The organism is Verrucomicrobiota bacterium, assembly GCA_016200005.1.
GTDB lineage: Bacteria > Verrucomicrobiota > Verrucomicrobiia > Limisphaerales > PALSA-1396 > PALSA-1396.
Genome location: JACQFP010000007.1, coordinates 1 through 57671, shown reverse-complemented (window position 1 = coordinate 57671; position 57671 = coordinate 1). Strand labels below are relative to the sequence as shown.

Annotated in this window: 39 protein-coding genes (1 of these 39 running past the window's edge); 15 read left to right on the top strand and 24 right to left on the bottom strand. The window is 56.2% G+C overall.

Annotated elements, in window-relative coordinates; all coding sequences use genetic code 11:
- From HY298_02820 to HY298_02800, 5 genes are all read right to left on the bottom strand, one after another.
- On the bottom strand, nucleotides 1-1456 hold the beginning of the coding sequence (locus HY298_02820) for a PSD1 domain-containing protein (protein ID MBI3849213.1). 1694 nt of this gene lie to the left of the window's left edge; the window shows 1456 of its 3150 coding nt (coding positions 1-1456); its start codon is at nucleotides 1454-1456; the stop codon falls past the left edge of the window.
- A 210-nt stretch (nucleotides 1457-1666) separates the two neighbouring features.
- On the bottom strand, nucleotides 1667-4792 hold the full coding sequence (locus HY298_02815) for a hypothetical protein (GenBank protein MBI3849212.1): 3126 nt from the start codon (nucleotides 4790-4792) through the stop codon (nucleotides 1667-1669).
- A 294-nt stretch (nucleotides 4793-5086) separates the two neighbouring features.
- Nucleotides 5087-7786 carry a hypothetical protein gene (locus HY298_02810; GenBank protein ID MBI3849211.1) on the bottom strand — a complete coding sequence of 900 codons (2700 nt, stop codon included), beginning with the start codon at nucleotides 7784-7786 and terminating at the stop codon, nucleotides 5087-5089.
- 417 nt (nucleotides 7787-8203) lie between these two features.
- Nucleotides 8204-11380, bottom strand: coding sequence for a hypothetical protein (locus tag HY298_02805; protein MBI3849210.1), 3177 nt, complete (start codon nucleotides 11378-11380; stop codon nucleotides 8204-8206).
- A gap of 27 nt (nucleotides 11381-11407) precedes the next feature.
- Nucleotides 11408-11737, bottom strand: coding sequence for a type II toxin-antitoxin system HicA family toxin (locus HY298_02800; GenBank protein MBI3849209.1), 330 nt, complete (start codon nucleotides 11735-11737; stop codon nucleotides 11408-11410).
- Nucleotides 11738-11942: 205 nt separating this feature from the next.
- Between HY298_02800 and HY298_02795 the strand changes: the two genes are divergently transcribed.
- From HY298_02795 to HY298_02780, 4 genes are all read left to right on the top strand, one after another.
- On the top strand, nucleotides 11943-12188 hold the full coding sequence (locus tag HY298_02795) for a hypothetical protein (protein ID MBI3849208.1): 246 nt from the start codon (nucleotides 11943-11945) through the stop codon (nucleotides 12186-12188).
- 611 nt (nucleotides 12189-12799) lie between these two features.
- Complete coding sequence (locus HY298_02790) at nucleotides 12800-12976, top strand: hypothetical protein (GenBank protein MBI3849207.1); 177 nt, start codon at nucleotides 12800-12802, stop codon at nucleotides 12974-12976.
- 13 nt (nucleotides 12977-12989) lie between these two features.
- On the top strand, nucleotides 12990-13790 hold the full coding sequence (locus tag HY298_02785; protein MBI3849206.1) for a 3'-5' exonuclease: 801 nt from the start codon (nucleotides 12990-12992) through the stop codon (nucleotides 13788-13790).
- 5 nt (nucleotides 13791-13795) lie between these two features.
- Nucleotides 13796-14647 carry a hypothetical protein gene (locus HY298_02780; GenBank protein ID MBI3849205.1) on the top strand — a complete coding sequence of 284 codons (852 nt, stop codon included), beginning with the start codon at nucleotides 13796-13798 and terminating at the stop codon, nucleotides 14645-14647.
- Between the two features lie 432 nt (nucleotides 14648-15079).
- Here HY298_02780 and HY298_02775 read toward each other — a convergent pair whose 3' ends face one another.
- From HY298_02775 to HY298_02765, 3 genes are all read right to left on the bottom strand, one after another.
- The gene (locus tag HY298_02775; protein ID MBI3849204.1) at nucleotides 15080-16219 is read right to left on the bottom strand and encodes a VWA domain-containing protein; all 1140 of its coding nucleotides are present in this window, start codon (nucleotides 16217-16219) and stop codon (nucleotides 15080-15082) included.
- Nucleotides 16220-16367: 148 nt separating this feature from the next.
- Complete coding sequence (locus HY298_02770; GenBank protein ID MBI3849203.1) at nucleotides 16368-18734, bottom strand: VWA domain-containing protein; 2367 nt, start codon at nucleotides 18732-18734, stop codon at nucleotides 16368-16370.
- Nucleotides 18735-18826: 92 nt separating this feature from the next.
- Nucleotides 18827-19837: a hypothetical protein gene (locus tag HY298_02765; GenBank protein MBI3849202.1), complete on the bottom strand. Its 1011-nt coding sequence runs from the start codon at nucleotides 19835-19837 to the stop codon at nucleotides 18827-18829.
- Between the two features lie 301 nt (nucleotides 19838-20138).
- Here HY298_02765 and HY298_02760 point away from each other — a divergent pair, with 301 nt between their 5' ends.
- A complete protein-coding gene (locus HY298_02760; GenBank protein ID MBI3849201.1) occupies nucleotides 20139-22343 on the top strand; it encodes a beta-galactosidase in 2205 nt (734 codons plus the stop codon).
- 20 nt (nucleotides 22344-22363) lie between these two features.
- On the opposite strand, the gene HY298_02755 is transcribed toward HY298_02760, so the two are convergent.
- A complete protein-coding gene (locus HY298_02755; GenBank protein ID MBI3849200.1) occupies nucleotides 22364-23260 on the bottom strand; it encodes a type II secretion system protein in 897 nt (298 codons plus the stop codon).
- A gap of 41 nt (nucleotides 23261-23301) precedes the next feature.
- Nucleotides 23302-24321, bottom strand: coding sequence for a hypothetical protein (locus HY298_02750; protein ID MBI3849199.1), 1020 nt, complete (start codon nucleotides 24319-24321; stop codon nucleotides 23302-23304).
- A gap of 138 nt (nucleotides 24322-24459) precedes the next feature.
- Between HY298_02750 and lnt the strand changes: the two genes are divergently transcribed.
- The 3 genes from lnt to HY298_02735 all read left to right on the top strand — a co-directional run bounded on the left by lnt (nucleotide 24460) and on the right by HY298_02735 (nucleotide 28263).
- Nucleotides 24460-26136 carry an apolipoprotein N-acyltransferase gene (lnt, locus tag HY298_02745; GenBank protein ID MBI3849198.1) on the top strand — a complete coding sequence of 559 codons (1677 nt, stop codon included), beginning with the start codon at nucleotides 24460-24462 and terminating at the stop codon, nucleotides 26134-26136.
- Between the two features lie 75 nt (nucleotides 26137-26211).
- Nucleotides 26212-26838 (top strand): sigma-70 family RNA polymerase sigma factor, encoded by a 627-nt coding sequence (locus HY298_02740; GenBank protein ID MBI3849197.1) that lies wholly within the window; start codon nucleotides 26212-26214, stop codon nucleotides 26836-26838.
- Between the two features lie 6 nt (nucleotides 26839-26844).
- Entirely contained in the window at nucleotides 26845-28263 is a 1419-nt protein-coding gene (locus HY298_02735) for a hypothetical protein (protein MBI3849196.1), read from the top strand.
- A gap of 12 nt (nucleotides 28264-28275) precedes the next feature.
- Here HY298_02735 and HY298_02730 read toward each other — a convergent pair whose 3' ends face one another.
- On the bottom strand, nucleotides 28276-29229 hold the full coding sequence (locus HY298_02730) for an RluA family pseudouridine synthase (GenBank protein ID MBI3849195.1): 954 nt from the start codon (nucleotides 29227-29229) through the stop codon (nucleotides 28276-28278).
- A gap of 86 nt (nucleotides 29230-29315) precedes the next feature.
- Nucleotides 29316-29831 (bottom strand): signal peptidase II, encoded by a 516-nt coding sequence (gene lspA / locus HY298_02725; protein MBI3849194.1) that lies wholly within the window; start codon nucleotides 29829-29831, stop codon nucleotides 29316-29318.
- Nucleotides 29832-29973: 142 nt separating this feature from the next.
- Between lspA and HY298_02720 the strand changes: the two genes are divergently transcribed.
- Nucleotides 29974-30270 carry a hypothetical protein gene (locus tag HY298_02720; protein MBI3849193.1) on the top strand — a complete coding sequence of 99 codons (297 nt, stop codon included), beginning with the start codon at nucleotides 29974-29976 and terminating at the stop codon, nucleotides 30268-30270.
- A 6-nt stretch (nucleotides 30271-30276) separates the two neighbouring features.
- Here HY298_02720 and HY298_02715 read toward each other — a convergent pair whose 3' ends face one another.
- The 5 genes from HY298_02715 to HY298_02695 all read right to left on the bottom strand — a co-directional run bounded on the left by HY298_02715 (nucleotide 30277) and on the right by HY298_02695 (nucleotide 36266).
- Nucleotides 30277-30996 (bottom strand): cyclic nucleotide-binding domain-containing protein, encoded by a 720-nt coding sequence (locus tag HY298_02715; protein MBI3849192.1) that lies wholly within the window; start codon nucleotides 30994-30996, stop codon nucleotides 30277-30279.
- Nucleotides 30997-31081: 85 nt separating this feature from the next.
- Nucleotides 31082-31705 carry a fibronectin type III domain-containing protein gene (locus HY298_02710; GenBank protein ID MBI3849191.1) on the bottom strand — a complete coding sequence of 208 codons (624 nt, stop codon included), beginning with the start codon at nucleotides 31703-31705 and terminating at the stop codon, nucleotides 31082-31084.
- A 674-nt stretch (nucleotides 31706-32379) separates the two neighbouring features.
- Nucleotides 32380-33360, bottom strand: a complete 981-nt coding sequence (locus tag HY298_02705) for a hypothetical protein (GenBank protein ID MBI3849190.1) — start codon at nucleotides 33358-33360, stop codon at nucleotides 32380-32382.
- The gene (locus tag HY298_02700; GenBank protein ID MBI3849189.1) at nucleotides 33357-35459 is read right to left on the bottom strand and encodes a hypothetical protein; all 2103 of its coding nucleotides are present in this window, start codon (nucleotides 35457-35459) and stop codon (nucleotides 33357-33359) included. Before HY298_02700 ends, HY298_02705 begins: the two co-directional genes overlap by 4 nt.
- 663 nt (nucleotides 35460-36122) lie before the next feature.
- On the bottom strand, nucleotides 36123-36266 hold the full coding sequence (locus HY298_02695; protein MBI3849188.1) for a hypothetical protein: 144 nt from the start codon (nucleotides 36264-36266) through the stop codon (nucleotides 36123-36125).
- Between the two features lie 117 nt (nucleotides 36267-36383).
- On the opposite strand from HY298_02695, the gene HY298_02690 reads away from it, so the two are divergent.
- Both HY298_02690 and HY298_02685 read left to right on the top strand, forming a co-directional pair.
- Nucleotides 36384-37364, top strand: a complete 981-nt coding sequence (locus tag HY298_02690) for a helix-turn-helix transcriptional regulator (protein ID MBI3849187.1) — start codon at nucleotides 36384-36386, stop codon at nucleotides 37362-37364.
- 260 nt (nucleotides 37365-37624) lie between these two features.
- A complete protein-coding gene (locus HY298_02685) occupies nucleotides 37625-38455 on the top strand; it encodes a hypothetical protein (protein ID MBI3849186.1) in 831 nt (276 codons plus the stop codon).
- Between the two features lie 710 nt (nucleotides 38456-39165).
- Here the strand turns inward: HY298_02685 and HY298_02680 are convergent.
- The 6 genes from HY298_02680 to HY298_02655 form a co-directional block, all read right to left on the bottom strand.
- Nucleotides 39166-39720, bottom strand: coding sequence for a transporter (locus HY298_02680; protein MBI3849185.1), 555 nt, complete (start codon nucleotides 39718-39720; stop codon nucleotides 39166-39168).
- A 21-nt stretch (nucleotides 39721-39741) separates the two neighbouring features.
- Entirely contained in the window at nucleotides 39742-42942 is a 3201-nt protein-coding gene (locus tag HY298_02675; GenBank protein ID MBI3849184.1) for an efflux RND transporter permease subunit, read from the bottom strand.
- Nucleotides 42943-42964: 22 nt separating this feature from the next.
- Nucleotides 42965-43915 (bottom strand): efflux RND transporter periplasmic adaptor subunit, encoded by a 951-nt coding sequence (locus HY298_02670; GenBank protein ID MBI3849183.1) that lies wholly within the window; start codon nucleotides 43913-43915, stop codon nucleotides 42965-42967.
- A 12-nt stretch (nucleotides 43916-43927) separates the two neighbouring features.
- Entirely contained in the window at nucleotides 43928-45202 is a 1275-nt protein-coding gene (locus HY298_02665; protein ID MBI3849182.1) for a TolC family protein, read from the bottom strand.
- Nucleotides 45203-45948: 746 nt separating this feature from the next.
- Nucleotides 45949-47178, bottom strand: a complete 1230-nt coding sequence (locus tag HY298_02660; GenBank protein ID MBI3849181.1) for an outer membrane beta-barrel protein — start codon at nucleotides 47176-47178, stop codon at nucleotides 45949-45951.
- A gap of 463 nt (nucleotides 47179-47641) precedes the next feature.
- Nucleotides 47642-48871, bottom strand: coding sequence for an outer membrane beta-barrel protein (locus HY298_02655; GenBank protein MBI3849180.1), 1230 nt, complete (start codon nucleotides 48869-48871; stop codon nucleotides 47642-47644).
- A 471-nt stretch (nucleotides 48872-49342) separates the two neighbouring features.
- Between HY298_02655 and HY298_02650 the strand changes: the two genes are divergently transcribed.
- Both HY298_02650 and HY298_02645 read left to right on the top strand, forming a co-directional pair.
- Entirely contained in the window at nucleotides 49343-50557 is a 1215-nt protein-coding gene (locus HY298_02650; protein MBI3849179.1) for a type II secretion system F family protein, read from the top strand.
- Nucleotides 50558-50654: 97 nt separating this feature from the next.
- Nucleotides 50655-52139, top strand: a complete 1485-nt coding sequence (locus tag HY298_02645; protein MBI3849178.1) for a sigma-54-dependent Fis family transcriptional regulator — start codon at nucleotides 50655-50657, stop codon at nucleotides 52137-52139.
- Nucleotides 52140-52515: 376 nt separating this feature from the next.
- Here HY298_02645 and HY298_02640 read toward each other — a convergent pair whose 3' ends face one another.
- Complete coding sequence (locus HY298_02640) at nucleotides 52516-53976, bottom strand: rhamnulokinase (GenBank protein ID MBI3849177.1); 1461 nt, start codon at nucleotides 53974-53976, stop codon at nucleotides 52516-52518.
- A 302-nt stretch (nucleotides 53977-54278) separates the two neighbouring features.
- Here HY298_02640 and HY298_02635 point away from each other — a divergent pair, with 302 nt between their 5' ends.
- Nucleotides 54279-56009 (top strand): thiamine pyrophosphate-binding protein, encoded by a 1731-nt coding sequence (locus tag HY298_02635; protein ID MBI3849176.1) that lies wholly within the window; start codon nucleotides 54279-54281, stop codon nucleotides 56007-56009.
- Nucleotides 56010-56015: 6 nt separating this feature from the next.
- Nucleotides 56016-57431, top strand: coding sequence for a PQQ-binding-like beta-propeller repeat protein (locus HY298_02630; GenBank protein MBI3849175.1), 1416 nt, complete (start codon nucleotides 56016-56018; stop codon nucleotides 57429-57431).
- The last annotated feature ends 240 nt before the right edge of the window (nucleotides 57432-57671 follow it).

Genomic DNA, 57671 nt, shown 5'->3' with positions numbered 1-57671 from the left:
GCAGGCTCGGATCGGGCAGCACTTCCAGCAGGACCGCTGTTATGTTTTGCAAATCGGTTTCGGCGGAAATCTGGTAAGTGTCGTAAGTTGGGTTCAATCCGCCGACGAGAATCGATTGGTCGGGCAGGTTGGTGATGGTCGCGCCGCCAGTGGAGATTGCGCTGGTCAGGTTGAGTGTAATCCAGACGTTCGTTTGGCCGGCGATGCGGCGCTCCCAAGCTTCCTGTGCGGCAGGCAGGATTCTTTCCGTTTCGGCCAAATCCTGTTTCAGCCGTGCGAGTTGCGAGTGGAGGTAATCGACTCTTTGCTGCACCGGCGGGGCGGGGACGGCAATACTCGGATCGGTGCTGTTGCCGCGATCGGTCGTGTTGTTGAAGAACGAGTAGAAACGATAGTACTCTTCCTGCGAGATTGGGTCATACTTGTGCGAATGGCATTCCGCGCACATCATCGTCAGGCCCAGCCAGGTCGCCGCGGTCGTTGCCACGCGGTCCTTCACCGCCTTGGTTCGATACTCCTCATCATCGCCGCCGCCTTCGTCGTTGGACTTGGTGTTGCGGTTGAAACCGGTGGCGATTCTCTGCTCCAGCGTGGCGTTGGGCAACAGGTCGCCGGCGAGCTGCTCGATGGTGAACTGGTCGAACGGCTGGTTGCGATTGAAAGCATTGATCACCCATTCACGGTACGGCCACATGGAACGGGCGATGTCCACCTGGTAACCATTGGAATCCGCATAGCGCGCCAGGTCAAGCCACCCGCGCGCAAGATGTTCGCCGTAATGGTTTGAGGCGAGCAAACGATCGACGACTTTTTCGTACGCCTGGTTGCTGCGGTCGTTCAGAAAGGCATCCACTTCTTCGATGGTCGGCGGCAGGCCAGTGAGGTCGAGAGTCAAACGACGGATCAAGGTGGCGCGATCCGCTTCCGGCGAGGCTGATAATTTTTCCTGCTCCAGCCGGGCGAGGATGAAGTTATCGATTTCATTCCGCGGCCAGCGCTTATTTCTAACGGCCGGAACTTCCGGTCGAACCGGCTTGATGAAGGCCCAATGCCTTTTCTCGTCCGGCCAGACGGCGCCCTGATCAATCCATGCTCGCAGCAAACCAATTTGCTCCGCCGTCAACCGCTCGCCTTTGGACGGCATCACTTCGTCGGGGTCCTGCGAGGTCACGCGTTCAAGGATCTGACTCTCGGCGCTCTTGCCCGGCAGGAAGACCGGTTTGCCGGATTTACCGCCGTGCAATGCGTCCTGTTTGCGGTCGAGGCGCAGGTCATTTTTTTGTTTGTCTGGCCCGTGACATTCGTAGCAACGCTTGACGAAGATGGGCTGGATGTCGCGGGCGAAATCGACCTTGGCCGGTTCGGCGGCGAAAGCCCGGCTGCCCGTCAGCGCGATGGCGAGACAAATGGGAAGATAAATTCGGCGACCGACCATATTCAAAATTGTTTTAGCCATTCGACAACTTAACCATTGAAGTTTGTGTTGTCGGACAAAATAAGGCCGTCGCCGTCTGGCGGCAAATGAAAAACCGAACCGGAAGTGGCGGCGCGCTCCGTGGTTGGCGCATAGCGCGGCCTTTGACTTGCGGCCCAGCGGACCGGGAGGAAATCCTGCCCGGAGCAGCGCTCCAGTTATCGCCAGATCGTTACTCGCCAACCGCCGGCTTTACTGGCCGGCAATCCGATAAAAGGCCGCACCGGAACCCAGCGGCTCGGTAAAGATGGTCTGAGTCCCGGGGCTGCCGACATTCACCCAACTCGCAGCGGCGAGGCTGGTTTTCTTCTGGACCTGATAGGGCGGCTTGCCGCCAATCCATTCGATGACGACCGTGTTTGCGGCACGGCGGACGGTCATTTGAATCGGGTTGCTGAAGCCTGGCGGAATGCTGTAAAGGCCGAAATGATCGACGCCAAAATACCAGCTTCCGGTGCCGGCCTGGGCAAAACGGAAACGCACGTTCGGTTGATTGGCGGCGGCGGGCAGCGGGAATAACTCAACCCGTTTGGATTCCAACGGATCGTCATCGATTCGTGGGCTGATGAACGGTGCGAGCGCCTGGGAGATTGGGGCGCGAATGAAAGTGCCGTAACTGGCGCCGAAGGCGGCATCCGTGTGGGGGGTGTTCAAGGCGGACACCGCATCGACCACTCCCATGGAACCGATGAAAGCATCGTCCTGGTCCAGCATATAAACCACTGGCAGCCACGAGTTGCCCTGATCGAGGGAGTACTCCACGGCGCCGAAGCTGTCCTGGTTCTGTTCGTAAACACTGTGATAAGAGACGAAGATATTGCTCCGGCCCGTCAGGTTGAAATCCGGTGAAAGTAAATACTGTTCCTGATTGCCGCTGCGATGATCCGACTCCGCATAAACGAGTTTCCCGTCGGCCAGATTGGTGACCTGGTGGTCGTTGACGACAATAAACGGCAACTCAATCCGGACGTTGCCAAACGTGCTGAGTTGATTCTGGTCGATGACCGTCCAGCCCAGATAGGAATCGGATCTCGGATCGTTAAGGTCTTCACCCACGTGATCGGGGTCAGTATTATTGGTCTGGCTCCATCCAGCAGGCAATGTTCCTTCCGCCGTGGCGTCAAAGGTTTCAAGATAAATCGGAACGGGCAGAGCGAGATTGGTATAATTCTGCACCGTGTAGGTCCATTCATTGGTCTGCAAGAATGACGTGTTATCCCCAAAGACGAGGTTGACGGTATGAACGGAGTTAGCCGGCAGAAAACCGGCGTGGACATATTTGACGGTCACACCAGCGCCTTCGGTGGTTGTGTTGGTGACGGTGATTATGCTGGTTACATCGACACCGTCAACCCGCAGTTGAATACTCCCTGGATTGACCTGTGTGTCGGCGTTGAGAATGATGATTTGAACGTCGGACGTCGGGTCGGCTTTCAACGCGCCGGGAAACGGTGTGGCGTTGGCGATCCAAGGTCGATTCACGGGCGGCACACTGGTCGCCGGCGTGAAAAAGAGATAATTCAGTTCCAACTCATCGGCGCCACCCAGGTACGTGTTTCGCAAGGTGCGGACGCCGGCCAGGTTCAGGACCCGTGGCTGGCCAACCGCATCGGTCAACGGCACGTAACGATAACGGGTCGAACTGCCGGTATTGGGTATCACAAAATATCCGCGGATGGACTTTGACTGATTGGTGGCGGCGCGGTCCCCGGTGATCTCGTCGAAACGCACTGCTGACCTCCGCTGGCTGGCCGCCCGCAGATAGACATTCCAATTGTTGCTGGGGAACGTGCGCGTGTAATTCTGCCACTCGCCGTTTTGCATCGCGTAGATTCCGTAATCGGGCACGTTGGCGTTCAGGTACTGGTGTCTCGCGGTGTCACCGGCACCGCGCAGGTTTTGCATCGTGCCGACTCCATCTTGATTGCGATACTGCTGCTCCGTGGCGTTGGGGCTGGTGTCCGTGTCGAAGTAATCGATGTTCAGTGTTCCAACTGCAGCGTAATAACCCAACCCGTTTCCGCCTGGTCCCTGACCGTTGACTTGCGTGGTGCCATCGGGCATCAAACCGGACACCTGCGGGTTGTCCTGAAACTGTCCGGCGACCAGGGTGTTTTGATCCGTGTAATTGTAATCTTCCGACTCGATGGTCAAGGTGCCATTGGTCACGAAGGTGTCAAACACCCAGGTGTTCGTGGTGCCTTTGCCGGCCATGTCCAACACGATGATCTTCCCGTTGTAAATTGTATTGCTGGCCAACGTTCCCGTGTAACGGACGCCAAAATTCGCGTTGGTCGGGTCATTGAACGGAAAGCCGCGGGCGCGATTGCTGAACACCAACTGGGTGGAAACCTCCAGGTCGTTGAGAAACAACTTCACGGCATTGGTATTGATCTGGTTGGTGTTGAAAGTCTGCACCGCAAACGTGATTGGGTCAACGGCCGGAATGGAGTAGAACAAGGTTTGTGGTGCCGGAATCAATTCCGTAACTTGCGCGGTGCCTGGGAAACCGACTGGCGTTGTGGGCGCCGCCGTTGAATAGTAATTATCCCAGGTCCAATCGGTCGAACCGGAATCACTCGCGTTGAACGCGCCCACACCGGAAATGCCGGATGGAATAGTGCTGTCCAGGGCGGCGATTCTCGCCAAGGGCTCCAGCAGGTCGGTGCGATCGTACAAGGCCGCTCTCAAATCCGAACCCGAGCCGGTGAAAACCATACGGTATTTTTTGGCCGGTTGGAGCGCCGGCAACAAAGCGATGCCCCCGGTGAAGGGATCCAACAGTGTCAGCATGATTTCCGACTCCCCGAGAGTAATGGCCAACGCCGTTTGGGCGTCGCCTCCAGCCACACCCGTCCCGACCAGATAGCCGCTCGTGGTCCCCAAGCCGGGCGCGTTAATCCGCCCACCCATGAAACAAATCGAGGCGAGCAGTTTGTCGTCAAAGGTCAAAATGTCCATCGAACTGAAAAAATCCGTGTAAGTGGAGTCGTTCCGAAAGGCGCCCAGCCTGGTTGGCCCGGCGGTGACGTCGGCGGGCGGCCCGCCAAACATTTCGTATGCTTTTCCACCGACTCCATCCGCCGGAAATGAAAAAGTGGCCACGGCATTAAACGGCGGTGCGGCTGCCGGCGTGTAACGGGTCCAACCCAGATCGTCACCATCATTAAAGTCATCGGTAATCGCCAATTGACCCAGCAACGGTGATGGCAGGCCGAGGCAAAGAAGCAACAGACCGGCCCAGGCCTTTTTCTGTGAGCGAAAAGACACGAGGCGGCGAATCATTTGTCTGACAGTGATGGAAGATGAACGTTTCATTTTGAAATTTTAGCTTTCGATCAAGGTAACTGTTCACCGAAGCAATAGCGGCTGCCGTGCCACGACTTTGCGTTTCTACTCTAATGCCTATGAATCAATGGTCTTGGCATTGAAAGATGTTGATGACGGAAGAATCGCGACCAGAAAACCGTGCAAATTGCATGGTGGGGGATTGCATTTTGCAAGGCGGCGTCCCTCCTCCGGCAAGCTGCGACGCGCAGGAACCGCGATGCGTTAATCATGATTCCCAAATGAAATGGTAACTTTATCGCCAGCAGATCTGATCAGTGGTGATCAGGGACGACGTTCTTCGCGGACAGGCCTGATCAGTTCGCGCTGCCCGGTGGTTCGGTTGACCCAATACCATTCCACATGGGCGCCGCCGCTGCCTTCATATTGCAGCAGCCGAAATGCGTAAACTCCGTTGGTCGCCACAATAAAATCAAACTGGCCGTCGTTTCTCCTGCCTGGCACCTGGCTCTGGTCCGAGTTACCCAGGACGAGATTCGTAGCCGAGGAGGCGGACGCTCCGGTGGACACTTTGAATCCGTCGTCGCTGTTGACGCCCATGCGATACACGCCCGCAGCCAGCGGTAATTTAATCGTCGCCGCCATGGCGAAGTGATCCGGATCGGTTGTCGTAATGCCGGGATATCGCTTGTCGCCCGGGAAAAATCCTGTGGCGAGGCCGTTTTGTTCGTAATTGATGGCGTTGGTTTCGGTGTAAAGGCCGACGTTGCCCGGCCGGTTGGCAACTTCGTTGACGTAAGGTTTGCCGGTCTTGGCCTCGATGATCTGGTTCGCCAGTTGTCGCTCGCCGCGCAGGGAAGAGTTGGGAAAATCATTGGGTGGTGCCAGGTTCGCAGCTTTGTGGACCTGGATCGTGAAGGCCGTATCGGGTTGAGTCTTCAGCGCAAAACCGGGAGGAATGACGAGAATGTCGGCGACGGTGAAGCTCCATTGGTTGGATTGGACGTGCGCAGGCCGGGCGTCGTCGTCGAAACTCAAACTGATCGTATGTTTTGATTTCGGCTGAAGGAATTCAGGCGGCTCATAGCGGATGGTGAGATCAGGGCTTTCGGTCGTCGTTCGCGTGATGACGGCGGCTCTGGTCACGTCGCTGTTGTCGAATCGCAATTTGACGCTGGCGGGAATTATATTTGAACCACGATCAAGAATGGCGATCTGCACAGTCGGCTGCGGGTCCACTTTGACGGCGTCGGGCGCCGGCAAGGCCACGGCGATCAAAGGCCGGGAAAGGACGGCCGCCTTGCTTCGCGGAACAAACAACAGGTAGTTAAGCTGCAGATCGTTGTTGGCGGCCAACTCGGTCAAGCGCAACGTTAGCACGCCGGCAAGATCAACCGGTCGCGGATTGCCGACGGCGTCGGTGAGCGGCACGTAGCGATAGCGCGTTGAGCTGCCGGTATTGGGTACCAGGAAAGTGCCGAGCGGAGCTTTCATCTGGTTGGTGGTTTTACTGCCGCTGGTGATTTCATCGAGGCGCACGTCCTGTCGGGCCTGGGCCGATGCGCGCAAATAAACATCCCAAATGTTGCTGGGGAAAGTGCGGGTGTAGTTCAGCCATTCGCCGGCCCGAGTGTTCGAGACTTCAAAGTCGGGTACGCCCGTCTGGAGATGCTTTTGGCGCGGCGTATCACGAACGGAGCGGACGTCCTGCAATGTTTCCACTCCGTCGTAGAGACGATATTGATTGAGGTTGGCGTTGGGTTTGGCGTCGGTATCGAGACGGCCGTTGTGATCGAAGTAGTCAACGCCGCGCGTGCCGGCAAGATCGAGGTAGCCCACGCCGTGGCCATTGACCTGACTCTCACCGTCGGCCATGAAACCGGAGACCGGCGGATTGTCCATGAACAGGCCGTTGGTGAAATTGTAATCTTCCGCTTCGATGGTCAAGGTGCCGTTGGTCGGGAAGGTGTCGAAAATCCATTTGTTGGTGGTACCTTTCCCCGCCGTATCCAGAACAATGATTTGTCCATTATAAATTGTATTGGCGCTCAACTTGCCAGTGTAACGAACTCCCCAATGGGACTTTGGTTCCGTAGCTGTGGACAGATCAGCCAAAACCAATTGCCCGGAAACATCGGCGTGGTTGAGGAATAATTTGACCGAGTTGGTGGCGACCTGGTTGGTGTTGAAGGTTCGCAGCGCGAAGGTGATCGGGTTGGATTGTGAAATGGGATAAAAGAGCGTTTGAGGAGCAGGCACCAAGTCAACAACCTGCGGGGTGCCGGGAAAGCCAACGGGCATGGCGGGATTGGCTGCCGCGAGATAATTATCAAAGGTAAAATCGGCGGGCTTGTCCTCATCCAGGTTCAAGGCGCCGATGCCGTAGTTGCCGTTCGTGGTCATTGAATGGACGGCGGCGATTTTCACCACCGGCTCCAACAAATCCGTCCGGTCATAAAGAGCGGCACGCAGGTTGGGGCCGGCCCCGCTGAAGACCATGCGATATTTTCGCATCGGATTGAGGCGGGATAAAAACGCCGTGCCGCCAGTGTAGCGATCCGGCGCCGACACATTGATGTCACTTTGGAAAGCCACCAGCATGAAGGCCGATTGCCCCGCATGATCGGAAAAGCCTTCCGCGTCGCTGATGTAACCAACCAGGTAGCCCGAAGCCCGTCCCGAGGGAGAAAGCGCGGCGCGGGCAATCATGAAGCCAACGTTATTGACCAATTTGTCGTCCCATTTCACCAGGTCCACACCAATGAAAAAATCACGGCTGGCTGGAGCGGCGGGAAAACTGCCGATGCGTACTGGTCCGCCGGAATTGTTTTGAGGCGCTCCGCCGAATATCCGATAAGCTTTGCCGCCGTCCTCTTCGGGAAATGTCCAGCTCGCCTCCGCATTGAAGGGGGCGTTGTTCAGCGGCGCATAGTGATTCCAATTCAGCAGTGGGGCGCGATCCGTACCATCGTCAAAATCATCCAAGAACACGGTATGGCCGTCGGCCGTGTGCAAGAGGAGCATCACGGAGAGGACCCACCCACAATGAATGACTTTTCGCAAGCCGAGCGGCGCGCGGACACCCAAAGTTGATGATGGTGGAATCCAAGACCTCATCTGTTGCGGAAAGGCAAAAATTCACACATAACCCAAGGCGCTTTCGACCGCGTAACGCCGACATTCTAAACCGAAGAACAGTCAAAGCAAAAAGAATGTCGTTCGATCATTACCGTCGCTCACGGCTGCTGGCTCCGACTCCGTCCGGGTTCATCCGGCGACGCGCCATGCGACCTCACGCCCGCCAGCGCGGCACCGTTTCAAAATAAAAAAGCGGGAGACCACAACCCAGAATGTGGCCTCCCGCAGTGGAATGCGTGCTGTGCATTGCCACCCCCAGTCGCGCGGCTCTACCCAACCGCGCAACGCCGGACGGAACGTCAGTTATTGATATTTCAGCACAACGTTGCCGCCCGACAAAGTGATGTTCGTGATGTTCAACGCCGACGCCGCGCTCAATTTATAGAAGCGGGTTGTGTCGGCGGGTTTCGTCACCGACACGGTCTTCGTTCCCGTGTCGATCGCCGCTGCGCCTTCGACATTGTAAGTGCCGTTGACGGTCGCTGCCGACAAGAGCTGAATAGGTGGCGGCGGCGTCACCAACGTCCTGACGCCGGTGGATTGATTGACCCAATACCATTCGACGAAGGCACCCCCGCCGCCTTCCTCTTGAACCAGGCGGAAGTTGTAAACGCCGCTGGATTGCACCACGAACTCGAATTGGCCATCACCCCTTGTTCCGGGGAGAGAATTGATGCTTTGCGCGAGAAAAACATTGGTGCCACCGGCCCCACCGGCAGTAACCTTGAAGTGGTCATCGGCGTTCACTCCCATCCGATAGGCGCCAGCAGCCAACTGCAGTTTAATCGTGGCGGCAATCGCGAAGTGGTCTGGATCCCCACTCACGCCGCATTCGTAGGTGCCGTTGTTGGTGTCCGCGAGAGGGATTCCAGGATAAGGTTTGATACCCGAATGGAATAACTTAGACGCATCATCTACGCCACATTGTTGAAAATTGATTGACTCCGGCTCGGTGTAAAAGCCGCCATTGGTCCCAGCCGCTTCATTAGCATACGGCGACGCGGCGTCGGAATTAATGAGTTGCCCGGCCAACTGCTGCTCCGCCCGAGGTATCAAGTTGTCGAAGGGCCCTTGAACCGGGCACGCGGTTGGATCAGAACCATTTTGCGCTTTGTTGACGAGAAGGAAAAAGTTCGTATCCGGCGATCCCCCCACCGCGTCGCTCGGCGTCAGCAACGCCGTATTCGGCTCGATCGTGAAGTTCCATTGGTTTGATTGCGTGGTCGATCCGTCGCTAAATACGACGCCCAAGGTATGGACTGAGCCTGGGAGCATGAAGCCCGAGGGCGAATAACTGATCGTGGCGCCCGCGCCTTCCGTGGTCGTGCCGGTGATCGTAGCTAAACTTGTCACATTCACTCCATCCAACCTCAATACAATGCTGTTCGTGTTGACCGAAGTCGCGCGATCGAGAATGACCACGTTCACGTTGGGGGTCGGCCCGCTGTTGTCCGAGTTGGCGGACGGCACCGCCGAGGCAATGTAGGGCTGCGAGGACGCCGCACCATTCGTCGGCACAAAGAGAATCCAGTTGAGTTGCAGGTCGCTGACCGGGTCATCCGTCGGGGTCACGCCGGTCCGGACTTGGTTCGCCGTCAAACGCAGGGTTTTGAGACCGCTGAGATTCAAGACCTGCGGGTTGCCCGCCTCATCCGTCAGCGGCACATAACGGAAGCGCGTCGCGCCACCGGAATTGGGCACCAGAAATTGTCCGCGCAGCGCAGTGGTTTGGCTGGTCGTCGTCTCACCGCTCGTCACCTCATCCAGCCGGACATCTTGACGGCCCTGGCTGGAAGCGCGGAGGTACACCAAGTAATTGCCAGCGGGAAAAGTGCGGGTGTAGTTCATCCAATCGCCCGGTTGAATGTCGGACACGACGTAATCCGGCACGTAGGAGGTTCCGCTGGACTGATTGACCAAGTTGGAACGATAGGACCGGGGCGTATCAAATCCGCCGCCTTTGGTCCCTTGCGTAGTTCCAACCGAATCCAGGGTGCGATACTGATTCCGCTCGCGGCTGTTGAGGGACGTCCCGCGGGCATCATGATAATCAACGTCAAGTGTCCCTTGCTGGTCGAAATAACCGACCCCTCCACCGTTAACCTGCGGTCCCAGTACATCTGTGGGGGCAGGAGTACACACACATGAAGCATCAAAAATAGGATCAAATGTCGTCGTGGTATCATCAGTCCCGGATACCAGCGGATAATCTTGTTTCTGTCCGCTACCATAATTGTAATCCTCCGCCTCGATGAGGACGAAGCCCGAAGGGTTGGCGGGGTTGGTGGGGTTAAAGAAGGTAAACGTGTCAAAATAAAAATTGTTGGTCGTCCCTTTGCCGGAGTTGTCCAGCACCCGGATTTGACCATGATAAACCGTGTTGCTGGAAAGGCTGCCCTTCCAAACCACAGTGAAGTTGGTGTTGGGGGTGCCAACGATCGGCGTCCGGACTTCCGTGACACCAAACCCGCTGCCGCTCACGTCCACCTCGTTGAGGAACAGCTTCAATTGGTTGGTGTCGATCGTCGTATTGGCGCTGAAGGTGGTGATCGTGAAGGTGATATTGCTGCCAGTGCCCGGGGGTTGATAGAACAAGGTCTGGGGCGCGGGCTTGAGATTCACGACCTGCGCCTGACCGGGAAAGCCGACGTAGGTGTTCGGGTTGCCAGTGGCGTGGAAGTTGTCAACCGTCCAATCGCTCCGCTCCTCGAATTCGAGATTGAGGAATCCCAACAGATCGGAGCCGGTGGTGTGGCTGCTGGCGTTTCCGGAAGAGTCCTGGAAATTAATGCGCACCAGCGGCTCCAACAAATCGGTCACGTCGTAGAGTTCAGCTTTCATCGTGTCGCCCGACCCGGAGTAAACCAGCCGCGTCTTGCGTCCCGGCGGAATCTGCGCCATCGGTGCAGCCCCGCCACGGTAAAGATCCATGAAGCCGGACGTTATTTCCGCGACAAATTCAATATTGGCGAGCAGCCCCTGCCGGGCGCGCAAGGTGCCCGGCGCATACACCGTTACATAACCCGTCAATTGTCCGGGGGCTGAGACGGCATTGCCAATGCGAGCGCCAAATAGAAAGTCGGCAGCATCCATTCCCGCGTCGAAATTATTCAATTCCACCGATTCAAAAAAGGTCGAGTACGTTTCCGGTCGATAGATACCACCACGTGTAATGATGTTCGCGCATTGGGTACCCGGAGCAAATTGCCGGTAGGCAAAGCCGTTGACGGAACCGGAGCCATCGGCGACTTTGGTTCGGGTGTAGGGCTGGCCCAGTCCGGCACCCGGATCGTAGTTTCCCCAGCCAGGAGCAGGCGCAATCGCATTATTAAAATCTTCGATGACTTCCGTCTGGCTTCGGACGGTGGAGGCGAGGCCGAGCAGGGTGCAGACGGTGACTCCCGCGAACATTTGACGAGAACGACAAGAAATATTGGCGCGCATGGAATTCTCCACTGAATTGAAGGGCATTGTTTTCATACTGGCTCTTATTTGATGTTTGGCTGTCTAAAATATGTTTAGCTGTTGCCATGCCACCGAGAGGCCCGCATTAACTTCACTCTTGTAATCAACAACTTCCGAGTTTTCGTGCGCTGAGGAAGGAAAAATTGAAACGGTAAAATCGTGCAAATTGCGGGAGTGAAGCGTGCATTTTGCAAGACCCGGGACATTGGCAAGGAGCAGTCCAAGCTTTAACGGACGATTACCGCGAACCGGAATCACAACCCGCTCCGGATGACCTTCCTTGGTGAAAATGCGATGGCTGACTTCTGACCTCTGGCCTCCGACCTCTGGCTTCTGTCCACCGGTTTCCGCTTTCTCCTTTCTGACTTTCAAACCAACAGGAGCACCGGCGGTAGCTCAAAAGGCGGCGGTTGGTCGGCTGCAACGCCCGAACGCGCCACAGCTTGTGAGAAGGTTGTCTCCACCGCTGACGCATAAATCGCAGCAAGCAGTTTCGGGCTTGTGATTCGACCGTCAGCAGGCATAATAAGAGCGTATGGGAATGACTGTATTTCCAGAATGGGTTCAATCGCAGAAAATGGTTTCTGAATTGGCCGAGCGGCTCGGCAGCACTTTGAATGAAGCCAGCGCGCGCTCCATCCTTGCGTTGAAGTTGAACGGGCCGACTCCCGAACGACGCCAGGAACTCGCCGAAAAGGCGAACGAAGGATTGCTCACGACCGAGGAATTCGCCGAATACGAAACCTACGCCCAGTTGCGCGGCCTGCTGGCGCTGCTGCAATCCAAGGCCCGTCTTTACCTCAAGCCCTCCAGCCCGGCATGACGGCCCCTCACAGGGAATTGGTGAGGCAACGCGCGGTCGCCCGTGGTGAATACTGCCGCCTGCCGGACTTCGCCTTGGAGCCGGAGGACTTCCACGTCGAACACGTTGTTGCCCGGAAACACGGAGGATTGGATGCGCCGACAACCTGGCTTGGGCGTGCATTTTCTGTAACCTCTACAAAGGCCCGAACCTTGCCAGCTTCGATCCCGACACGGGTGAGTTGACCCGGCTGTTCCATCCGCGCCGCGACCGATGGGAGGAACACTTCCGCCTCGAGGGCGAACAAATCATTGGCCTGACTCCCGTGGGTCGCACGACGTGTTGGCTGCTCGAAATGAACGCGGAAATTCTCACCAGCCTCCGCGCCAGCTTGATGTGCGAGGGGCGGTGGGAGTTTTCCCGACTCGGGAAGAGACCGCCGGAAAATCCCGGCATCGCCTGGGAATCGACAGCGCTTCGGGCGGAAACTCAGATGAAACCCCGTAGGAGACGAGGTAACGAGGCTCAATTCAATTCCAGACCTCTGCCCTCTGCCCTCTGACTTCTGTCTGCTGGCTTCTGCTGTCTCCCTGGGCGTCTGCTATGAGAACGGATACGGTGTCCAGCGAGATTTGCCTGAAGCATACAAGCTCTACAAACTGGCTGCTAACAATCCGTCTGCGGATAGAGTTTTAGATGAAGACCATGAGAAAATCGCGGGGAATTTGGACCGCATTGTAACGCGCATGACGGTCGTGGAAATTGCTGAAGGCGACCGGCGCTATCTTATGCTGAAAAAGGGCGAGTGAAATTCTTCCGGACATGAAGGCTGCCAAGTGGATTCTCTTCGACATTGAAACGACCGGCTTGGCCGCGCCGGTTTTCGTGGTTGAAGTGGCAGCGCAACGAATGCGTGGATGGTCGGCAGAGGGCGAACCGTTTCGCGAGTTGCTGAATCAGAATCAGGAGATTCCCACCGAGGCATCACGCGTTCACGGTTACACGCGCGAGATTCTGGAGCGCGACGGCGAGCCGGCGCATCAAGTTTATCGGGAGTTTGCCGAATACGCAGGCAATCTGCCGGTTGTTTCATTCAATCTGGAATATGATCTGGATGAAGTGTTGAAGCCGGAGTGGAAGCGGCTGGGCATCGGCGCGATTGGCCGTCGCGGGTTTTGCGCCCTGCGGCTGGCGCAGCGGCTGCTCGATCCCGTGCCCGCCGGCAACTGCAAGCTGCAAACGTTGCGGCAGTTTTATCGCCTGCCCGAATGCGGCGCGCACACGGCGCTGGGCGACGTGCAAACGGTCGCGGACTTGATGGCGCAGGTGCTTCGCCCCATTGCCGGGCATCGCGGTTTGGATACGTGGGAGAAGCTGGTCGAATTTGCAGCGGAAGAATGGTTTCCATCCCGCATCGCCTTTGGAAAGCACAAGGGGCGATTGATTCAAGAAGCCCGTAAGGATGCGGAATTGCGTTGCTGGCTCGACGGGCTGGCCGGTTCTTCCAACGCTCGCACCCGGAAGATGGGCCGTTGGTATTTGCGGCAACTGGAAATGGCGACGACGCAACCGGACACGGCGGTGTTTGCAGCGCCGGAAATTGAGAGCGGGGCAAGCGAGTAAAGCCGTTGTCCGCAGCCGGCGTTGCCGCGCTGATGATTTACGTCAATCCAGAGTTGGAGCAACTCCGACAACTTGTCGCCGGATCAAGGGCGCGTTTGGCGGAGTTGGAAGCCACCCATACCAAAGAGAAGTCCCGCGTTGACACCGTGCAAGCCGTGCTTTTCCGGCGGTTGCGCGAGCATTACCAGAAGCGCGACCAACTGCGGCTCGTCGTGGACTACCGGAAGAAGTATCTGGACTCTCTGATTCGCGGTGGCGAGGAGGAAGCAAAGCAGGCCGAGGAAAATTACGAACGAGCCAGAACCCAAAGCGACAAGGATTACGAGGAGACAGCGGCAGCCGTCGCCGAAAAGAAGCAGCTTACTGCCGACGAGGAGGCCGAGTTGACGCGGCTTTGGAAGAAGCTCGTCAAGCTGTACCATCCCGACCGCTTCGCACACGAGCCGGACAAGTTGGAGACGTATCACAAGCTGACCGCTGCCATCAATCGGGCCAAGGACGCGGGCGACATTGCTACGCTGCGGGAAATCGCGGAAGACCCGCACGCATTCATTCTCCGTCAGGGTTGGTCGAAGCTGGACTTCAGCGAAGAAGTGGAACTGACGCAGTTGCGGCGGCTTTACGAAACGTTGCAACTTGAAATCATCAACGTGATTGAGTCTTTGAATCGGCTCCGAGAAAGCCCCGAATACGAGCTTTGCCAACTCAGCGAGAAGAAGACCGGCGTGCTGGAAGAACTGGCGGAGGAAAGGAAGCAACTGCTCGAAAAGGAAAGCACCGAACTGGCGAAGCAGGCGGACAAGTTGGCAGAGGAGATCAAGGAGTTGTCCGGTGAGCCAGTCACTGGCATAGTCTAAACCTAAAAGAAGCAGAGGAAACCGCGAAACACACGAAATACGCGAACGGAGAAGTGGCTCTCGGAAAAGGCTTTCTTCACCCAGCCGCCCTTCGCCGCGCCGGAGTGTTCGGTGTTAGAGAGTCCCAGTAAGGCTACAGCCACGCAGGCCGTTGAAGGAATCCCTCCGCCTCCCATCCCTTTCAAGCTCTCTGTTTTCGCGTGGTTCGCGGTTCATCACAACTGCCGTTTCAAGGCTGAAGGGAGTCATGGCCCCGACGTTTAATTTGTCGTTCGGCTGAACCTAAACTCCGGAGTTCACTTTGCCGCAAAAGAACGCAAAGAGCACAAGAGAGGCGATTCAACCCTACGGCCCTGACATCAGATGTCGGGGCTGACTTTGCGTTCTATGTGTTCTTTTGTGGCTTTCCAATTACGGTTTCCAGGCTGAAGTCTATTTACCGTATTCGATTCCTTTCTCGGCGGCTTGGGCGCGGATCATCTCGGCGACTTTTTCATCGAAGGCGTCGGCGTTGCCTTTGGCGGCGAGACGTTTCTTTTCTGCGTCAATGTAGGTCTGGCGTTTTTCATTCAAGCCACGGATCTGATCCTGCAATTCCGCGCGTTGTTTTTGCTGCTTTCCGACATACGCCTTCAATTCCTCCGCGTTCAACTTTTGCAATTCCGTTGGCAGTTTGCTCTTTGGCACCGAGTCCAGTTTGACTGAGCCATTGGCGACGGCATCGAGCAGTTCGCCGCCGCCTTGAATTGCTTTGCCGCTCGCTGAATTGAAGCGCAATCGGTCAGCGGCCACGGACGCAGGAGCCGCTTCTGAGGCGACCTGTTTGGTCAATGCGAATCGTCGGGCGGATTCGTCGCCGTAGGCGACGAGAGTCGTTCCAATTTTGCGATTCAACTCCGCCAACTCCTTGTCCATCGGCGTCGCAATGGCGATCTTGTTGCCGGTCTGTCCAATGGCGGCATACGAACCTTCCGAGAGTTGGGCGATCTCCTTCCAGATTGGTGTGGTCTCCCCCATCATTCCGCACTGGATTGTGTTGATGATCAAGTCGCACTTCATCGCCGCTTTGCAGACATCCGGATACTTCGGCCCGTTTCCGTAATCCATGTGAGGCGGGGCGTCGCCCACAAGAAACATTATCTTGAGCACACTGCGGTTGGTGCTCCAGGTCAGCTTGCTGACGGCGTCATCGAGGGCTTCGTTGACGGATTCCGGTGTGTCGCCGCCACCGGCAGCCTGGAACGATTGCAGGTGGGCGTAGATGTCATCAATATCGTCGGTGAGGTTGAAGACCTTTGTGACGTATTCGTCGCCGCGGTCGCGATAGCCGATTAGGCCGAACTTGATCTCCGGCGTCGGCTTGGCGCTGATCATCTCGTTGGCGATGGACCAGATTTTTTGTTTCGCGCCTTCGATCAACCCGCTCATCGAGCCGGTGGTGTCCAGCACGAAGCAGACTTCGATTTGAGGCTTGGCAGATTTGGAAGTGCGCGCCTCGGCAGACTTCGTGACTGCTGAACTCGATGCGAACATCGCCAGCGCCGCGATCACGGCGAAGAATCGTTGGCACACCCGGGCGGCTCGTAGCCGCCGACGTGAGGAGGCGCATTCTGAAATCCGAAATCCGAAATCCGAAATCCGAAATATCGAGGGCCTCGTTACCTCGGCGGCTACATTGTTCAAGAGTGCTGTCAGTTTCGTAAATGTGTTCTCCGATGGTTCACTCATAAATTTCATAGACCGTGTTTTCCAAAACGAACTGGACATTCTGTCCCAGCGCCAGCCAGGGCAATGCCTTCGAGTTCTTCGTGGTCAATTCGAAATACTCCGGCGAGTTGAATTGAATGCGGACCTTCTTCGCGTTGGGCACTTTCTGCACCAGCGAATCCAGCCATTGATTGCCGTTCTGGAAAAAGTTCTTCCCGCCGGCAAATTGTGTCTGCTGGCTATATTGGACAACACGCTCCGCAGCGCTTGCTGGCCCGGCAGCAACGGCACTGCTGGTCAGAGGCCGGGGCGGCACACCCAAAGCGCGGCTGGATTCAATCCTGCCCTCGGCCAATGCCTCGGCAGATGCGTTGGCGGACTTCAGTGCGAGACCATACCGCGAGGCTGCGACGGCGGAATCTCCGCTTTTATCACTGTTAAATTTTCGATACGCCTCGTCTACAAGCCGGTTAGCGACACCATCGGTGTTGAGTTGCGGCAATGATTGCGTCGAGAGCGGCACGTTGCGCTGTTTCTCATCCTCCAAGATCAAGTAGGCGGTGTATGGGGTGACGATGCCGTATTTGCGCGCCAGGTCGGTGACTTCGTCACGCAACTCGGAGTTCTCGCCGTGGAGACGAATTTCATCCAGCAGATAACCGACGCGCCGCGTCGCCCAAAGGCGCGGGATGAATTCGTGGTCGGAAGATTCCGACGGAAATTTGACTTCGTAAGTCAACTTTCTTCGCGCACCATTGATCGTGCCTTGGATGACAACGGCGGAATCTCCCTTGCCGGAGTAACGGCCGACGACGACGAGCTGCTCGCCCTTGAAAATGTCGGGAAGCGGCGCAGGATAAATCTTGGTCGCTCGGATATCGCCAGTGAAGTGGAGCTTGGGATTGGCGAGCACCGGCTCTTTGATCTTCGAGAAAAAATTCGAGACCTTCACCTCGATGTCCTCCTCCGGCAAGACGTATTGGCTGAAAGCGCGCGTCTCCTCGGTGATCTTGTCGAGCAAATGCGTGTTCACGTCCGTGCCGATGCCGAAACAGAAGATGCGGGTGTTGCCGCTGTTTTTCCGGACGCCGGCCACGATCTGCTCCTCGTCCGTCGTGCCAATGGTGGGCCGGCCGTCGGTGAGAAAAATCACGACGAACGGACGGTCGTTATCGGATTTCGGACTTCGGACTTCGGATTTCAAAGCAAGCGCCTTCCTCAGTGCGTCGTCAATGGCCGTGCCGCCGATGGGCTTCAACTCTTTGATGAAATCGTTCGCCTTGCTGCGATTGGCCTTGGAAGCGTCCACAAACTTGTCGAACAGCGGTTCGACTTCAGTCGAGAAGCGGATGATTTCGAAGCGGTCGCCGTCATTCAAGTTCTCGACACAGAACTGGAGTGCCTTCTTCGCCTGATCGAGTTTCTTGCCCGCCATCGAACCGGACGTGTCCAGGACGAACGCGACATCTTTCAACACGACCTGCTTCTCCTTCACGTCGATTCCCGGCGAAACGAGCAACACAAAGTAGCCATCTTCGCCGCCGGTTTTGTAAGTGAGCAGGTTCGCGGCGATCTCACCCTTCTCCGTGGAGTAGTAGAGTTGGAAATCGGCGTCGGGCTTCACGTCGCTCGCTTCGTAGCCAACGACCGCCCGCGTCGCGCCGTCGCGTTTGATTTCCACCGTGTGGCTGGGCGAGTAAATGGATTTGAGCGGGCGCTTGGTTTCCAGTTCCAGCTTCACGCTGACCTTCTTGATCGGCTTGGCGGAATATTTCTCGGTGTTCAGCGGCAGGACATAATCAACAAGGCCATTGTCAGACTTCAGCAATTGCGAGTACGAGAGCGTGATGCGCTTCCTGCTGTGCGGCTCGATCGGAAAGATGCGCACCTTGAAAAGATCGCGTCCGGAATATTCCAGCAGGGCCGGGTCTTTCATCTTGCGGACGATGTCTTCATAGATGCGTTTTGCTTTCTCCGCCGACAGCAACTCCGCCTCGACCTGTTTGCCGTCGATCTCCATCGTGAATTTGTTGATCTGCGCGCCCTTGGGAACGGGAAAGATGAACGTGCCTTCGAGCCGTTGCGGATTTGGGTTGAAGAACTCCTGATCCACCGAGGTGACGGCGATCTGGTCCGTGACGCGCGCATTGACCTTGGCGTAAGTCATCTCCAACGGCGCAAACGGATAAACTCTTGGCGGGGGAATCGGTCGCGGCGGATGCGGCCAGGGAGGAATGGGGCGCGGGGGAATCGGTTGCGGCGGCGGAATTGGTCCGGGCCAGAACTCGGAGTCGTGAACAATGATGAGGCCGGCAGCCAACCCCGGCAACGCTGTTCCCAGCAGCGCGAACAATGCCGTCACAAGAATCAATCGCTTCATACCCGGTTAGACGGGGCGCTCTGGAAAATGCTCCCAAAATTTCAGCCGCTACATGTGGAAGCCGCCGGCGGTCCGGTTGGAAACCTCTCCAGCTATTTGGCCGCGTCTTTGGGGGCGAACATCTTGGCGGCCATCCGCATGGCGCTCAATTGCATCTCCCGTTGGGCGGTTAGAAACTTTTCGTACGAGGCGAACTGCTCCGCCGTCAGGATCTCCCGGGCACGAACGAGCGAGCGCTCGTCCAGTTGCGCCTTTTCCTGGCTGAAGGAGTTCAGTTTTTCATCCGTGAAATACTCGGCGAAGTCGCCGGTGAATTTGGACTGATCGTTGTAATCCGTTGTGAACTTGAAGTTCTGTCGTTCTTCGCTCAGGGCCTGGATCAACTGGGTTTCTTGTTCGGAACTGAGCGGTGCGCCCGCGCCTGCCAACTGGCTTTTCAACTGGCTCATTTGCATCCGCTCCGGCTGCGTCTTCTCATAGGCCTGGAACTGGGCGTAATTTTCATCGCCGAGGAATTGCTTGATCTCCGCGTCAGTGGCTTCGTTTGACTCTTTGACTTGCTGAGCAAGTTCCTTGCGCTTGGTGGCATCCAGGTCGCCATCCAGCATCGACATCCCCATGTCAGCCGCTACCAGGGATTTCTTCTCGATCAAATTCTTCAAGGTGGCCGTCTGCTCCGGCGTCAGATTCAGTTGCTTGAAGAACGCGCCATAGGACTGGTCGATGAATCCGCCCATGAACGCCTTTTGTTGCGACCGCACCAGCTCACGCATCTCCGGGGTTTTCAACATTTCAAAAAAACCTTTGGTTCCTTTGGCCTCAGTGTTGGTTGGAGCGGCGGACAAAGCCGGCTCCGGTTGTGATGGTTGACTGGCCGGGTTGGCGGCTGGGTTGGAGAGCCGGTTTCGCAACAACTCGCGAGTTTGCTTCTCTCTTCGCGCGGCGTTGCTGGCCTCGTTCTCCTGTTGCTGTTTCAAACCGGCCTCGACCTCCGTTAAGCGTGCCTGCGTCTGGGTGTTAAGCAGTCGTTGATTGAGATACAGCGCGCCAAACACAACGGTGGTGGTCGCCAGAAGCAAGAGGACCAAGTTCTTTACGTTCATAGCCAGTGGTAGATTTAGGTTCTTGGACGATATGCGGCTGCAGCGGATTGGCAATCGAATATGCTTCCTTTTCTCTGATGAAGGCGCATCTGGGAAATGCCCCGGTAGCGCGGGCGTCCCCGCCTGCAGGTTCTGGCCGCGTCTCGCGGCCAAGCCCGATCCACGAGGCGCGGACGCCCCGCGAACCCGCAGCCGGATGCCTGCGCTACGCGTGCGGGAGCAGCGCCAGGATGCGTCATCGTCGCATCAACTTATTGGTCAAGGATTGCTTTGGCTGCAATCACGACGCAGAATCCTTCCAATGAGCCCTGCGATCAACCAGTTTTCTCGTCGGAACTTTCTCGCCACCGGTTCCCTCGGTTTGATCGCCTTCAACACGGTTTCTGCGGAAAGCCTTCTGGCCCAGGTTGCAGAAAAGCCAGGGCCCGGTAAACCGTTGCGCATAGCGAAACCGAGGAAATGGTATGAAACCGCTTACCGTCGTGCCGTGATCGACATGCACATCCCGGATTGGGATGAAAAGTTTCTCTCGGAATTCGATGCCCATCAATACGTGCAGATGCTGGTCAAATCCCGTGCGCAATCCATCGTCTGCTACGCGCATTCGCACGTCGGGTTGTTCAACTATCCAACCAAAGTCGGCCAGCAACATCGGGGTCTCAAGGGACGCAACATCGTTCAAGAGATGATCGAAGGCTGTCATGCCCGCAACATCGCGGTGGTGCTCTACACCAGTCTGATTCACGACCGCTGGGCGTTTGACCAACATCCAGAGTGGCGCATGGAAAAGCACGACGGCGCGCAATACGGCGTGGGCAGCCGTTACGGCGTCGTCTGTCCCAACTCGCCGTACCGCGAATACGTCCGGGCGTGGGTCGAGGAAATCTGCCGCGCGTTTGACTTCGAGGGAATGCGGTTTGACATGACGTTCTGGGTTGGCGTCTGTTATTGCTCACATTGCCGAAGGCGGTTTGCCGACGAGGTGGGTGGAGAAATGCCCACGACCGTGAACTGGCTCGATGAGCGTTGGATGACTTTGCAACGAAAACGCGAGGAGTGGCTGGCCGACTTCGCCGCCGTCGCCGCTGGCACCGTGCGCAAACTCAAGCCAACCGCGACGGTGGAACATCAATCCTCGACTTATCCGTTGAACTGGACGTTCGGCGTCAGCGCGCCACTCGTGAAGCAGAATGATTTTCTGCAAGGAGATTTTTATGGTGACTCACTGCAAGGTTCGTTCGTGCGCAAGCTGCTCGAAGACCTCACGCCCAATCGACCGTTTGCTTATGAAACGAGTTTTTCCGCGGAACTGCGCGACCACACGGGGCGCAAATCCGAAGAACTGCTGGAAGCCAAAGCGTCTGCTGCGATTGCGGACAGTGCCGCGTTTGTTTTCATCGATGCGATTGATCCCATTGGCACGGTGAACCCGAACGCGCACGAGCGTATGGGGCGGATCTTTGACCGCTTGATGCCGTTTTATCCGCATCTTGGAGGCGAGCGCGTCATGGACATTGCCGTTTATTACAGCCTGGAATCGAAGTTTAATTTCAAGGGAAACGGTAAGTCCACCAGCCAGGCCGACACTTCCGACGCCCACACGGCAAGCGCCATGACGGCCAGCCGATGGTTGATTGCGAATCATCTGCCGTTCGGCGTCATCACCAAACACTCGTTGGCGAAACTGGCGACGTGCCAGGTGCTCATCCTTTCCAACGTCAACCTGATGGATGAAGAGGAGATTGCCGCCATTCGCGAATGGGTTCGCGGCGGCGGAACGCTTTACGCCAGTGGTGGAACCTCGCTCGTCAACAAGCGTGGCCAGTTGCAAAAGGATTTCATGCTGGCGGACGTGCTCGGAGTTTCGCTCGTCAAAGCCGACTGGCAGGATCGTGAGCATTACATCGCGCCGGCTGTGGCGGGCCAAAAACTTTTCGGGGATTGGAGCGCCAAATATCCGCCGTTCGTTAAGGGCTATGGAATGGAAGTCAAAACCCACCCAACGGCACAGGTTCTGGCCACCACCACGCTTCCGTGGCCGGCGTCCGACCCGACGAAGTTTTCATCCATCCACAGCAATCCACCGTGGGAAGCGACCGACCGACCAGAGGTGGTGCTCCATGAATTTGGAAAAGGCCGTGCCATCTATTGCAGCAGCTTGCTGGAAACCATCGAAGGGTTGGGCGAGACGTTCATCAGGCTGATCCGCTCGCTCAGCAACAAATACCATTACGAAGCCGACGCGCCGGCAGCCGTTGAAGTGACAATGTTTCATCAGCCGGAACGGCGGCGCTACCTCTTGAGCCTGGTCAATTTTCAAAAAGACCTTCCGAACATTCCCATTGAAGGCATCAAGCTTCACCTTCGGTTGGGAGATAAACGAATCAGATCAATTGTGCAGTTACCCGGCAACAAACTGATCAAACATCAGACGAAGCAAAGAGCAACGACTATCACAATCCCCCGATTGGAGACGCTGGCGATGTTTGCCATTCAAGTTGGTTGAACCCAGCGCGGGCGCGTTCCTCAATTACGGGCGGAAGTGCGGTCGGACAGCCAGATCATGTCCTCATTGTTGGGCGACGCGACATTCAACTGGAGGTTGCTATTGTAGCGGACTGGCGGGCGGGTTCGCGCATCGCGCCACCTGCGAATCTCGGCGTGGCCGTCCGAGAACGAGATGCCGCCGGCCTCGTTGTGCGAACTGGCTGGGAAATCAATGATTCTTGCAGCGGCCGGACTCTCGACCATCATGTTCGCAAATCCGCCGGCATTGAGACTGTCCGGGTGTTCATCCAGAAACACAAAACGCATGGCGGGGACATCGATGCTCGACTTCTTGAAATAAACCCGGTACTTCTTTGAAGTGCCGTTGATACCGAACCCGGCTGGATCCAACCAATCGCCGGGACCGGCCCACTGCTGGCCCATGCTCAGGCTCCGAATCCGTTCGATCCGTCTGCCACCAACGGTCACTGCACTATGGTCCGCCGGGCATTTGTAAACGGCAACACTGGAGAGATAGGGTGCGAACTTCGCCCGGGCGGGATCTGTGAGGGTTCGCGTGTCCGTGTTGTCCGGGTTGCCTCCATTGAAATCCTCCCAGCCGTTCACCCACGCAGTGGGTTCAACGGGCGAGGTGTAACCCGAGGAGGTCAGTCGGTCATTGTTATCGTCCGGGTACATGAGAAACACCAACTGCAACTGTTTGAGATTGTTCATGCATTGAATGCCTTGCGCTTTGATTTTGGCCTTGGCAAGCGCGGGCAACAACAGCCCCGCCAGAATCGCGATGATGGCGATGACCACCAGCAATTCGATCAAGGTGAAGGCACCGACCGGCTCAGGCGAGGAATTCGCCGGAGGCCGCGGTTGTTGGCGTGCGGACGTAGAAGGATTTGTTGAATACTGTTTTCCGCGCATGGTCACCGAAATTAGCTCCCGGCTCCGAAAAGTCAAACCCGTCATTCCGCGTACCACGCGTGAAGCCGGAAGAATTTGGGCACCGGATCGCCGGTGGCGTTGGTAACCGTGTAATTGCGAATGCTGCCATTGTTGTTGCCGCTGCTAAACGAGCCGCCGTTGAGATTGCTCCAAGTGACCGGTGGCGTCAGACTGGTGGTTTGCTGCAAATAAACACTTTGAAAACCTCCCCAGGACAGGAACAAATTCGTGCCGTCCGTGATGGCGTTGGTAATGCTCAGGGGAATCGGCGTCACCGACGGCCAGATGCCTTCGACCCGGATTTGATCGACGACAATTCCGCCGGGGCCTTCCGACGCCGATACTTGATGAAGTAGAAACTGGCCCACGCCCGTCAGCGCATCCGTGCCGGCTGTAGCCGTGAGTGTGGGGGCGGGGCGATTCGCATCAGCGACTCCGTAGGTGGACGGATCAGGGTTGATCCACAAGTACGAAACATCGCCTTGGCCGGGCGTCGCATAGCGGCAAACGACAAAATTGGTTTCTCCCACCAGGTACACGTTCGTGTCCCATTCAACATCTCCGCCCACTCCGGAAGTTTTTGCCACCCCGAGGTTGTAACCGTTGGGAGTGCTTGAGATGTCCTTGCGAAGATATAACAACCCGCCGTAAGCGCTGGTCAGAGTCGATTGAGAAAAAGCGGCGATGAAGTCACCGTTGGTGGTCATCGTTCCCAAATTGGTGACTTTGAAAGCCAGCGAATACATGTAAGCGCCGGGTTGTTCGCCGCCGAGTAAATTCGTCAAGGCATGGCGCACCTCCATCTGCACGCCGCCGAAAACCAGGCTGTTGCCATCGGAAGGCGGGGCCAAACCGGGCGTCGATAGCGAACCGGCCTGTATCGTCGGGCTGGTTCCGGCGGTGAGAATCCAGCCGCCTTGACCGTTTGTGCTGGTCGCCAGGCTGGAAGCCGGGGGATACGCAAACGCTTCGTAGAGCTGAACTGCCGATGCGCGCGCGGCCAGCAAACCAAAAATGAATAGCACCATCGCTTTTTTCATAGGTTCGGAGAAATGAATTACGATTAGCTTTTACTCACCGAAAGATTTGTCAAGCCTCGATGTCCGTGAAGGAAAATGCATCAAACCGGTTGATCTTCGAGCCTTGAGTTTCAATTTGAATTGGCGAAGCTGTGGTGGTTGAAGGAACCTGCTCGTCAGATATTGGATTGGAGACGATATACCCTCGCACTGGGGGCGGGACTTCTTCTCGCGCTCGCCTTTCCCAAATTTGAACTGGCGTGGCTGGCCTGGCTGGCGCCCGGTCTGATACTGATCAGTGCGCTGGGCCAGCCCACCCGAAAAGTCTTGTTGCTGGGATACGCGGCCGGTGTGGTGCAATACCTCGTGCCATTCTACTGGCTGTTACGGATTCCGATACCGGTTCGCGCCGTCGTTGCCTGGCTGGCCGTCGGCGGACTCATGGCGCTTTACACTGTCGCATGGGTGTGGGTTTGTTGTCGCTGCTTCCCAAAGAAGTTTGCGCAGGATAATTCGTCCTCCGGCCCGGCAGAATTGGCGGATTCATTATTGTCCTTGAGTTGGCGACAACGGGCAGTGTGGGCTTTCACCTGCGCCGCCGCGTGGGTGGCTATGGAAATGGGCATCGCACGGATACTGACCGGCTTTCCGTATTCGCTCGGCGTTTCTCAATTCACATTTCTTCCACTCATTCAGATCGCTTCGGTGACGGGCGTCTATGGAGTTTCATTCCTGATTGTTTGGGTTTCCGTTGCGCTGGCTGGCGCCACGCTCATGTTCCAGCGACATCGCGCGTCGCATCGGGCATGGTTGGCTGAAGTGGCCCCGCCATTGGCGGCGTTGGCTGGCGTGGTAGCGTTTGGATTCACACGACTTGCAGATACCGAACCGTCCGGCCGCGAATTAAAAGTGGCGCTGGTGCAGCCCGCCATTCCGCAGTACGTGATTTGGGACCCCAACGAGAAGACCAATCGCTTCAACAAACTGGTTCACCTTTCCGAGCAGGCCTTGGCGGCGCAACCCGAACTGCTGGTCTGGCCGGAATCCGCGCTGCCCAATTTCATGACCCGCTACAATCTGGCCATTCATCACGCCATCACCAACCTCGTCCTGCCCCACAAGACCTGGATGATTCTTGGCGCGAATGATTTTCGGGCGCGGGAAAATTCCGGTGATCCACCGCAGGTTGATTGGTTCAACAGCAGTTTCCTCGTCCATCCGAAAGGCGAACTGGTCGCTCGCTATCACAAGCGGCATCTCGTCGTGTTCGGCGAATACATGCCGCTGGGCCGCTGGTTTTCTTTCCTGAACAGATTCCGTACGCTTGATCGCGGCTTCAAGTCGGGCGACGGCCCGGTGCAATTTCAATTGACCGAGCCCAAAGCCAAGATCGCCGTGCTGATCTGTTCCGAAGATGTCTTCCCGCATCTGGTTCGCGAATACGTGGAAGCCGACACTGATTTCCTGTTGAACCTGACCAACGACGGTTGGTTCGGCGACAGTGCCGCCCAATGGCAACACGCCGTCGATGCGCTCTTTCGCGCCGTGGAAAACGGCCTGCCGCTCGTTCGATGCACCAACAACGGCCTGACCTGCTGGATCGATTCGCATGGACGACTGCACGAAGTGTATTTTCCAGGAACCAGAGATATTTACGGTGCCGGCTTCAAACTGGCGCGGATTCCATTGCTGCCGGTTGGAGAGAAACGTCCGCCGACCTTTTACCGTCAATACGGCGATTGGTTTGGGTGGGGATGCGTCGTGTTGACTGCAGTGATGTTGATAAGGAATGTCTTCCAGCGAGGAGATCGAGTCGTAAATGGAACGCGGACTTGATGCATTCCGGAGGCCGCGCGTTTCGCAGGACAGGTTGGGATTGCGATTTGACGGCCGATGGCTAAAATGCGGTTGATGAATCCCGCGCCTGAAGCCGATTTGATTGCCCGGTGTCGCCGGGGCGAGGCGCAGGCGTGGGATGAACTGTTTGATTCGCATTATGCGGCGGTGGGACGCTTTGTGTTCCAACTGGCGTCCGACTTCACACGGGAGGATGTCGAGGAAATCTGTCAGGAGGCGTTCCTGTCGGTGATCAAGAATCTCGATTCATTCAGCGGGCGAAGCCGCTTTCAAACGTGGGTGTTCCGCATAGCTGCCAATAAGGCGCGCGACTACCGTGAACATCAGCGGGCCGCCAAGCGTGGCGGGGGACAAACGCCTATTTCCCTGCACGCGGAAAATCCGGAGAACGGGCTGGTGATCGATCCACCCAGCGCTGCGCCCGGCGCGGACACAATTCTGATGAATGCTGAGCGGATGGCGGCGCTGCGACAGGCGCTCGACCGGCTTGGCGATCCATGCCAGGAAATCATCGAGTTGCGTTACTTCGGCGATTTGAGTTATGAGGAAATCGGCAAGACGTTGGGTTTGAACCTGAAGACCGTCAGTTCGCGACTGAGCAAATGCCTGGATCGACTGGAGGAAATCGTGCGATTGGCATTTTCGCAAGAGAAATCCGCCGCTTTCCCGTCTAACCTTTAGATCGCTATGGCAACCGAACCGGAACGCAACATCGAAAAGCAGCTTAAAGCCTACGCCGACAAGCGTCGGACGGAGGCGGGTGCGCCGTTAGAGCTGCATCCGGCCACGCGCAACATGCTTCAGTCCGAGGTGGCACGGGTAATTCCGAAGCGCTCACCGCGCCAGGGCAGTTTTCTTTCGCAATTGTTCGCCGGTCTTTGGCCACGCATCGCGTTGGGCGTTTCTGTGTTCGCTGTCCTGCTGGTTGGGACATGGATGCTCTGGCAGACGCAGAATCAAACGACCAAATCTTTGGAACTGGGCGAAACAATTTCGGTTGTACAATCGGCCGATCAAATTGCAGACAACATCTTGACACCCAAACCGACGTTAGCCGCCCCGCCAGCGGAACAACCATTGAGCCTTGCGGCTGCGCCTTCCAACGAACCGCAGCAGTTGGAGAAATCCGCGGTGGACAAGACGTTGGTCGAGCGACTCGGCGGCCGGGATGTCGGTCCGGGAAAAAAGCCGGCGGGTTCAGGAGGTGAATCCTCTACGCAGACGATTGCGCCTGCCGCTGCGCCGCCACTCGCCGATGGGCGAGTTGCCGTGAACGCCAACAATCCACGAACTGATTCAAGCTTGACGCCATCCGATGTCCTCGCGGAAAGCGAGTCCGCCAAGAAGCAACTGGCCGCGAGAAGTTTGACCGCGCCCGCGCCCGCCTCAGCGCCGTCACCTCTGCCGGCCACGAAGATCACCCCGCCCGCACAAGCATTCTATACCGCCACGGAACTTGAACAGAAAAGTGTCAACGAGCTTTCCCGCGCGACGGTCAATCAACGATTCGCGCAAGTGGTGCCGGTCGCCAAGGGCGGCGTGGCGTCGCGATCTTCAAATGCAAACGTGGTGTTGACTTCCTTCCAGATGGAACTTGCCCCGTGGAATAGCAGTGGGGACACCTCGCAGAGCGCCCGATGGGCAGATTCCACGGGGCAGGGCGGCAACCAGGTGCGCGTGATTGACCGGGATGGATCGACCTATGCGGGATTTCTGCAAATCGCCGACACGAGTTTGAAACAGAAAGACGCCGACGGGAAAGCCACTGCGAGCAACCGGGAACGGAAAGCCAAAATGGCGGCGAAGGTGGATGTGTTCAAGACCGGCGTCAAATCTGAGCTTCAAGCGGAGCAGGATTATTTCTTCCGCGTCGAGGGCACGAACCGCAGTTTGAATCAGAGAGTGGTCTTCAGCGGACATTTGCTGGCGAATGTCAGCAACGCCGATGCTTACAAAACAAACGTCAGCACGACCGCGACCGGCCAGCTTCAACTACCTCTGCAGAATCAGTTGCCGCCGCTGCTGCTCAACTCCCGCATCAACGGCACAGCGTTGATTGGCGGGAGCAAAACCCTGGAAATCCAGGCGCTGCCGGTGAACCCCTGACCGCTCCTGTCGTCAAGGAGTGTCAATGCCGCGCAAAACTTGTAGCGCCTCCTGAAAATCCTTGGGCCATGGAGCTTCACACGTCAGCCTCTTCTTTGTGCGCGGGTGCATGAAGGAAAGCGTTTGCGCGTGCAACATCTGGCGAGGCGCGCAGTAAGCGGTCAACTCCTCCAAGCGCTTGTTTTGTCGATTGCCATAGGTCGTGTCGCCGATCAGCGGAAAACCGAGATGCTGAAAATGAACGCGGATTTGATGAGTCCGCCCGGTGTGTAGGCGGGCTTCGACGAGTGTGGCGGTGTTCAAACGCTCAAGCACGCGATAACTCGTCCAAGCCGCGCGTCCGCGATCATCGGTCGCGGCCATCCGTTTGCGATGCGTGGGATGGCGGGCGATGGCGACGCGGATTTCGCCCTGGTCGCGCTGAATTTCGCCGCAGACAATGGCGTGGTAGATTTTCTTCACCTTGCGGCTGGCGAACTGCGCAGCCAGCGACAGATGCGCGGCATCATTCTTGGCGACCACGAGGCAACCGCTGGTTTCCTTGTCGAGGCGATGCACAATGCCGGGCCGGGCCACGCCGCCGATGCCGCTGAGTTGCCCGGCGCAATGGTGGAGCAGCGCGTTGACCAGCGTGTGCTCCTCGTGCCCCGCCGCGGGGTGCACCACCAGCCCGGGTGGTTTGTTCAACACCAGCAGGTCGGCGTCCTCGAACAAGACGTCGAGCGGAATTTCTTCGGGCCGTGCTTCGGCAGGACGCGCCTCCGGCCAGTAAATTTCGATGAGTTCGCCGGCGTGCGGATGGTGAGTTGATTTGGCAGCGCGACCGTTGACCCGAATGTGGCCTTGCTCGATCAACCGCTGGATCGTGCCGCGGGACACCGCCGGAAATTGCGCACGCATAAACGTATCGAGCCGCCCGGCAGGCAAAGATTTTTCCACGGTGATGATTTCAGTACGAGGCGACATGGGTAGTGGCGTTTGACCCGCGGAGGCATTGAGGCGTTGAAGCATGGTCGTTGGAGCAATTCAACGATCGAGGAGTCGCCTTCACTTCAAGTCGGCGGTTCCACCGTCTGGCGGGACGGGGATTCGCTTTTCCACGAAAGAAAGAAGATGAGGCCCACGCCAATGCAGATGGCGCTGTCGGCCACATTGAACGCTGGGAAACCGACTTCACCGCCACCGCGCCGTTGCAGATAAAAATAAATAAAGTCAATGACGTGTTGTCGCGCCGGATGGAGGCGGTCAATCAGATTGCCCACGATGCCGCCGAAGATCAGTCCCATCGAAAGCTGGCCCAATGGCGTGCGTGAATCAAAATGATGGCGGCTGAGAAACAACACCAACAAGGCAACCAGCGCGACCACGGCCAAAAGTTCGTTGTTGCCCGGAAACATGCTGAACGCCGAGCCCGTGTTGCCCCAGTGGACGAACTTGAAGAAGCCCGGCACGATCACCCGCTCCTGCGCGTAGCCGAGGTATTTCAGCACCGCCAGTTTGGTCAACTGATCGAACAGCAGCACCAGCAGGGCGACTGCCGCGATGCGACGATTGGGCGTGTGAATCATGGTTTTATCAGGGTTTCATGCCGGAAACGTGGAAGGATTTAATCCAGCGCGGCCCAAAAGACAATTGAATTTCCCAGTGACCGCAGCCTCCCAACCGCCATTCTTCACTGGCAAATCAACGGGGCGAAATTAGAATCGCGGCATGACACGGCATTGTCACCGATGTGGTTGGGAATGGACGCTGGCCGGTTTGCCGGGACGCAGCGAGAGTTGTCATCGTTGCGGCGCGGATTTACGGGTCTGTTTGAATTGCGTCAGTTACGATGTGCGCGCGGCGCAGCAATGCCGTGACCGCCGGGCGGAGCCAGTGGCGGAAAAACACGTGGGCAATTTCTGCGAGTATTTTGATTTCGTGCGGCGGAAGTGGGTGGCCAAGATTGAGCAAAACCCGCGCGAGGATGCCGCTCGTCAGCAGCTCAAAAAGCTTTTCGGCGATTGAGACAGATTAGTGTCCGGCGGCACGGGCGAAGGCGAGGGAATCGCCGAAGCGTTTGTTGTCAGCGCGGATGCGGGCGGCGAGAGTTTTGCCGATGGCAAACAGAAATGGAGCAGCCAACTCCGGCGCTTCGCGGATGAGCTTTTCAAAGGCGTCGCCTGAGATTTTCAGCAGCGTGCTGTCCTTGTTGGCGATCACGTCTGCCGAACGCGGGCCATGGTCGAACAAGGAGATTTCTCCAAAGAACTCGCCGATACTCAGGGTGGTCAAAATAGTTTCCTTGCCGCCGATCATCATGCGGACCCGGAGTTCACCATCGAGAATGAGATACATGGCGTCGCCGTTGTCGCCCTGTTTCACGATCTCCGCCCACTGACGGAGTTGATGCACTTCCATGAATTGAACGAAGCGCTCGAGTTGTGGCTCGTCGAGGTCGGCCAGAATCTTCATGCGCCGCAGTGATCCCGGCTTGATGCCACAGACGGTCAGATTATTGGTGGGAGGCGCGTCGGGAGCACTCGGCAAGGCTTGAGCGCGGAAGAACATTTGCAGTTCCGGCAACTGCGCAGCTTTGCGCCAGGTATTGTCGTCTTCGGGAAAAATCCAGGTGTCCGCCGTGACGCGTTGTTCCTTCACCCAATCGACCAATAGCGGCAATTCCACCGGGCCATAGACCGCATGGTCCTCGCCCCAGATGTTAAATCCGTGGCCTGTATCTCCGGATGCCATGTTGGAATATATGGCAAATGCGCGACCGGAAAGGAGGTAAAAAACGACTTCCTGTGTTGTCGATCACAGCGCGCACTTCACCTACTCAAGGCACCGTTTTGGTGGCGGGATCGCTCCACGGCCCCGGCCCGGCAGCCCCAATTGCCCGCACGCGAACCCAACAGCGAGTCGCCGAAGGCAAACCACTCAACTTGACACTCGACGCGGTAACGCTGGTGCGATGCACCCAACTCGTGGCCGTCATCGGCTCGGGGCTGGTTTGAACTTCGTAACTCTTGGCTCCGCGCACACTGTCCCAAGTTGCATCCAATTCGCCGTCGTTGTCGCCAGCGGTAGCAGCGCAATTCTGTGGTTGAGCCACCGGCCCCATGGGCGCGCCCGTGGCGCGAACATCCATGGCCGCGCTTTGAATCTTGGCCGTGTCGCCGCCACTGGCGCTCTCCACATAAGCCGCTTCAGCGTTCAGACCGGCCACCAAGGCATCCACTGCCATGTTGCGCTCGGTAGTTTTCATTTGGGCATTTTGTTGCGCGGCCAGGGCGTCGTTTTTTGCGGTCGTTGCCGTGTCCACCAAGGTTTGGAGGTCGGCCAACGTTGGGTTTGGTGCGGGGAAATGCGGACTGGCGCCCATGGCGTCAATGACCTGCTGGGCAAATTCAATCCTTTGTACGACGGAAAGTTTACCGAGATTCAATTTTATTTTGGCCATAAGCAAAGACCTCTCTGGTTGACTGTTAATAAGCTGAACGATTCAATTTACGTTGCAAGCAAGGGAATGCAAGCGGTTGTTTTTCTCATTTCACAAAAGGGAATGCGGACTTAGGAAGTGAAAAAATGTCCTGACAAAATCGCCTTGTGGAGTGACAAAGCCGGGTCGTTGAGCGACAAACCCGTTTGCCGATTGGCGAACCCGGTTTGCTGGTGAGCAAACAGACTTTGTTCGTCGGCAAACTCAATGCGCGGTCGGCGAACTGACTTTGTTGACTGGAAAAGTGAGTTCGTTGTCGGCCGAATGACTTTGCTGGCAGGAAAACTCGGTGCGCTCGTCGCCAAACTGGTTTCGTTGGTGGGAAAACTCATTCCGCTGATGGCGGAATCAGTTCGCAGATCGAAAAACAGGCTTTAGGAGTCGAAAAACGCCAATTCTCGGTCAAAAACCGTGAATTGAGCCTTAATCTAACCAATTCGGCCAGAACATCAGGCACGGCCAACGGCGATTGTAGTCCCGTCCAAAAAGCCGGTGGCGGTGCGTAATGCGAAGGATCAAGCAAACTCACAGCGGCCTTCGAAAACGGCGGCCGCTTTTTTTGTGTCGAGACGTAGAGACGCGCGAGTACCGGATGCGTTTTTGGGACAAAGGCCAGCGACGTGCTGACAAGAATGTTAACGAAGCGGCTTCTCCTCAAGGATGGGGCAATTCACTAGGATGGGGAAATTTGTTTTACCAGTATCCAGTGTGGCTTCCAGTTGTGCGAAAGGATCGATCCGATTCTGTGGCTTATCGAACTCGCTACGAGCTTCGCCGTAATAAAACGGAGTTACTTTTGTGATTGTCATTTTCCTGGCTGAAGACCAGTCAGGACTCCGCCATTCCGGCGAACTTTGCCAGACCGCTGTACCTGTGCGAATCCATTTCAAAAGTTTCTCCGGTTCAGCTACAGCATAGAGCTTGTCACGCTTAAATTTTCTCCAAGCGACATCGATTTGGCAAATTCTAGAGTGATGGCCGAACTCAATGGTGCAACCACCCCGAGCGCTGCCTCCATAAAATTCAACGCCGTCAAGTGCACGCATCAAGACTACTCCGCGCATATGTAGATTGGTGGCGTATGCTGGCTCTCCTTTATGGTGGTACAACATTGCTTTCCCCTCATTGAAGTACGGTCGGAGTTCAAAACTGTCAGGTTTTCTGCCCAGTTGACTGTGTTCAATTCCCAGTTTCGACAAATAGTTGGTTGCCAGTTCAAACGCTTGCTGCTTATCTGGCACGCCTTCGGCAATTTTCATGTCATCCGCATCGGAATCCCTGTAGCGAATATCACTCCACTCAGGAACGATCCATAGCGTCCTTTTCCCACTTGGATCGGCGTATGAGATGGTGTGCGGATAACCGGGAACTTTCTTGCGGTCTCGGGTTGTGAACGAACCCAGGGCCAGCAGGTTTGAGATTACCGCCGGAGATACCTCCGACGGCAATGCTCGATAAACCCATAACGCGCGTGGCAGATGGTTGGTCGGTGCGTTCCAAATCAAGTTGATATTGGTTTGGAAAAACGGACGCCCCAATTGTTCGAGCGGTGCATTTTGTCCAAAACAGGTCAGATAGGCCGTCAGAACCACAATGAGGACGGAAATCCCTTTCATTGCTTAACGATTTGAGTTTCGTAGAAAATGCTACCCTGCGGGGTAAAGCTGTTTGTTCCGGTCAGCATGTCCTGTTTGACGTCGACGTAGCCAGCAACAGCGAACTTGAGCGGGCCAGGTTGCGCCTGTGACTTTCCGGAATCATACCAAGCCGCCATGATGGTTTCCTTGGGATTGTTATCGAGACCGAGCATGAATTTGGCCCAGAATACTGTTCCCCCAGCATCCGCAACGGAATCAGTTCCCAACAACAGGTGAAGATTGCTGTTGAACGGCGTCCAGCCGCCTATGTTCTGAATGCTGTTCCAATTATCTTCACGAAGACTGTTACAGGCCATAAGGGCCATCCATTTGAGTCCGTTCGTGCCGGCGCTCCCGAAATCCATCTCGGACATCCGAACCCAAGAGGGGCTCGCATTCGGACGACCATCAATCGCAAAATATATCTGCATCGCCCCGTTCGCGCCCGACGCCTGATCAAAGTCTTGAGACGTGCCGAATGAACCGTGTAGGTAAAGCATTCCCAGGCTGACTCCATTAGTATTGAATATGTTTGTACCCCCAAGCGAGGCTTTGCGCAAATCGGAGCCTCGCAAGTCATAATTTTTCTTCACGAAACCCGACGACCAAGCGCCCCTTTTCATCGTTTTGATAAACCTGTCGTTTTCACTATTATTTGCGAGATCGCGATAATTGTGGGTCGTACTTCCTGAAGTATTCTCCAATTGAATGCGCTGGCCAAGGCCGAGGCCATTTGGGGGCGCTTGGAGTGAAATCCCATTCGGCCAGTAGTCTTGATAAGCCAGGCCGAAATTGCCGACAATTTTGTTCACCGGATTGGTCGGCAGTCGAACAGGGGCACGAGTCGATTGAGATGGTCCAGCAGCAGCGGCAGCCGCGCCGCCACTATCCAACGCAATGTCGGATCCAGCGGCTGACAACAAGATGCTGTCAGCCTGATAATCCAGCATTGAACCTTCAAAGATTATCAGATTGTTTGTGTCAATCCCCGGAGGATAAATAATCAGCGGCACGGCAGACCCTGAACCATCTGCTGGCATAGCTAACAGTTCCGTGGAATCGCCGAGGTCGGCAGACGCACCGGATAGGCTGTCACCGGAACCTTGGCCCGAATAAGATGAGAACGATTGGCCGTTGGTTTCTGCCGAGAGCAAATAAGTATAAACGCCGGCTGGCAAATTCGTGCCGCCATCGCCCTTTCCATCCCAATCGAATTGCATTGAGGTGCCACTACCAGTAACTGTCCGCACAGAATTGGTCGAATCATTTTGAATTTCAAGAGTCCAATCCACATTTGCGGTAAAGACGGCGCTTACTTGCTGCGTTTGGCCCACATCAGGGTTAAAAAATGCCTCGGAGAAGGAGTACTTTGTTATGAGATTGTCAAAGGTAACCGGAACAAAAGCGGAAACGGCTCGGCCAAATACAACTTCGGCAGCATCCGTTGGCCAAGGAAATCCGGAGGCGCACTCGGCTACCGCGAACAAAGTGTGAGAAGCGTTCGGCCACTCGCATGTGTTGATAACGTATGTGTCTATCAAATAGTTCGTTGAATTATTCACGTAATTCGTGCTGTCATTCGGTGCGGGCATTTCTTCGCCATCCACGTAAAGTTTTGTTGAAATTGTGGCTTGGTCAGTGCTCGCGGAAACAATTACGGTTAAGTCTCCAAATACAGTAGAGCTATTGGTCGGAGACGTGATCGTAACCGTTGGCGCAGGGCCTGCATTTGTCCCTTCATTTACAACCCGATAAAAGCGCATGGGTACATTCTTGGGATGTAAAATGGGTGGCTCAAGGAGATAATTTCCCGTATCCAGCCAGAAAGTGTTTGTTCCATGAGAGGCATAAAAATCGTAGAGCGTCTGCCATGCGGTAAGCCCGGTATTTGTGTCCACAAGTTCAGCGGCATACTCAATCCGGTAAACTGTGTTTGATTCACTCTCCCAGCTTAACCTGGTGGCACGCTCCTCGGTGACTGTAGGGCTGTAAATTTGAAATGGATTCCCCTGGCCGTACAGCGAACCCGCCAGTGAGATGATTGTGGCAATGAGCACTCCGGATTTGATGTTCTTCATAGATTCCTTTCCAGCGGAGCACTCGTCACGGAACAGAAGGGGCGCGAACCTAACGCACCCCCATCAGAGGCACCGCGAAGCGCCCGTCAACAGAGCGCGCCAAGCCGCGCCCGATTGGCGCGCGCTTGACAGGTCTGTTGACTCTTGAAAATTCGCGGTTTTCTGATGAGCCCGTAGCCAAAGCTACGCAAAATGGATTGTTGTTTTGTATTACATAGTTTTCGACTGCTCTGTTTTAACTTAAGTCGCCGCTTCCACCAAGGTTATTCTCCAATTAGTTTTAATCCTGTTCCAGCAGAGGGCCGAATTGCTTGACGCTTTGAAATTTGGTCTTACATCGCCTGAAATATGGGGGTTAGTGCTTGCTTCACTGGCCCAGCTTGGCTTAATCTTGGTCTGTTACACTGACCACAATTTTATGCCCTCTCAATCGAAAAAGACGCAACCCAACCAACCGAAGTATGGTGCAAGAGTGTTTCGGCTCGCAGGCAAGCTGCTCGTCAAGCAGACGATCTTGCGAGGTACACCAGCGGAGTATGTCGTTGACGAGCAGAGAGAGCGACACGTCTCGGACGGTGACGATTCAGCAATTGCCGCAGCCATTCGTGATGCTGTTTCGGGAAGACTTTAGTAAGCCACTGATTTCACGTAGGCGTGGTTCCCTCAACCTAGAAAATAGATCACCAAGGCCACCAGCGCGCTCAGGCCCAAAGCAAAGAGCACGGTGTAGAAAAGCGTGCGCATGTCCTGCCGCTGCCGACCCGTCTTGTGCCGGGGAAAATGAAAGTGAAAGTGTCGGATGTGCACCTCCGCATGGTATCAACAGCCACGTGAAAAATCAATCACATTCGCCCGCAGAAAGGCTTGCCAAGATAGTGCTGGTCGTTGAAAATCAAACGTCTGTTGTTCATGCAATGGACAAGAATGGCGAATCTTGTCTCCAAAACTCAACGCCTGCCCGCCGCGCCTTTCACCGAAGCCGAGGCGTGGCGTGATACGGGCGGTGGCTGGCAGCCGTTGTTCGGCAGCTTTCGCGGCACAGGCTTCAGCATCGAGTGGCATGATTTTTTTGCGAAACGCGAATTCGATTGGGCGGCGAGTTTTCATCCCGGCTCCGTTGAGCTTTGTCTGAATCTGGACGGCCACGGGTTTGTGGAGGGGCCAGTAGCGCGAGCGGAGTTCGCGCCGGGCACGGCGGGATTTTATCATCGCAAGGACGAACCACTCACAGCCAGGCGATCCGCGAACCAGCAACATCAGTTTCTCACGGTGGAGTTTTCGTGCCCGTTTCTGGCAAAGCATCTGGCAGGAACCGAAGCCATGCTGCATCCGATTGTCCGCGCGGCGGTGGAGAATTGTCCGTGCCAGTTGGTGTCGGGAAATACCGTTCGGCTCACGGCCAGCCAGCAGTACCTCATCTCGGCTTTGCGACAGCCGCCGGTTTATGCCGCTGCGCAGCCGCTCTGGTATCAGTGCAAGGCGTTGGAACTGGCGGTGACGTTTCTGCTCCAGCCGCCGCCGGAGAGGGAAATGTTCTGCACGCGGCAAAAGCGGCTCGCTCAGGAACGCGTTGAACAGGTCATCTTTTTGCTGAAACAGAATCTCGCCGAGCCGCCGACACTGGAGGAATTGGGGAAGAAGATCGGCTGCAGCCATTTTTATCTGAGCCGCATTTTTTCCAACCACACAGGCCAGACCATCACGCAATACTTGCGGCAGTTGCGCATGGATAAGGCGGCTGACTGGCTGCGGTCGCGCGAACACAACGTGACCGAGGTGGCGCTCGAAGTGGGCTACTCCAGCCTGAGTCATTTCAGCGCGGTGTTTCATGAAACGTTTGGCTGCTGCCCCGGTTTGTTCCCGCTCACCACACCGTCGCAGCGATTGGCGAGACGTAAGAGATGATTCCCCGGCCTTTGCTTTCCCCGTTGTTCATTCCTCCGCAAGCAGCCGTCAATAAATGACAAGCCGCCGTTAGCGGTCAGCACGTCTTCATGTCAGAGTTTTTCGGCATGAAGAATTCAAAAAGTGCGGCAACGTCGCCCACCGTTCAAGCCATTCGGTCGGCTTGGTGCATTATTGGGGCTGCATTGTTCCTCCTGCGCGTTGCGGACTGGGGACTTCTGCATGCGTCAACTCCTAACAAACAGTGATTCAAATCGAATATGAAAATACGAAGCAAACTGTCCATTGAACTGTTGGTCGCTGTCATGTGCGTGATGGGCGCTCGCGCAGACGAACGGCGCTTCACCTACACCTACGAACCCGAAACCCTTCCGGAAGGCGCCATGGAATTTGAGCAATGGGTCACCTTGCGCACGCAGCGCACCACGGGCGGCACCGTGAAACAGCAGAACTTCAACTTTTGGGAATTACGGGAGGAACTGGAATACGGCGTGACGGACAACTATAGCGTTTCCCTTTATCTCAACACCGCCGCCGAAAGTTACCGTGACGTCAGCACCAGCCCGGCAACCGACGTTTCAAAGTTCGACTTCAAAGGCGTCTCCATTGAAAACCGTTACATGGTGCTCAATCCTGCCGAACACACCGTCGGGTTGACACTGTATCTGGAACCACGCTTCTCCGGCGAAGAAGCGGAACTGGAGCAGAAGATTATTGTGGGCCAGCGGCATGGTGACTGGAAATGGGCATTCAACCTCACTCACGCCACGGAATGGGAAGACAATTTTCACAAAACCGAAGGTGAACTGGAAGCCACTCTCGGTGTCGCTTACGACTTGAACAAACGGTGGTCGATAGGCTTGGAGTTGCGGGACCACAACGAGCTTCCAGAGTACCACAAGTGGGAGAATACAGCGTTGTTTGTCGGCCCGGTTGTCAGTTATCGTCAGGAGAAATGGTGGGCAGCGCTGACCATTCTGCCACAAATTTACGGTGCGAACTTTGGCACCGACCCGGACGGCAATAGCTACCTGGAGCTTGAAGGCCATGAGCGTGTCAATGTTCGCCTGCTCTTCGGGATCAGTTTCTAATGCGCTTGCGGCTTGCAGACCTTCTCGTCCTCTGCGTCATCGGACTTGCCGGGTGCCAAAGCTCCGCACCGGTTGGCCGTCGAGCCGCTGCGGCTCTGCCGCCTGAAGCCGATGATCGCGGTCGAGCAGCGGGGCTTTCGAACGAGGAAATAGCCGGCGCCAGAAAACTCTATGGGGCCAAGTGCGCACGCTGTCATAAATTTTACGATCCGGCCGACTATGCCGGTGATGAGTGGCGCGAATGGATGACAAAGATGAGCAAGAAAGCCCGGCTTCGTCCCGTCCAGGAGGAATTGCTCTCCCGCTACTTGGAGGCGCTCCGTTTAGGAAGCCGTTCCATCAAAGTCAATCCATGAGTTGGCGCGGTGGCCGCGCGTACGGACCAACCCGTGGCCATGAAAGCATCAACGGGAAACGTATCGCCGCAAGTTAATCCCTTGGCCAAAGCGCAACGCGAAGCCAGGCCGGAAAAGCAGACGGAGTTGACTTGAGCCCCGCTTCAACTCAATCCTGCGGCCAAATCAGACATTACCGTTTTTAAGTCTTGGCAAACCATCAGAGCATATCAATTGGACGTGCAACGTGAGAAAAAACCCGCGACGATTGCTTAATTTCTAAAGCAAAAACCCCTTCCGGTTTTGCCGGAAGGGGGGCTGGCGCGCTACCATGCGCCAGCCCCCGCCGGATACAGCCACGTAAATGCGTAGGCATCAACTTTTTGCTATCAGCTTCATGTCGCACTTGGGGCAATTGCCGGGCCTGTCCTGAACCACCTCCTTGTCCATCTTGCAAGTGTATTGGACCGTTGCTGCGGCAGACGATTTGGAAGCACTGTCCGGATAAAGTGCCCGGATTTGTTTCAAAAGGTCTTGGAGCTTTTTGAAGTTCGTCTCAGTTCCCGCCTGGTCGTTGGCGTCGCCTGATTTGTCGAGCCGGTCTGCCAGCGAAGCGACGAACTTGGCGTTCGCTTTCACCTTGCTCAACTTGTCGGCGGGGAGGTCTTTTGACTTATTCGGCAGGGCATTGACGAGGTCGCGAATTTCAAAGGCGACTTCATGCACTTTGTTGAGCTTCTTGTCGGTGATGATTTTTCCGAGCTCCTCCTCGTGCTCTTTTACTTCTTTGAGAATACCCGCAGCAGTGTCGGGAATTTTCATTTTGCCACCTTCGTGTTCATGTTCTTTCTCCGCCGCCAAAGCGGATGGCACGAGCCAGACGCTGACTGCGACGGCCAGCAGGGACGTGATCAATACAGTTGTTTTCATACGTTTCTTTTTTGGTTTTGGTTAATCGGTTGGTTTTTGTTTGCTGTTGTCTTTTGAAGCCGGAGAGTCAACCGTTCCCTCTCCTGCTTCAGATTGTTTTTGCCCGCCGGACTTTTTGACCCGGCGGCGTTCACGAATTTCCTCAATCTTGTTATACAAGGTCGGGATCAGGACCATGTTCAGAAAAGTTGACGTGAACAGGCCACCCAAAATGACGTGCGCCAGCGGGCGTTCCAATTCCTTGCCGGTCGGACTGCCCCAAAGCAACGGCACAAGGCCCAGCGCGGCGGTCGCGGCGGTCATCAACACGGGATTGAGCCGGTCCAGCGAGCCGTGGACAACCGTGTCGTACAAGGATTGTCCTTCGGCGCGAAGTTGATTGTAGTGGCTGACAAGGATTACGCCGTTGCGCGAAGCGATGCCGAACAGGCTGATGAAGCCGATCATTGCGGGCACGTTCAAGTCGCGTCCCGTGAAATAAATCGCGATGACGCCGCCGATCAGCGCCAACGGCAGGTTCAGCATCACGAGCAACGCCTCGCGCGCCGTCTTAAAGGCTTGATACAGCATCAGGAAAATGCCGACCACCGCGCCAATGCCGAACAGAATCAAAATGCGTTGCGCCTCCTGCTGGCTCTCGAACTGGCCGCCGTATTGGATGAAATACCCGCTTGGCAGTTTTGGCGTGACCTGCTCGCTGATTTTCTTTTGCGCCTCGGCAATCAGGCTATTGAGGTCGCGTCCGGCGACGTTGCACGAAACAACGATGCGCCGCTGCACGTCCTCGCGATTGATGAAATAAGGCTTCCCCTCAAACTCGACTTGCGCGACCTGGCGCAATGGAATTTTCGCATCCCCATCTTTCGCGAGCGCGGGCGCATCCACGAGAATGTTGCGGATGGCTTTGGCATCGTTGCGCGCGGAGTCCTGCAAGCGAATGAACAGGTCGAACGATTTCCGGCCTTCGAGCACTTGCGAGACCGTTGCGCCATTGAGCAAGGTCTCGACCGTCTCGGCCAGTTCGCCCGGTTTGATTCCGTAGCGGCTCGCCTTCTCGCGGTCCACGTGAACGATGAGTTGCGGGACGTTGATCTGCTGTTCCAGCATTAAATCCTCAACCCCCTTGACACTCTGCATGATCTTCAAAATGTTCTGTCCCTGTTGCCGCAGCACGTTCAGATCGTCGCCGTAAATCTTGATGGCAACCTGCGCGCGGACACCCGACAGCACTTCGTCCATCCGGTGAGAGATGAACTGGCCGACGTTGTAGATTGCGCCGGGAATTTCCGCCAGGTCGGCGCGGATGCGGCGCAACAATTCATCGGGCGGCATTTTTTTGTCGCGGTCATAGTCGAGTTGCACGTCGAACTCGCTGAAGTTCGGCGGCTGGGCATCTTCGTCGAGTTCGCTGCGGCCCGCGCGTTGCGTGATGGAAACGACCTGCGGATAGCTGAGGAGTTTCTGCCGCACGAGTTGACCGAGCCGCATGGATTCGTCGAGCGAAGTGCCCGGCAACGTGCTTTGCACGACGATGAAATTGCCCTCGTGAAACTCCGGCAGGAACGAACGCCCGAAGAACGGAATCAACGCCACGGCCACGCCGACGAGAATCAACGCCGCAATGACGACAGGCCAGACGTGCCGCAAGGTGAAGTGCAGCAATCGTTCGTAGTATTTTTTCAGCCAGTGTGCGACGAAGCTTTCGCGCAATTCTTTCTTCGTGTTGCCCAGCATGATGTAAAAGAGCGCGGGCGTAACCGTGACCGCGACAATGAGCGAGCACATAAGCGAACCGAGATAGGCGATGCCCAGCGGCGTGAAGATGCGGCCTTCCAGCCCACCTAAAAAGAAGATCGGCAGGAACACAATCGCGACGATGTAAGTCGCATAGACAACCGAGTTTCGGATTTCCGCAGTAGCCTCAAACACCACGTCGAGCGCGGGCTTTGGATTTGACGATTCGCGGTTGAGACGCAGGCGGCGAAAACAATTTTCCACGCCGATGATGGCGTCGTCCACGACCTCGCCGATGGCGATGGCAAGACCGCCGATGGTCATGGAGTTGAGACTGACGCCGAACCATTTCAGAATCATCACGCCCGCCAGGAGCGACGCGGGCATGGAGAGAAAACTGATGAACGACGCGCGAAAATTCATGAGGAAGACGAACAGAACCAAGGTAACGATGATACCACCTTCGAGGAGCGCATACTTGAGATTGCGAATCGAGCCTTCGATGAAGTCCGCCTGACGGAAAACCTGCATATTCATTTTCACGTCCGACGGCAACTGCTTCTGAATGTCGCGCAACGCTGCCTCCGCCTTGTAGGTCGTGGCGAGCGTGTCCGCGCCGTAGGCTTTCGAGATTGTGCCGATGACGGCGTTCTTGAGGTTGAGCGCGCCATCGCCGCGTTTAATTTCGCCGCCGAATTTCACTTCGGCCACGTTGCGGACAAAAATCGGTGTGTCTTTGACGAACTTGATGATTGTGTCACGCACGTCATCGAGTGATTGAATACGCGCCGTGCCGGTGACGATGTATTCCTGACCGGGCGATTGCAGGAACGCGCCAGGGACGTTGACGTTGGCTTTTGCCAGCGCCTCGCGCACTTCGGCCACGCTGACATGATAGGCACTCATGCGGTCAGGATTGAGCAACACCTGATACTGTTTCACCTCACCGCCGATGCTCACGACCGAGGCGACGCCGCTGAGTGCAAGAACGCGCGGTCGGATTTGCCAGTCGGAAATCGTGCGCAAATCCATCGGCGAACGCGTGTCGCTTTCGAGGCTGTATTTAATCATCCAGCCGACTGCTGATGTGATGGGTAACATCACCGGCGCTTGCGTGCCTGCTGGAAAACGGTCACGCACCGACTGGATGCGCTCGTTCACCAACTGCCGCGCCACATACACGTCCGTGCCCCACTTGAAAACAATGACGACGGTCGAAAGTCCGACCGAAGATTGCGAGCGAACCTTATCCACGCCGGGAGTTCCGTTGACGGCGCTCTCCGTTGGAAACGTAATCAGCGATTCAACATCTTCCGGCGCAAGTCCGGGCGATTCGGTCTGGATGACGACTTGCGGTGGCGCGAACTCGGGGAACACGTCCACCGGCATGTGCAACGTCGTGTAAGTCGAGGCCACGAGAAACACCACCAACCCAACCACAACAAGCAGCCGGTTGTTCAGCGACCAATGAATCAGTTTGTTGAACATACGATTTCGCTTTGGTCGCGTTTCAATCCTTGTCAGCGGCCGGCTTCTTTCCGCCGGTCAGCCAAGCGGTGAAAATTTCACGCTGCCCTTGCACGACCACTTCGTCGCCGGGCACAAGGCCATCTTTGATTTCCACGTTGCGGTCATCCTCCGCGCCGGTCTGGACATCCACACGGTTGAATGTGTCGCCGGTGCGCACGAATACGAATTTCTCGCCTCCATCCGACATCACGGCGGATTTCGGAACGGTGAGCACGTCGGAATTTGTGGCGAGCACCACAGCGGCCTTGACGAACATATCAGCGCGCAATTTGCCGTCGGGATTGTCCACCGCGAACCAGACGGGCAACGTGCGCCGCTCCGGGTCAAGTTCCAGACCGACGAATGTAATTGTGCCGGTGGATTCGTTTGTCGGATAGCTCAACGCCGCAATTCGCGCGGTCTGTTCTCGCTTCACTTTCGCCGCGTCTTCTTCATAGACCTGCGCTATCACGATGACCTTCGAGAGGTCCACGATGTGAAAAAGTTCCGTGTTCGGCTCGATTGCATCGCCCAAGCTGACGCCGCGCTCGTTGACCACGCCGCTGACCGGCGCGATTACTTCAACCGTTGGTGGCGGTTCGCCGAGTTGGCGGGATTGGATCGCGGCCAGCTTCTGACCCTTCTCGACGCGGTCGCCGACGCGCGCGAACAATTGTTCGACACGACCCGAAATGCGCGTGGTGACGTGGGCGTGGCGGTCGGGATCAATCTTCACGCTGCCGTTCAGAAGTAAAATGGTGTCAATGGAGTGGAAGTCCGCCTTGTCGGTTTGCAGGCCGATGGACTCTTGCTGCGCCTTGGTCAATGTGACCGGCCCTCCGCCTCCACCACCTGCTTCGATTTGTTTGCCGTGGCCAAATAGTTTTTGTGGTGAAATGGCTGCGACGAGCAGGACTGCCAGCCAAACGCAATGGGTTGTTTTCAGTTTCATAAAGTGTGGAAATTATTTTTCAATTTGATGTAGCGGAACGGAGACGGTTGCGGTCTGCCAGTCCGACAGGGCGCGCTCGAATTCAGCCAACGCCTCCAGATAATTGAGATGGAGATCGCTGAACTGCTGCTGCGCCTGTATTACCGCCGTGATACTGACGAGGCCATCCGCGTAGCCTTTTTGCAGCAGGGAAACATTTGTCTCTGCGAGTTTGATGGAGTCCTCGCGATATTGACGAAGGATGCCGAGCAGGCGGCGCATTTGGTTTTCCGCCGTTTGCGTCTCCGCAGCAATGCGCAAATCCAGCGCCTTCAATTCGGCTTCGGCCCGTTGCTGCGTGGCCTGCGCTTCGCTGATTCGTCCTTGATTGCGATTCCAAAGGGGCAGTGGAATCGAAACACCAACGCCCAGGAAGTTGTCAGGCTTTGTCCCTACAGGAGCGACGAACTTGTCCACCGTGTGGCTGTAATCGAAACCCACCGTCCAGTCCTCCCACTTCTCCGCGCGAGCAAGTTTGATTTCCGCTCCCGCGCGGTCTATGCCAAGGGCCGCCAACTGGCGGTCGGGCCGACGGGCCAGGATTTGGCGCGAAATGTCTGCGACTGTATTGGTATCAAACTCGGCCTCGAGCGCGCCAGACATCTGCAACGAGGTCTTCGGCTCGCGTCCGAGCAATTGATTAAGTGCGGTCGTCGCGATTTCCTGTTGATTGAGAAGCGCGGCTTGCGCCAGGGTCAGTTTTTGCAATTCCAATTTCGCCAGGTTCACATCGGCGGCGGAAACTTCCGCCACTTTCAACCGCTTTTCTGAAACCTCGACGAGTTTTTGAATGGTGCTCTGAATTTCTTGATTTGCTTTGAGCTTTGCTTCCGTGACGAGCAGTCCGCGACAGAGGCTCAACACTTCGCCTGCGAGTAATCGTTCCTGATTGCGCACCTCGGCCATCGCCATCGCTACATCCACGCGCGCGACAGCTTTGGCTTTCGTCAATCGTCCGGTGATGGGGAAGCGTTGTTTGAAACCCGTGGAAAAATCGTATTCACCTTCGTTGGCGAAAGCCGCGTCCGAGCCGTGCCTGGTTTCCCATTCCGGGTTGGGCCATAGCCCCCCGGCCTGCTTGAGCCGCCCTTCCGCCTGCCGGATGGCAAAGCGTGCAGCAATGACGTCGCGGTTGTCGGCCAGCGCCGTTGCCACGGCAATTTCAGGCGTGAGGTTGGTTGTTAGCGGCTCGGCAAACGCGCTCAGACCGCTCAACAGCAGGACGCAAAGTGGCAATAGTTTCGACATAATTTGTTTTTCAATCGGCTTCGGACAAAATCGTTTTATTGGTGGACGGAAAATTTCCGTGACGTGGCACGGAACGAACGGGAGAAGCGAATCAAGAGCGCACGGACGCGCTATTGACTTCGCTTAAAGAAGAACCGGCGGAGCGAGACTGCGGAACGCCGGGCCAAGAAACACTTCGGGCCTGAACACCCAATCGCGGTCTGGCGGTTGGCGGGAAACAGGCGTTTTAATTTGAGCAACCATCAACGCGTGCGACGGCGAGACAAAACCTAAAATGCAGAAACCAAAATCGGGTTTGAAAAGGGCATTGTGGTTCGCTGTGGGGACAAGCGTTTTTAGAGAATCGCAGACTGAATCATCGTGGCCAGAGTGGTTATCGGAATCGGGCGCTTGGTCGTGGTCGTGGTGCGAGGCAGCCGTTTGTTCGTCGTGATGACTTGGCTGGCAATGAGAGTCCCCAAAGAAACAATCAGTGGAACAAAGCACCAACGCGCCAAGCCAAACAACCAGCGTTGTCATCGCGCAGGCGCGAATGGCGGGCGTCAGTTTTGTTTTTTGCAGACACGTCATAACTGGTTTCCAGTGCCAAACTGCCAAGGCTGAGGGTATTTGTCAACTATGCGACCGTCGCATTGTCCCAGTCGCTGCAAGTTACTCGGGGTGCCGACACAAAACCGATTTTCCTTTGGAAAACAAAAAGCCCCTTCCGAATTCTCGGAAGGGGCTCAGGAGAGAACCAGCCAGACCTAGAACTTGTAGATGATGTTGGCGACGAGGGTCACGGCATCTTTGTAACCGCCGGGTGCGGCAAGAGTTCCGCCATACGGCTTATCCCCGGTCAGGCTGTGGTCCCAACGCGCTTCAAGTCGGCTGACCACGTTTTTCCAAAGTGAGTAATCAATAGTTCCGGTGAGGCCGCACAACTCCGCTCTATCGCTGGTCGCCGTCGGTGCGTACCAGAAACCGCTCGTGGTTTTGGTGTATTCGGCGCGGGCGTTCAATTTAAGCTTCTCCGTGGCCTGATACATTGCGTAAAACGTCGCCGCATTCACGTATGCGGATTTGTTCTGTGCCGCCGCGAACGCCAGAGGGGCGCCGTCCATGTAATCGTAGGAAGCACCGAAGCTCAATCCTTTGACGGGCGTTGGCACCGTTCCACCGATTTGCCAACAGGTGATATGCCCCGCGCTCAAAACGCTCCCGCCGCTGCCGGAAGCATTGTTCAGACCGTTAACAATCGTGCTGGCTAATGTGGCGCCTTTGAGCCACCCCCAACTCTCGGGCGCGGTGAGCATGAACATCCCCATGTAAGTCTTTTCGGTTTGAGACGGAGCAGCCGCACCGGCCCGCATCCCGCGCCAGTTCACGCCGTTGTTATAAGTATTGGCTACGCCGGCCATCAGGCTCAACGCGTCGTTGACTTTGTAGGTTAGCAATAAGCCGGTGTGACTGGCGGGCTCCATCGTCCACGCAAAAGACCGGCTGTAGTTCGGATTATCGCCGGCATCGGGCACTTCATAGCCGCCGATGTAATTGAAATGGCCGAGTTTGATGTCAAGCCCGTTGCCAAGCGGCGCATGGAGATCCACAAAGGCTTGTTTGATAGCAAAGTCACCGCCCGCGCCAACGGCGTTGGGAAAGGAGGTGTTGAAACCAACCGCATCTGGCCCCATCCACATTTGGGCGACATAGCCCGCGCCCCAATCGCCTTCACTTACCGGCTTCGATAGCGTGAGTGAAACGACGTCGAGGTTGAAACCATCTTGCTTTTGAGCTGGGCCATCGAAGGCACGACCCGGGATGCCCGCGGTGCTGTTGCCTATGTACCAGTTGACCGACGTATTCACATAACCACTCAAAGTGGTCGAAGAAAGCGCGGTCATCACTGAACTCGCTTTCTCCTCGGCCTTGACGGCTGAGGCGAGGCTGACCACTCCGACCGCGGCCAATCCCAAAGTCCATTTATTAAACTTCATTCTTTGATTCCTCCAATGCTGGTTGTTTTTTTGTTTGTTCACTGAACGCAAAGTTGTGTCGCTGGCACACTCAAAAACCCGATGAAAGCTGGGCCACGGCTTTGGACACACGCGGTCCCAGCTTTCATCACCGAGGGAACCAACAATGCACGAACCGGCTTAGGCAGGAGCCATGCCAGCAAATTCGAAAAGGTGTTAACACCTTTGATTTCAATGAATTCTATTTTTGGCTTTCTTTTTGAAGCCAACAACCATTGCGCACTTCTCGACAGATCGGTCAAATTTCCACAGGTCTTGTTGATTTGACTCAACGGTCAATTTCGCTTTGGCACCCAAACCTTCTGAAGAGGTGCCGCGCGGATACGATTCCTCAAACAAAAGTGGAAATCGGAAGAGTGGAAATCGGAAATAAAAAAACCCCTTCCGATTTTCTCAGAAGGGGCATCAAAGGTTCCAAGCCAGCTTAGAACTTGTAGATGATGTTCGCGAGCAGGACGTAGGCGTTATCGCTGTGGCCGGCGAAATAATTCTCGTGCGATCCATCGGCACCGAATTGTTCGCCTTCGAAGGAATGATCCCAGCGCGCTTCCAACCGGCTGATCACGTTCTTCCACAGGTCATATTGAATCGTGCCCGTGAGTGCCAACACTCTGGGTTGGTTCTTGGAAGATAGGTGAGAAAACAGCATGGGGCCATTGTTGCTGGTGCTGTCGCGCAGGTATTCGCCGCGCGCATGCAAACTCAACTTTTCCGTTGCCTGGTACGAAGCATAACCCGCGATCGCCCATGCCTGATCGTTGGAATTGTGGACGTCGAGGAAGTCGAACGATCCGCCAAGCCGCAACCCGGCAATCGGAGTTGCCAGAGTAGCACCAACGTAGTAGCTGGTTGTGTTTTGATCCAAGTCGCTGCTGACCTCGTTGTCATTGAAACCGTTGACAATGCCCGCATACAGCGAAGAGCCCGACAAGAATCCCCAATCGCTTGGCGCCGTGAACGCGAGGGAAGCCATGTAGGTCTTATACGATTCTGCCTTGTTACGGTCAGTATCGCCGGGGACATCGAAGGCGCGATTGTTGATTATCGGTCCGACTGTATTGGCAATACCCACGGTGGCGCTAACCAAGTCGCTAAACCGGTAACTCGCCAAGACACCCGTGTGAGTTTGCGGCTCGATCGAATGGCCGTAAGAACGGGTGAAGTTGGGATTGCTCGGCGATTCCACCGACTCGTACCCGATGATACTGTCGAACACACCAACCTTGAAGTCGATGCCGTTGCCCACCGGGGCGCGCAGGGCGACATAAGCCTGGCGGACCGCGAAATCGCGGCCTGGAAAGGCCGTGGTCGATCCACCATTTTGGGTGTTGAGCGTGTTGGCGTCGGGTCCAAACCACAGGTCCACTCGGTATCCGGCTGCCCATTCGGATTCATCCAATGGCTTTTCCAGCCTCAATTGGACCACGTTCAGATTAAACCCATCGGCCTTTTCGGGGCCTCCGAATTTGTACGGTGGACTGTTTTCGTTGCCGTTACCAATGTTCCACTGTGCCGAAGTATCCACGTAACCGCTCAGGGTTGTGGAAGAAAGCGCAGTCATCACCGCGCTCGCTCTTTCTTCGGCCTTGACTGCAGAGGCGAGACTGACCACTCCGACAGCGGCCAGACCTAGTGTCCATTTATTAAACTTCATTTTGGTTCCTCCGATGTTGTTGGTTCTGTTTTGTTTTTATATGCATTGGGGGGTAAACACAGTTTACCCGTGCACCAAAATGGTGCATTTGCCGGCGAATCTAGGGGAAAGCCTTTGGTTTGACAACAAGTATTTTTCAACTATTTTCATTTCGAATCCCGTGCGGCTTTCCGCGCAGTTTTGCCGTTCTATAGCGGGCCACATCCTTTCTACTCGAAAGCCGACGTTTTGGAGGTGGTCGTGTCTGCTGGGAGGGCTGTGTTCGGCACACCGGAACAGGAAATGCTTTTTTGATCGGAATGGTGCTCCGGTGCCACCACCTGTTTTGCATCATGGTGCGGTGTGCAAAAAAAGAATTCATCTGGACAGAGCATGACCGACGAAAATGGTAACTGAATTTATGCGAACGCAAATCAAGCTAGTGCTTGCAATGTATTGCGGGAATCATTATCAACCAGAACGGTAATTGTTATGCCTTCTTTTTCTTATGTGGCGCGCGAAACTGGCACCGGCCGCGAAATCCGCAGCACGGTGGAAGCCGGTTCTGAGCAGGCGGCGATTTCGGCGTTGTTGAATCGAAATCTCCTGGTGGTTTCCATTCAGGAAAAACTAAGCAAAAAGGGAAAAACCGGCGGCGGCCGCGTTTCGCTGGCCGAATTGGTGATTTTTACCCGGCAACTGGCCACCATGATCGATGCCGGTCTGGGGATGGTCACCTCGCTGCAAGGGTTGGCCGAGCAAACCACGAATAAAGTCATGCGCGACGTCATCAAGGACGTCTGCACGCGCGTGGAAGGTGGCGACAGTTTTTCCGAAGCCTTGCAGAAGCATCCCAAAGCCTTCAGCCGGCTATATGTCAGCATGGTGGCGGCTGGCGAGAAGGGCGGGTTATTGGCGACGATCCTGGCCCGGCTGGCGACTTATCTGGAAAACAGCGCCCGGCTGCGCAAAAAAATCAAATCCGCCATGATGTATCCCACGGCAGTGACGATTGTGGCGATTGGAATCACCATCTTCCTGCTCGTCAAAGTGGTGCCCGTTTTCGGCGAAATCTTCAGTGGCTTTGGCGCGAAGTTACCGGCGCCCACACAATTCCTGATCAACCTCAGCAATGTCGTGAAACATTATTTGCTGGTGATCCTGCTCGGCGGCGGCGGCATCGTGTACGCCTGGTTTTATTTCATCAAGACGCCGGCCGGCCGGGAATTCTGGGATTCCCGACGCATCAAACTGCCAATTTTCGGGTCCATCGCACACAAGATCTGCCTCGCCCGCTTTACGCGCACCTTTGCGTCGCTGGTTCGCAGCGGCGTGCCGATCCTGGAAGTCCTGAGCATCGTCGCGAACATTTGCGGCAACGTCATCATGGAAAAAGCCATCAAAGTCGCCGCCGGAGACATCGAGCGCGGTGAAGGCATTTCGGTGGCCCTAGGAAAACACCCGATCTTTCCTGCCATGATCATCCGCATGATTACGGCTGGTGAACAGACCGGAAAAATCGACGACATGCTGGAGCGCATCTCTGACTTTTTGGATGAAGAGATTGAGACGACGCTCTCCGGGTTGACCGCACTGATTGAACCGATTCTCATCGTGGTGCTGGGCGTGATTGTCGGCGGCATGGTCATTTGCATGTTCCTGCCGATCTTCAAACTGAGCGACATCGTCAGCCCGCAGAGGAAGTAGTGACGTTGCGGTTTCGTCGCTGCAGACTGACCGCGGCGAAACCCCGGAACACAATCCTGCTTGCCCATCCCAGCACTTTTGAATTAGCTTCCCCGCAATGGCCAGAGTATTGCTCGTGGACGACGAATTGACCATGCTCCAGATGGTCACCGAGATGTTACGCGAAGGAGGGCATGAAGTATTTCCCTTCACCAATGGCACCACCGCCATCGCCGCGCTTCAGACGCACTCGCCCGAACTGGTGATCACTGATCTTTACTTCGACAAAACCCGCGCTCATGGCATGGAGATTTTGCAGAAGGCGCGTGCCCTCAATCCCCCGGCCGTGGTCATTGTGATCACCGGCTTTGGTTCGATCGAGACCGCGGTCGAGGCGATGAAGAAAGGCGCCTACGACTACCTCGAAAAGCCCTTCAAGCTGGACGAGCTCAAACTCTGTGTGCAACGTGCCCTCTCCTACAACGAGGCCATCTCCGAAAATTTTTACCTCCGCAAGCAACTCAAGAAAAAATATCAATTCAGCCAGATCATCGGCAGCGCGCCCAAGATGCAATCGGTTTTCAAGTTGATCGAGCGCGTGGCCGACACCGATAGCACCATTCTCATTCTCGGTGAAAGTGGCACCGGCAAGGAATTGGTGGCCCGCGCCCTGCATTATAACAGCCACCGCCAGTTCGCGCCGTTTGTGCCGGTCAATTGCAGCGCGTTGCCGGAAAACCTGCTGGAGTCCGAGCTGTTCGGTCATCGCAAAGGCGCTTTCACCGGCGCAATCAACGATAAGAAAGGTCTTTTTCACGAAGCCGACGGCGGCACCATTCTGCTGGACGAAGTTGGTTCCATGTCGCCCATGCTTCAAAGCCGCTTGTTGCGGGTCTTGCAGGAACGCGAAGTGCGCCGCGTCGGCGACAACACCCCAACCTATGTCAACGTTCGCGTGGTCGCCGCCACCAACGAGCCGCTTGAGACAAAAGTCAAGGACGGCAGCTTCCGCGAAGACCTTTATTACCGGCTCAATGTCATTCCGATCCCGCTGCCCAGTCTGCGCGAACGCATTGATGACATTCCGTTGCTCGTCGCCCATTTCTTGAAAAACAAGGTCAACCCGCGAACCGGCAAGCCATTTCAAATCACGCGCCCGGCAATGGATGTCCTTTGCGTTTATGATAGGCCAGGCAACGTTCGCGAACTGGAGAACGCCATCGAACGCGCCGCCACGTTGTGCGAAGCGGACATCATACAAGTCGCCGATCTTCCCCCCGCCCTATTGAAGAATCTCACCAAAGACCAGATCGCCGCTTCCTCAGTGGAATTGTCATCCGCCACCTTGACGTTGCCAGACGTTCCGGCCACCGCGCTGTATCCCTTGAGCAATACGCACGACACAACATTTCTGGCGGCTCCGGAGTCACCCGCCGCGCAACCGGGTGTTCCGCTGAAAACATTTTTGCGCGAACAAGAGTTGGCCTTCCTCAACCGCACCCTCGCTCAAACCGGTGGCGACAAGGAAAAAGCCGCGTTGCTGCTCGGTGTCAGCCTTGCCACCTTGTATCGAAAACTTTCCGAGGATGTTTCAGAGTCTTAAGCCGGAAATTCTCAGGTGCTTGGGAACCATTCTGACCTCCGGCTCCTGACTATACTATTTGCCAAAATTAATTTCCGGATAGCCCCTCACCCCGTCCCTCTCCCCATCCGATGGGGAGAGCGTGGTCGAAGACCGGGTGAGTGGTTTGCGTGTTTCTTTCCGGAAATCTATTTTGGCAACCGCTCCAACAGCCCCTTCAAGAGTAACCAAGGCAAGGAGGCGCACAGAAGATTGCGATTTGTCAGGGAATCCGCCTCCTCACGCCGGCGGCTGCATCGCACCTCGACAGTTTTGGACGGTCTGTTGGATCTGCGGACGTGCAGTAAAGCTGAGGCCGTCCTCGGCCTCGCATGGTTACGGATGGGGTCGTCGCCGATCAGGCGGAACAGATTTCGGCGAGCCGGTCGTAAGCGGCATCCCAGGCGACGGCGTGCGGGACAATGGTTTCCATCTTGAAGGAATTGCGCACAATCTCCCGCGCGTGGTCGAGCGACCGGATGTGACCCAAGGCGAGGGCTTGAACCACGACGTTGCCAATCGAGGTGGCGTCGGTTGGAGCGATGACCACGGGAATCCGCAGCGCATTGGCCGTGAAATGATTCAACAAGGTGTTGGTGGGTTCGCCAAGAATGTAGAGCCTCGTAATCTCGCGGCCGGTAAGCGACTCGATCTCCCAGAGCGTCTTGCGATACAACAAGGCCAAGCTTTCAAGCACGCAGCGGATGATGGGACCGGGCTTGCGCGGAACGGTTTGATTGGTTTCCCGGCAGAACGCCTGGATCTTCAGCGGCATGTCGCCCGGCGCGAGGAACCGCGGGTCGGCCAGGTTGACCAACGATTCGAACGGGGTTGAGGAACCAGCGAGGTGCGTGAGCATGTCACTGTCCAGGGCGCGATCCTTTGCCATCCAGAAGCGCTGGCATTCTTCCAAAATCCAGAAACCAACCGCGCGCTTGGAGAAACGGACCGAACCGCCGTAGCCGATCTCATTGGTAAATTTCATTTCCCGACTGGCGTCGTTTATGATGGGTTCGTCAAGCTCGGTGCCCATGACCGCCCACGAGCCGGTGCGCAGATAAGCCCAGCTCTCGCCTTTGTCGATGGGCAGCCCGGCCAGCGCGGCGGCGATCTCGTGCGAACAGGACGTGACGACCTGAGCGTCCTCCAACCCGGTCGCCTTGACGACTTCCGGGCGGAGCGCTCCGAGCACCGTGCCGGCCCGCACGACTGGCGGGAACAGGTTCGGCGACAGCCGAAGGGCATTGAGCAAGCGGTCTGACCAATTCCTGGTGACGGGATTGTAAAGCTGGGTCGGACTGGCCAGGGACATTTCAATACGCGGGACACCTGCCAGCAGATAATTGAACCCATCGGCGACCGGCATGAGTTGAGCGTGGTTCAGACGACGCGACTTCTCCGCACCCAATTGGAAGAGCGTATTCATCGACCTCTGTTGTACGCCGGTTTCTTCGTAAATGGTTTCCCACGGTACTTTCGAGAAGACATTCTTCATTCCCTCGTCGGAGCGGGGATCGTGATGATGAAAGGTCGGCGTGATCAATGAACCATCTTGTTCAAAGAGCAGGTAATCCGCCGCCCACGAGTTGCAACTGATGCTTTCGACGGGTTCTTCATAAGCGCCGACGCCGCGCAGGCCGGCCAGGGTCTCCTGGTATAACTGGGGGATGTTCCATTGAAGCGAGCCATTTTCCTTGACGGTAAGGTTCTGGAAACGGCGGGCTTCGCTCATCGTGAGTTTGCCCTGGTGCAGGCTGCCCAACATGATCCGACCGGTATCCGCGCCAAGCTCGCAGGCAATGTAGAAATTGTTACTCATAAGCATTGAAAGGGATGCAGATTTTATGCCCTGCTGCAGCCGCGGATTTCTGCAATTCAAGGCAGCGACTGGTACGGGTGTTTGCTGTGTTTCGCATGGTTTTGGCAGCGTGATTGGGTCAAGTTTGAGGTTGTCGGAGTGTCCGACGTGTACCGAAACTGAACAGGGCGGCCTCCGGTTCGTGACAGTAGTTTGGATCTCACTGCGGCGTTGTCGAGATACAGCTTGACGCTCTTTGCTCCGGCGGGCTTGCTCTCGGGGATTCCAAACATGCCTGAACATTGACACGAACGACTGGTTACATGAACGGCGGCGAAATCATTGCGCGCGTATTGCAAAAGCAGGGGGTCAGGTTTTTATTCACACTTTGCGGCGGTCATATCTCGCCCATTTTTGTGGCGGCGCAGAATCTCGGCATCCGGGTCATCGATACGCGCCACGAAGTCAACGCCGTGTTTGCGGCGGATGCGGTTTCACGCCTCACCGGAATTCCCGGAGTGGCAACGGTCACGGCGGGTCCGGGCTTGACCAACACGATCACGGCCGTGCGGAACGCATACCTCGCGCAATCGCCGCTCGTATTATTGGGCGGCGCCGCCGCCACCATGCTGAAAGGTCGGGGCGCGTTGCAGGACATCGATCAGATGTCGCTGATGAAGCCGAACGTGAAATGGGCGGCTGGGATTACTAAGGTCAGGGAGATTGTTCCGACTTTGGAAAAAGCATTTGTGATGGCGCAGCAAGGAGTTCCCGGCCCAGTGTTTGTCGAATGTCCGATCGACACTTTGTATGACGAGGAACTCGTCCGCAGTTGGTACGGCGCGAAGAGCAAGGACGGCGCTCCCAAAAGCTTCCGGGACAGGATTGTTCAGTGGTATGTCAACCGGCACGCGAAGAACCTGTTTGCCGGAAAAGATGCGGTGTGTTTTGAAAACCCTTTGTCGAACATTTCTTATCCGACGCATTCTTCTTCGCAGATTGAGGGAGCGATTCCCAAACTGAGGGCTGCCGCACGGCCCGTATTATTGGTCGGCAGCGGCGCCATGATGAATCCGCAGAAAGCAAATGAACTCGCTGCGGCGGTCAGCAAACTCGGCCTCCCGGTTTATCTGAGCGGCATGGGCAGAGGTTTGCTTGGCAGAGAAAACACGCTTCAGATGCGCCATCACCGAAAGGAAGCCATCAAGGAATCCGATTTGATAATCCTTGCCGGTGTGCCGAACGATTTCCGGCTGGATTATGGCCGGCATATCGGCGGACGGCACTTCATCTCCATCAATCGCAGCCAGGAGGATTTGACGAAGAATAAAAAACCGACCCTCCCCATTCACGCCGACCCGCAGGATTTCCTGATCGCCCTTGCGCGTAGCTTTCGAGGCAATTGCTCAAGCTGGATCGAAACACTGCGCGCCCGTGACGTTAAGCGCGAAGCGAGCATCGACGCGCAAGCCAACGCGCCGACGGATCGCGGCATCAACCCGCTTAAACTCTTTCGCGAACTGGATCCTGCGTTGGATGACAAAACCATTCTCGTTGCCGACGGCGGCGATTTCGTCGCGACCTCGGCCTACACACTGCGACCGCGCAAGCCGCTTTCATGGCTCGACCCCGGCGCGTTCGGCACGCTGGGTGTGGGCGGAGGATTTGCGTTGGGCGCGAAGCTTGTTTTTCCGGACCACGATGTCTGGATCGTTTACGGCGACGGCAGCGCGGCTTACAGCCTGATGGAATATGACACGTTCGTCCGCCACAAGCTGCCGGTCATGTCGGTGATCGGCAACGATGCGTGCTGGAGTCAAATTGCGCGCGATCAGGTCGAGGTTTTGAAAAGCGACTGCGCAATGAATCTCGCGTCCAGCGATTATCAATTCGTTGGGAAGGCATTCGGCGCAGACGGCGTGCGCGTTGAAAACCTGGACGCCTTCAAGGCGGCGGTCGTTGAAGCGAAGAAATCCTCTAGAAACGGAACTCCCTTCATCATCAACGCAATCATTGGGAAAACCGACTTCCGAAAAGGCTCGGTTTCGATGTGACAAGTCATGAAGCAACTAATCCTCGCCTTTGCCTTGGTCTTGATAATTGATTTCGGCGTAATGGGCGAATCCGACTGGCCGCAGTTCCGCGGTCCGAACGGTTCGGCCATTGGCGAAAAGAGCGACCCGCCCATCCGTTTCGGCCCATCCTCAAATGTGGTTTGGAAAATTGAAATCGCGTCGGGCAATTCCTCACCCTGCCTTTGGAGCAATCGCATTTTCCTGACGACGTTCGACAAATCCAAACTGGAAACGCTGTGCATCGATCGACAAAAGGGACAGATTCTCTGGCGCCAAAAAGCACCCGTCGCGAAATTCGAGACGACGCATCCGTTGGGCAATCCCGCCACACCGACGCCTGCCACCGATGGTAAAATCGTTTATGTCTATTTCGGTTCGTTCGGTTTGCTGGCGTATGATTGCGACGGTAAGGAGCAGTGGCGAAAGCCGTTGAAGACGCCGGAAGTTGAATGGGGCGCCGGCTCTTCACCGATTGTCGAAGGCGACCTGCTGATTTTAAATTGCGATCAGGACCTCGGCGCTTATCTGCTCGCCGTGGACAAGCGCACCGGCAAAACAATTTGGATGACGGAGCGACCGGAGTTTCGTCGCGGTTTCGCCACGCCGTTCGTCTGGCGTCATGGCGAAACGGAAGAACTCGTGTTGCCCGGCTCGCTTTGGTTGAAGTCCTACGATTTGAAGAACGGCAAGGAGCTTTGGACGGTGGCCGGCACTTCTCGCGTGGCGTGCAGTTCACCCACCGCGGGCGACGATTTGTTGTTCAGCGCGAGTTGGAATATTGGTGCGGACGCGGGCGATCGCTTCACGATGCCGCCGTTCGACGATTACGTCGCGCAATACGACAAGAACAAGGACGGCAAGTTCACCAAGGTTGAATTGCCCGCCGGGCCGGTGGGCGATCGCTTCTCGCAAATCGACGTGAACCACGACGGCAAGGTCACGCGCGAGGAATGGCAGGGGATGGCCGACATGTTCGCCAAAGCCGGCAATGCGCTGCTGGCCATTCGTCCGGGCGGGCACGGCGACATCACGAAGACGCACATCGCTTGGAAAGTGACGCGCAGTCTTCCGTACGTATCTTCGCCGCTGTATTACGACGGCAAGCTTTACACGATGAAGAACGGCGGCCTCGCTTCGTGCTACGACGCGAAGAACGGCAAACCCTTTTATCAGGACGAACGCGTAGGCGCGCCGGGCGATTACTATTCATCTGCCGTGGCAGCAAAAGGGCGAATCTATCTCGTGTCGCAACAAGGCATCGTGCTGGTCATGGCCGCCGGTGAAACCTTGAATGTGTTGGCGCGAAACAATCTTGAGAGCCAGGTCATGGCCACCCCGGCCATCGCGGACGGAAAAATTTATGTCCGCACTGCCGACCATTTTTATGCCTTCGGCAAGTAACACATACGCTGTGCCACCATCACGAGCGTTGAATGGTGTCCGCAATCCCTTCACAGTCCCGCATTTCGCCCGAGGCGATGGGCGACCAGAGTGAATTATCACTGTCGTGGTGCGAGCAAAGTTGGAGAGGGCTGTGCGAGCAAAGCTGGAATGATGAGGGCGCCGCTGCTGTTTTACTTGAGGGGTGCGTTGCTGAGGCGCAAAGTGTCCTCGCTTCAGCGGAGGATAGGGCTCTGCGGG

What these genes read in the sequence shown, in the direction of transcription:
- HY298_02815 (MBI3849212.1), bottom strand. Translation starts at nt 4,792, where the DNA reads ATGAAACGTTCATCTTCCATCACTGTCAGACAAATGATTCGCCGCCTC.
- HY298_02810 (MBI3849211.1), bottom strand. Translation starts at nt 7,786, where the DNA reads ATGCTCCTCTTGCACACGGCCGACGGCCATACCGTGTTCTTGGATGAT.
- HY298_02805 (MBI3849210.1), bottom strand. Translation starts at nt 11,380, where the DNA reads ATGAAAACAATGCCCTTCAATTCAGTGGAGAATTCCATGCGCGCCAAT.
- HY298_02795 (MBI3849208.1), top strand. Translation starts at nt 11,943, where the DNA reads ATGGTTTCTGAATTGGCCGAGCGGCTCGGCAGCACTTTGAATGAAGCC.
- HY298_02785 (MBI3849206.1), top strand. Translation starts at nt 12,990, where the DNA reads ATGAAGGCTGCCAAGTGGATTCTCTTCGACATTGAAACGACCGGCTTG.
- HY298_02770 (MBI3849203.1), bottom strand. Translation starts at nt 18,734, where the DNA reads ATGAAGCGATTGATTCTTGTGACGGCATTGTTCGCGCTGCTGGGAACA.
- HY298_02765 (MBI3849202.1), bottom strand. Translation starts at nt 19,837, where the DNA reads ATGAACGTAAAGAACTTGGTCCTCTTGCTTCTGGCGACCACCACCGTT.
- HY298_02760 (MBI3849201.1), top strand. Translation starts at nt 20,139, where the DNA reads ATGAGCCCTGCGATCAACCAGTTTTCTCGTCGGAACTTTCTCGCCACC.
- HY298_02755 (MBI3849200.1), bottom strand. Translation starts at nt 23,260, where the DNA reads ATGCGCGGAAAACAGTATTCAACAAATCCTTCTACGTCCGCACGCCAA.
- HY298_02750 (MBI3849199.1), bottom strand. Translation starts at nt 24,321, where the DNA reads ATGAAAAAAGCGATGGTGCTATTCATTTTTGGTTTGCTGGCCGCGCGC.
- HY298_02740 (MBI3849197.1), top strand. Translation starts at nt 26,212, where the DNA reads ATGAATCCCGCGCCTGAAGCCGATTTGATTGCCCGGTGTCGCCGGGGC.
- HY298_02735 (MBI3849196.1), top strand. Translation starts at nt 26,845, where the DNA reads ATGGCAACCGAACCGGAACGCAACATCGAAAAGCAGCTTAAAGCCTAC.
- HY298_02730 (MBI3849195.1), bottom strand. Translation starts at nt 29,229, where the DNA reads ATGTCGCCTCGTACTGAAATCATCACCGTGGAAAAATCTTTGCCTGCC.
- lspA (MBI3849194.1), bottom strand. Translation starts at nt 29,831, where the DNA reads ATGATTCACACGCCCAATCGTCGCATCGCGGCAGTCGCCCTGCTGGTG.
- HY298_02720 (MBI3849193.1), top strand. Translation starts at nt 29,974, where the DNA reads ATGACACGGCATTGTCACCGATGTGGTTGGGAATGGACGCTGGCCGGT.
- HY298_02715 (MBI3849192.1), bottom strand. Translation starts at nt 30,996, where the DNA reads ATGGCATCCGGAGATACAGGCCACGGATTTAACATCTGGGGCGAGGAC.
- HY298_02710 (MBI3849191.1), bottom strand. Translation starts at nt 31,705, where the DNA reads ATGGCCAAAATAAAATTGAATCTCGGTAAACTTTCCGTCGTACAAAGG.
- HY298_02705 (MBI3849190.1), bottom strand. Translation starts at nt 33,360, where the DNA reads ATGAAAGGGATTTCCGTCCTCATTGTGGTTCTGACGGCCTATCTGACC.
- HY298_02700 (MBI3849189.1), bottom strand. Translation starts at nt 35,459, where the DNA reads ATGAAGAACATCAAATCCGGAGTGCTCATTGCCACAATCATCTCACTG.
- HY298_02690 (MBI3849187.1), top strand. Translation starts at nt 36,384, where the DNA reads ATGGCGAATCTTGTCTCCAAAACTCAACGCCTGCCCGCCGCGCCTTTC.
- HY298_02685 (MBI3849186.1), top strand. Translation starts at nt 37,625, where the DNA reads ATGAAAATACGAAGCAAACTGTCCATTGAACTGTTGGTCGCTGTCATG.
- HY298_02680 (MBI3849185.1), bottom strand. Translation starts at nt 39,720, where the DNA reads ATGAAAACAACTGTATTGATCACGTCCCTGCTGGCCGTCGCAGTCAGC.
- HY298_02675 (MBI3849184.1), bottom strand. Translation starts at nt 42,942, where the DNA reads ATGTTCAACAAACTGATTCATTGGTCGCTGAACAACCGGCTGCTTGTT.
- HY298_02670 (MBI3849183.1), bottom strand. Translation starts at nt 43,915, where the DNA reads ATGAAACTGAAAACAACCCATTGCGTTTGGCTGGCAGTCCTGCTCGTC.
- HY298_02665 (MBI3849182.1), bottom strand. Translation starts at nt 45,202, where the DNA reads ATGTCGAAACTATTGCCACTTTGCGTCCTGCTGTTGAGCGGTCTGAGC.
- HY298_02660 (MBI3849181.1), bottom strand. Translation starts at nt 47,178, where the DNA reads ATGAAGTTTAATAAATGGACTTTGGGATTGGCCGCGGTCGGAGTGGTC.
- HY298_02655 (MBI3849180.1), bottom strand. Translation starts at nt 48,871, where the DNA reads ATGAAGTTTAATAAATGGACACTAGGTCTGGCCGCTGTCGGAGTGGTC.
- HY298_02650 (MBI3849179.1), top strand. Translation starts at nt 49,343, where the DNA reads ATGCCTTCTTTTTCTTATGTGGCGCGCGAAACTGGCACCGGCCGCGAA.
- HY298_02645 (MBI3849178.1), top strand. Translation starts at nt 50,655, where the DNA reads ATGGCCAGAGTATTGCTCGTGGACGACGAATTGACCATGCTCCAGATG.
- HY298_02640 (MBI3849177.1), bottom strand. Translation starts at nt 53,976, where the DNA reads ATGAGTAACAATTTCTACATTGCCTGCGAGCTTGGCGCGGATACCGGT.
- HY298_02635 (MBI3849176.1), top strand. Translation starts at nt 54,279, where the DNA reads ATGAACGGCGGCGAAATCATTGCGCGCGTATTGCAAAAGCAGGGGGTC.
- HY298_02630 (MBI3849175.1), top strand. Translation starts at nt 56,016, where the DNA reads ATGAAGCAACTAATCCTCGCCTTTGCCTTGGTCTTGATAATTGATTTC.